Here is a 57671-nt window from a genome sequence, read left to right on the forward strand (position 1 = left end):
ACACATAGTATTTCTCCCGCTCAGCGAAAGGCCGCTTATCACATCATGAATTGCAAAACCGGTGCCTTTGGTGTGAATGTAAGCGTATGCGAGGACTGCGGCTGCATGTCAGTCCACTATAACTCCTGCCGTGACAGATGCTGTCCTATGTGTCAGGAGTTTCCAAAAGAAAAATGGGTAGATGCACGGCGTGAGGATATCTTAGATGCTCCTTATTTCCATGTAGTTTTTACAGTTCCGGAAGAACTTAATCCCATTATCTACAGCAACCAGAAATTCTTATACACTGCTCTTTATCATGCGGCTTCAGATACTCTCAGTGAACTTGCTGCTGATAGTAAATATCTTGGGACTGATATCGGCTATATTTGTATCCTCCATACATGGGGAAGTACCATGAATTTTCATCCTCATATCCATGCAATTGTTCTTAGTGGAGGGCTGGATGTGAAAAATCATTGGAAAGACAACGGGAAAGAGTTTTTTCTTCCGATTAAGGTGATCTCCAAAATATTTCGTGGAAAATATATGGCTGAACTTAAGCAGCTCTGGGAAAATGACAGGCTTGAATTTCATGGATCGGCTGCACCTTACAAAAACTACTATACTTTCAAGGAATTGTTAAATACCTGCTATACAAAGGAATGGATTCCTTATTGCAAGAAACCATTTGACGGTGCCGAATCTGTCATCAGATACCTTGGAAAATACACCCACCGGATTGCTATCAGCAACTACCGTATCAAAGACATGACAGAATCTACAGTTACTTTTTCCGCTAAAGATTACAAAAACCAAGGGCTTTGGAAAGAGATCACCATATCCGGTGAGGAATTTATCCGTCGATTTTTAATGCATGTTCCTCCAAAACGTTTTGTACGTATCAGGCACTATGGTCTTCTTTCATCCAAAAATAAGAAGAAAAAGATTACCCTATGCAGAAACATCCTTGGTTGCAAAAAATATATTTCCAAGCTGAAAGATATGGATGCACCTGCCATTATCCGTCTTCTTTATCATAAAGATATATGCAAGTGCTCTTCCTGTGGTGGTAAGATTATTCCTCTGCCTACAGAACAACATTTTATAAAACCAAAACCACATATGCTCTGTTAACGTATCATAACTATATATTTTTTTAGCTTCCTTAGGGAGGCTTATTTCTGGTGTCATAATACAGGACTGAATTATAAATTCTATGTGTTTCTATGTGTACACGCTATCTTATTACAAATAGAGTGTCAGAATTAAAAGTCCATATAGAGCTGACGCGCTTTGTTCAACCAGAAAAAATCGAAATTGATGCAAATGAAAGGGCAGTTAATGAAAAGTCTCAATACTGCTTTTTCGTTTGCACCACCTTCGATTCTTTCCTTAACGATTTACCTTCACTTTATTTTACCATAGTGCTTTCTAAAGTGCTATTCTAATATATACAAAAGTGTAAAAGAACGATCTCACACATATACCATGTTTTTCAATATAATCTCTTCTGCACTGGCTTTTATATTATTCATTAACCTAACCCACTTCATCTGATCCTGTGCCTTTAATTTTTCAGTTACACCCTGTTTTTCTGTCATCTGTTCCATAAGCGTTTCCACCTGTTCTCTGACTTCCTGATCGATCTGATTCAGATGTTCATTCAATTTTCCGGTCAATAACATGTATTGATATCTTGCTGATCTGTGTTCTTTTAAGAACTGCTTTCGTAACATTCCATATTTTCCATATGTCGGTTCTTCTTCTCTTAAAACCAGATCCGGCAAATAGTAATCTCCATGCAACGTATAGCTCATTCCATTTTTCTCATCATAAATCTGTTTTTTCATAGTCTAAATCTCCAATCCTTTGTATTTTGTTTTATTTTTCTTACGTTGTTGGTTTTCAATCTGGCTCTTTTGAGTTGCCCATTCCAACTGTTTCAGAACGCTTCCCTTTGGCATTTGCTCCATTCGCCGTTTTTCTTCCAGTGCCCTTTGTTCTTTAATGTCCTGCTGCACCACATCCTCTACAGTTTCCATTCCCAGAATACGCACCACTCTGTCATATCTGTCCGAAATCTCTTGTAAACGTTGATTATCATTTGATAATTTTCCATTTTCTTTACGCACATCATCTAACTGCGTTTGGATATCATCACATTTCTCCGTAGATTTTTGATATTTGTTTTTCCAGCTTTCTATCGTTTTGTTAAGTTCTACAACCTTTCCAGCTAATGCAGCAATCTGATTCTTCATCTTGATAAACAATGGCTTGATTTTATTTTCTCTGTAAGGTACTGCACGTTCAAATGTTCCTGCCTCCGGTAAAAACGTCTTAATCATTCCATATTCTTTTATTTCTTTACTGGCATTATCCATAATCGGCTGCAGCACATCTCGACGCTCTTCCAGACTTTTTACTTCTTTTTCTGCGTCCTCTGCCCTTTGTTCTGCTTCTTGTTTCTCCCTGCTTGCCTGTTCCTTATCGTCTTTTAAAATCTGGATATCTGCTCTGAATTCCGCAATTTGTGCTGTCAGTTCTTCGTTTTCTGCAGTTAGATACTCTTTCTCCTGCTCCAGCTCCTGTATTTCCTTTTTTCGCTCTTTCTTCTTGAAGTTATAAACATCCAAATGTTCCTCATGAGTACCTTTCTGTTCCCATTCAATGCCATGCTGTTTTGCAATCTCTGCCAGGACCTTTTTTTCATGGTTCATCCACTGGTTCAACTCTGTATCATGCTTATTTCCACCTTGAAATCCAAGACTTTTTAATGCCTGTTTCAACGAAACTCTGGTGTCCATTCCTTTTCCTTTCCAATCAGTCACATAAGGAATAAAATCAATATGTAAATGTGGAGTAGACTCATCCTGATGTAGATAACACCCAAATACCCGTAACGTTGCATTCCGCTTCTGGAAGTCCTTTACATATTCATCCAGTATTTTTACAGCCAGATCTCCTTCTGCTGTTCCGACAGCCATATCTTCTCGATTTCCAATTTGAAAAATTACTTCGTGGAACAACTTCTCTTGTTTTCCCTGCCGGATTTTTTCATAGTAATTTGTAATCTGTCTATCTTTTCTTTTCCCGATATTATATCGTTCTACAGCTTCATCAAACAGTTCTTTATAAACTTCTTTTAAATTCTCATTCTGATAGCAAATATTTAGTTGCACTCTGTCTGAATCAACATTTTCTGCTATAAATTCCCTTCTGTTATGAGCCAGAGAACCTGTCCCGATCATACCACTAATTGTTCGTTTCAGCGTCATGTTCGTCACCCCACTTTCTAAAACCAGTGCCAGACATGGCACATAAATTTGTATCTTTACCAGCTATAGTATAAAAAGAAATCTTCGCCGGATACGGCGGTTTTGTTACTTTTGTCAAAAGTAACGCAAAAGCACTTTCGACAGCCGTTCCGTCCATCAAAAGTACCCTTGCGCCCTGCCGGGGGCTATTTTATCTCTTTCGTTACTCTCTCGACTAAATTATTCCGATATTCTTGCCTGCACATATTCCAGATCTCCACAGTATGGCGTTCCAACCAGATACCATTCTCTTGCTGGATTCATCTCCATTCTTGTCCTTACCCACTTATCATCGACCAGCACCTCAAGACCTTCTCCACAGTGAAATCCCGTATCAATCCATAAGTCCGAGGCTAATAACCCATATTTGTCATTGCTACTGTTATATCCTAATCTTCCCTGCTTCATCGAATCGTTCTCCCTTCTTCACAACTATCAAATTTACAGCAACCTCACCGTCTAGCCTCAGCTTTCCGTATGCGCCTTACCAACTTTCTTCTTGTTTACTTCTCACAGGGGCGTGACACGCTCCTGTAAAAAGGTAATCAACACGAACTGTTACCATCGAAAGCTCTCTTGCATTCCTTTTCTGTCCAGATACTCCTGCCGGAACTTTTCCCGTTCTTCTTCTGTTGGCGCAGTTTTGAATTTACTGTATGCCTCACGATTTACCATTGCATCCAGCTTTTTTTCCAGACCTTTTCTTATATCATCTGCTTCCTGTTCCTGATCCAGTAAATGATATTTTATAATCTTTCCAAATAACTCCTCTGGAATCATAACGTTTTTCAAGTTCTCACCTTCTTACAATTTATGTAAGGACGCAACACTGCAATGTCTTTACAGATTGCAACCTTGCATTTTAATTCCGCATTTTCTATATACTCTGCAATGTTGCACCCTTAATTTATTCCGGCTTAACTTTATTTAAATCCCAATACCAGGAATTACCGATTCGTCTTGCCTTAATTCCAAGTTCCTTTTTTGCATTTTCCAGTGTTCTTTTAGAAATATTCAAATCTTCTGCCATATCAAAGATTTCACTGCTTTGCACAGAAGTTGATGTTTCTGCCAGTTCCCTCAGCATCTTTTTTGCCTGTTCCAGTTTATTTACCTTTGGAGCAATTCCACCAAGCACCTCATCTGCTGTGATTTCATAGTCACCTATCCACTCAAATCCGGTTTCTGTCAGGCGAAATGCTTTGGAATGTCCAAATGCAGCCAGATTATTTTTAATCTGAACCACTGCTCTTAAGTCCGGTTCTCCCTCTATTCTTCCTACCAGTAATACGCTTCTGGCTACTGCAAAAAAGTCAATCGAACCCATTCCTCTATATGCAGCTTTATTTCCACCAGCTTTATTCATATGTCCGATTAATAAAATTGCACATTTATACTTTTCTGCCAACAAGCTCAATCTTTTTGTCATATCCCTTGCTTCATTTGCCCGGTTCATATCCATTGTTCCTCCAAGGTATGCCTGAATCGGATCTAAAATAAGCACTCTCGCACCAGTCCGTTTGATAGCAGTTTCCAGTCTCTCATCTATCATGGAAAGTGATTTTTCTGTTTCATCTATAACCATGATTCTTTCACAGACCGCTTCTGCCAGCTCCAGTCTGGGTTTTACCGTATCTGCCAGCCCATCTTCCGCTGTCTGATAAATAATCTTTACTGGTTCTGTTACTTTCATATCGTTATCCAGACCTTCTCCTTTAGACAATCTCGCTGCAATATTTAATATCAGCGTAGTTTTTCCATCGCCCGGATCACCCTGAATGATCGTTAATTTCCCATAAGGGATAAATGGATACCAGAGCCAGTCCACTGTCTGGGACTGGACATCTGACATCTTTATCATTTTCAATTCTGTTTTATTCTCATTTCTCTGTTCCATAAATTCCTCCATTTTTCAAACTATTCTCGCCAATTATCTGTTGTTCTCTGGAAGAATCCCTGATATAATCAACTTGTCTAGGGTTGACATTTGTGGATTCGTCCCCATTTGTCACATTGCTCCGGTTGTTCGTACTTCCGGAGCTTTTTATATTTTCATCATCCAGCATATCTGCCACCACTTTCTGCTGATCTGGATATAAGTGCCCATAAGTATTCAATGTAATGCGAATGTCCGTATGTCCAAACCTTTCTTTAATCATCAATGGTTGCACTCCCTTATTGATCAGAAATGCCGCATGACTGTGACGAATGTCGTGTACTCTTATCTTTTTTACTCCGGTCTTTTGAACCACCTGTTTTAACTTATGCTGTACCGCTTCATGAACCATTGGAAAAATCCGTTCATCTTCGGGCAACTCATACAGTCTGCTAATATAGTCCTGAATCTCTTTTTTCAGAAATTCCGGTATGGAAATCGTACGGTTCGATTCTTCTGTTTTGGGAGATGTAATCACGTCCTCTCCATGCATACGGTAGTAAGTTTTATTGATATGAAGTAGATTCTTTTCAAAATCAATGTCAGCAGGTGTAATGCTGAGTGCTTCGCCTTCTCTCGCTCCTGTCCAGAATAATAATTCAAACAGCACATAATATTTGCTTCCCGGTTCTATTCCGGTCATAAACTGCCGATATTCTTCAATTGTCCAAAACTTCATTTTCTTTTTTGAAGTCTTTCCCATACGTTTTACTTTGTCACAAGGATTATCTGCCAGATTGTAGATATTCTTCGCATGATTAAACAATGCCGTCATCTGATTCTGTATTGTTTTCAGATAATCATCTGAATATCCTTTTTCAATAATCGTATTCTGCCACTGGATAATCTCTGCTGGTGTGATACTGTTCATCGGTCTGTCCTTAAAATACGGTAACAGTTGAGCATTCATCGTATCTCTTTTGTTCTTGATACTCCTGTCCTTCAATGACTGAGACTTGTCTCGGAAGTAGACTTCTACAAACTCTCCCATTGTCATATCCATGTCTGCTTTCGCTGTTCTTTTATACTCCGCTTCAAAATTTAATGCTTCTTTCTTAGTGCGGAATCCTCTTTTTACTTTTCGCTTTTTGGCTCCTGTCCAGTCCTCATAATAAAATGAAACATACCAGGTTCCTCTTTCTTCATCTTTGTATGCTGCCATACTTTCTCACCCCCTTACATTGCAATCTGGGAATATCCATAAAATTTCTTTTCCCAGAATGCCCTCGGTATCTTGCCCGCAACGGTTACATATCCCTGATCTGCAAGCTCTTTGTTCAGTTTGCGAAGCAGCTTGTAAGCATATCCAAGTGAAATCCCCATGCTCTCTGCAACTTCTTCCGCTGTAATCATATAGTTCTGTCTCTGCATATCATTTCCTCCTTGTCTATAATTATCATTTTCACTGATACTATATCATTTTAAATAATCATTGTCAATAATTTTTATCATCATGAATGATATTTTTCTATATTGTTGATTTTTATCATTTGTGATATACTAATCATAGCTTTTAAGGAGGTGGATAATATGCAGGAATCATCTATTTCAGAAAAAATAAAAGAGCTGCGAACTGATCTGAAGATGAATCAAAAAAACTTTTCCGCAGCTATTGGTATACGTCAGTCAACTTTATCCAGTTATGAAAATGGTGTGGTTACTCCCTCCAATGATGTGTTATTGACTATTGCTCAGAAATTTCATGTCTCACTGGACTGGTTATTTGGATTATCTGAAAATAAAGTACAGATTTCTACTCTCAGCGATATTCTTTGGGTTTTACTGCAGATGAATGAATCCAATGAACTCCGGTATGAACTGGATATAAATAATAAACTTCCCGGTGATATAGAAACAGAAACACAGAAATGGTATGCCGGACTTCGCTTTTATGGAAATGATCCTGAACATTCTTTAAACGCAGATATGTGTAATTTTCTTGCTGATCTGCAGGAGAACAGAGAAAGCCTGGAATCTTATTTCACAGGCAAAGATATGTTTGATATGTGGAAAAAGCAGACGTTGGAATACTACACTTCCAAACCTGTCACCCATAAAGAAATTGAAGAACTGGATTTTGAGACACGAATCCGTAAACGAGATGAACTTTTAACACAGAAATTTTCCAATAACGAACAGAAATAGTATCATAACAGTATCACAGGCAGATATGCGAAGATTTTCATTTTCTTCCCATACCTGCCTGTTTTTAATTTATTCGCTATTCTTTACAGCCTTATTTTAAACTTTTTACTCAACAGAAAAACCCCGGAAACCTTACGGTTCCGGGGTATCTTACGTTTGGACACATGTACCTTGCGGTACTCAATATATATTAGTCAGTGATTACTCGATGATTGTAGCAACACGTCCTGATCCTACAGTACGTCCACCTTCACGGATAGCGAAACGAAGTCCCTGTTCCATAGCTACTGGATGGATCAGTTCGATTGTCATTTCTACGTTATCACCAGGCATGCACATTTCTGTTCCTTCTGGAAGTTCGCAAACACCTGTTACGTCTGTTGTACGGAAGTAGAACTGTGGTCTGTAGTTGTTGAAGAATGGAGTATGACGTCCACCTTCATCTTTTGTAAGAACGTATACCTGTGCAGTAAACTTGTGGTGGCAAGTTACTGAACCTGGTTTACAAAGAACCTGTCCTCTTTCGATTTCGTCTCTCTGAACACCACGAAGAAGAGCACCGATGTTGTCACCAGCCTGAGCTTCATCAAGAAGTTTACGGAACATTTCAACACCTGTTACAACTACTTTACGTGTTTCTTCTTTGATACCAACGATTTCTACTTCATCAGATACGTGAAGTACACCACGTTCTACTCTACCAGTAGCAACTGTACCACGTCCTGTGATAGAGAATACGTCTTCTACAGGCATAAGGAATGGTTTGTCTGTATCACGTTCTGGATCCGGAATGTATGAATCAACTGCATCCATAAGTTCCATAATCTTGTCTCCCCATTCGCCGTTCGGATCTTCAAGAGCTTTAAGAGCAGATCCCTGAATGATCGGAGTATCATCTCCTGGGAATTCGTATTCATCAAGAAGTTCACGAATTTCCATTTCAACGAGTTCAAGAAGTTCTTCGTCGTCTACCATATCACATTTGTTCATGAATACAACGATGTACGGTACACCTACCTGACGAGAAAGCAGGATGTGCTCTCTTGTCTGAGCCATAACACCATCAGTAGCAGCTACAACAAGGATAGCACCATCCATCTGAGCAGCACCTGTGATCATGTTCTTAACGTAGTCAGCATGTCCTGGGCAGTCTACGTGAGCGTAGTGACGTTTTTCTGTTTCGTACTCAACGTGAGCTGTAGAGATTGTGATACCACGTTCTCTTTCTTCTGGAGCTTTGTCGATGTTTTCGAAATCTACAGCTGCATTACCAGCAACTCTTGCTGCAAGAGTTTTTGTGATAGCTGCTGTAAGAGTTGTTTTACCATGGTCAACGTGTCCGATGGTACCGATATTACAATGCGGTTTTGTTCTTTCAAATTTAGCCTTTGCCATTTTGAATATCCTCCTTAAATATACCACCCAATAGGGCATTTTAGTTTACGATGTTTTAACTCGGCTAATACTGATTATATTTCATAAAGTACAGTTTTTCAAGCCTTTTTCGTATTTTTTATGCGTTTTTGTTAGATAAAATCTTTTCCTGTACAGACTTCGGAACTGGCTCATATTTTTCGAAGAACATTGAGTAGTTTCCACGTCCCTGAGTTCTGGAACGAAGGTCTGTAGAGTATCCGAACATTTCTGAAAGCGGAACATATCCTCTAACGATCTTTCCACCGCCGAGGTCATCCATACCTTCGATACGTCCACGACGAGAGTTGATATCACCGATAACATCTCCCATGTACTCTTCCGGCATAGTAACTTCAACTTTCATGATAGGCTCAAGGAGTACCGGGTCAGATTTCTTCATAGCATCTTTGAAAGCAAGAGAACCTGCAATGTGGAATGCCATTTCTGAAGAATCGACTTCATGGTAAGAACCATCATATACGGTTGCATGAATACCTACTACAGGGAATCCACCAAGGATACCAGCTTTCATGGCTTCTTCAATACCTTCGCCTACAGCCGGAATGTATTCCTTCGGAATTGCACCACCGACAACAGTAGAATCGAATTTATATGTTTCTTCACCATTGACATCCATTGGTTCAAATTTAACTTTACAGTGTCCGTACTGTCCACGTCCACCTGACTGTTTAGCATACTTGCTGTCAACATCAACTGCTTTTGTGAAGGACTCTTTGTATGCAACCTGCGGAGCACCTACGTTAGCTTCTACCTTGAATTCACGAAGAAGTCTGTCTACGATGATTTCAAGATGAAGTTCTCCCATTCCGGCGATGATTGTCTGACCTGTTTCCTGATCAGTATGAGCACGGAATGTCGGGTCTTCTTCTGCAAGTTTTGCAAGAGATTCACCAAGTTTACCCTGAGAAGCTTTTGTCTTAGGCTCGATAGCGAGCTCGATAACTGGTTCTGGGAATTCCATAGATTCAAGGATTACCGGATGCTGTTCATCACAGATTGTATCACCTGTAGTTGTGAACTTGAATCCGATCGCTGCTGCGATATCTCCTGAATATACTTTATCCAATTCCATTCTCTTGTTAGCATGCATCTGAAGGATACGTCCAACACGTTCTTTTTTATTCTTTGTAGCGTTCAATACATAAGAACCTGAATTCATAGTTCCTGAATATACACGGAAGTATGCAAGCTTACCTACGAACGGGTCTGTCATGATCTTGAATGCAAGTGCAGAGAAAGGTTCTTCATCTGAAGAATGTCTTACTACTTCATTACCATCTTCGTCAACACCCTGGATTGGCGGGATGTCTGTCGGAGCCGGCATATATTCAACGATTGCATCCAGAAGTTTCTGAACACCCTTGTTTCTGTAAGCAGATCCACAGCAAACCGGTACTGCTGTACATTCACAAGTAGCTTTTCTAAGAACTGCTTTGAGCTGATCTACTGTCGGGATTTCGTCCTCAAGATACATCATCATAAGTTCGTCATCCAATTCGCAAATCTTTTCGACCAGTTCTGTGTGGTAAAGCTCAGCATCTTCTTTCATGTCATCCGGGATTTCGCATACTGTGATGTCATCACCCTTGTCATCATTGTAGATGTAAGCTTCCATTTCCATAAGGTCGATGATTCCCTTGAAATCATCTTCTTTACCGATTGGTAACTGAAGAACGATAGCGTTCTTACCCAATCTTGTCTTAATCTGTTCTACAGCGTTGTAGAAGTTTGCACCTAAGATGTCCATCTTGTTGATGAAGGCCATTCTTGGTACGTTGTATGTGTCTGCCTGACGCCATACGTTTTCTGACTGAGGCTCAACACCACCCTTAGCACAGAATACACCTACAGCACCATCCAGTACACGAAGTGAACGTTCAACCTCTACAGTGAAGTCAACGTGTCCTGGAGTATCAATGATATTGATACGATGCTCAAGAGCACCTTTTTTCGGTTTTGTATGATCTTCAAGTGTCCAATGACATGTTGTAGCTGCTGAAGTGATCGTGATACCTCTTTCCTGCTCCTGTTCCATCCAGTCCATGGTAGCAGTTCCTTCATGAGTATCACCAATCTTATAGTTAACACCGGTATAGTATAAGATACGCTCTGTAAGAGTGGTCTTACCAGCATCAATATGCGCCATAATACCGATATTTCTGGTTCTCTCTAATGGATATTCTCTTCCAGCCAAGATTTTTTCCTCCTATAATTAGAAACGATAGTGAGCAAATGCTTTGTTTGCTTCTGCCATCTTGTGCATGTCTTCTTTCTTCTTTACAGATGCGCCAGTGTTGTTAGCCGCATCAAGAATTTCATTTGCAAGTCTTTCTTCCATTGTCTTCTCGCCTCTGTTACGAGAGTACAGTGTAAGCCAGCGAAGTGCAAGAGCCTGTCTTCTGTCTGCTCTTACCTCGATCGGTACCTGATAAGTAGCTCCACCGATACGTCTTGCCTTTACTTCAAGTACAGGCATGATGTTGTTCATTGCTTCTTCAAATACTTCGATAGCTGGTTTTTCAGCTTTCTCTGCGACTTTGTCAAATGCTCCGTATACAATTTTCTGAGCTACACCTTTCTTACCGTCAAGCATGATGTTGTTGATAAGCTTTGTAACTACCTTGTTGTTGTATAACGGATCCGCTAATACGTCTCTTTTCTGAGTATGTCCTTTACGTGCCACGGTTCTTCCCTCCTTATACATATTGGCAAAGCTTTGCTTTGCGTGAATAATTCATCGGTACTCACATGTGTCTTTCTATGTGTATCGTTGGCGGGACAATCTCCGATGCCTGCCACGTGGCAGGCGATATCTGAATTAAACCCGCAACCAACTATTCTCATAGTTCTGTTTGTGATACGATTTAGTTTCGTTTTACACTAAAATCAAGTGCTTATTTCTTTGCGTCTTTTGGTCTCTTTGCTCCGTATTTAGAACGAGCCTGACGTCTCTTTGCAACACCTGCTGTATCAAGTGTTCCACGAACGATATGGTATCTTGTACCCGGAAGGTCCTTTACTCTTCCTCCACGGATAAGAACAACGCTATGTTCCTGAAGGTTGTGACCTTCTCCTGGGATGTAGCTTGTTACTTCGATTCCGTTTGAAAGACGTACTCTGGCGATCTTTCTGAGAGCTGAGTTCGGTTTCTTCGGTGTAGCTGTCTTAACTGCTGTACACACACCTCTCTTCTGCGGTGCAGATGTGTCTGTAGCTCTTTTCTTCAAAGAATTGTATCCTTTCTGGAGAGCCGGTGCAGTAGATTTCTTTACAGCTGTCTGACGACCTTTTCTTACTAACTGGTTAAATGTTGGCATCTCTTTCACCTCCTATGAAGTAATAATTGGTTACGATTTTAAACAAGTTCTGTTTAAAATGCGCAGAAAAACAGTGCATCGTTTTTCGCACGCTTGTTTATTGTAGTATATCGCAAAAAAAAAGTCAAGGCATTCTGAAAAATATTTTCCAAATCATACCTTGACTTTTTCTTCATTTTTATTCTGTACTTACGGATCCTTCGATTGTTTCTCCGTCTTTTACTTTTTTGATCAGTTCACTGATCTCAGCCACTGAATTTTCATCCGGATACGTTACATAAAGCTCTTCATCTCCTGAAGAATAGCAGATATCTGTTCCCCCGGTTCCATCCGCTGCCACGGAATAAATATTCCATTTTGCATTGGTTCTAAGCTGAGTCTTGATCAGCGACTGGATCTGGCTGGAAGTAAAGTTCGTATCCACACCATCGCTGACACTTTCAATAATATCGCTTGCCCCACGGAGCATTGCCGGTGACATCATCTTTTTAATGATTGCAGTGATAACTGCCTGCTGATGGACTCCTCTTCCGTTGTCCCCGTCTGGCAGTGCCTGACGTTCACGGCAAAAAGCAAGTGCACTAATACCATCAAAATGATTCATTCCTTCATTTACATGAATCTCTGCACCCGACTCCCATCCTGTATCAAATTCGAGATCTGATTCAACATCCAGTCCGCCAAGTGCATCAACCACACTGGTCATAGATGTAAAATTAACTCTTCCGAAAAATTCGATATCTGTATCATAAAGTTCTTCCAGCGTCTGCATAGACACATCCACACCATAGATTCCTGCATGTGTCAGTTTGTCGTCCTGTCCTCCGGATACTCCCGGGATTGGTACATAATAATCTCTAGGGGTTGTAATCAGTAATACCTGATGGCTCGTCGGATTAACAACCGCTACGATATTGACATCGCTTCGTCCCTGTTCTGTGATATCACCATTTGTATCAATACCACTCAAATAAACCGCAAATGGCTTTGTAACGCTTTCATCAGATGTATCGCTTTCAATTTCAACAACAATATTGTGCTTATAAATAACCTTTGTATCCTTTGTAAAGGTTGAATACTGTTCCTTGATAATATTACTGTAAGCTGAGTTGTAGATAATCGCATCTACTTCTCCGTCATATAATGCCTGTGCTTCTTCTCCCAGATTACTGTATTCCTGAAGAGTAATGTTCTGTCCCAGTTCCTTTTCAATCTGTTTAACTGCCGACTTCGTCTGGTCTCCACCAGTCGCATACTGAACACCAAATGTATATCCGGCTGCTGCTGATAAAGTATCTGCATTATCATCCGCCTTTACCGCAACTACCATGGAACTTGTTTTCTTATTACTTCCGGTAATCTTCTGGAATGCATTATTTACTTTTCCTATATAGAAAGAACCCACTCCCAGAATGATGCAGATCAGTATACAGAATATCTTTCCGCCAATTCCTTTTCCTTTTGCCGCTATCTGTGTCAGCAAGGTAATTCCAAGCAGGATCAGCAGTACTCCGATCAGTACCAGGAAATAAGTAGAAGTAAGTACATTGAACAGCATCACATTCACTGCAAGTACTACAGACAGGATAAACTGGATAATTGCAAGTATAATTCCAATCGTTCTGCTTACCCGATTTTTCTTTCTTCCTCTGCGCCGTTTATTTTTACGATTCTTATTATTCTCCGGGTCAGACATCTTTCTTATATTCTGATAGTCTTCTTCCGGTCTTCTTTTCTTCTTATCATTCGAAGATGATTTCTTTTTCGGTCGTTCTCTGTAGTAATCTTCCTCATCATCATAATATCGGGCAGATCTTCGGTCTTCTTCATAAGCATACCGGTTCTTCCCCTTAGCCCGTCTGCTTACTTCTCTGCTGTTATTGATACTTCGCATATTTCTATTAGAAGTTCCATCAGACGATCTTCTCCTTGCTGATTTTCTCTGTTCCATATACACTCACTTTCATTTGTTACATAACTATTACACGATATGACACTTTAATTACAATTACATCTCTATATAATATCGTTTTTACCTTATATTGTCAATATTTTCGTGTCAATCCGTATTTTGTGATTCTGCACAATTTTTCTGGAAATTTTTTAATCTGCCAAGGCATATAGTGTTTTTTCACAGAAAGTTCTATCGGAATTTCTCATAAAACAAAAAGAAAACGAAGAACTCTTCTTAAGTCCTTCGCCTTCTTTATTATATTACTACTTTTTATTTATCTTCTACAAGATGGCATGCCACCTTATGTCCAGGAGCAATCTCTTTCATCTGCGGCATTTCCTTAAAGCAGCGTTCTGTCGCATGCTGACATCTCTCAGCGAAACGACAGCAGTTCTTCGGATTGATCGGGCTTGGGATCTCACCCTTGATCGGAATACGCTGGTTCGCTTTTGCTTTATTCGGATCTGCTTCCGGGATTGCAGAAAGCAGTGCCTGTGTATATGGATGCATCGGATGAGCATAAAGTTCATCTGTCTCAGCAGTCTCGACCATTGTTCCGAGGTACATAACAACTACACGGTCAGAAATATATTTTACGACACTAAGGTCATGCGCGATAAACAGGTAAGTCAGTCCTCTTTCTTCCTGCAGTTCTTTCAGCATATTGATAACCTGTGCCTGGATAGACACATCAAGAGCTGAAATCGGCTCATCACAGATGATGAATTCCGGATCAACAGAAAGAGCACGTGCAATACCGATACGCTGTCTCTGTCCACCTGAGAATTCGTGTGGGAAACGTGACATATGATCTTTATTAAGACCAACTGTAGCAAGCAGCTGCTCTACTTTTGCATCTGCATCCTTTGTTGACATTCCATGCTGTTTCAGACCTTCTCCAACGATATCCTTAACAGTCATACGTGGGTTCAGTGATGAATACGGGTTCTGGAAAATCATCTGTACCTTCTTACAGAATTCTTTCTGCTCTGCATGATTGTATTTGAAAATATCTTTTCCATCATAATATACATTTCCCGAAGTCGGATTGTATAACTTGATCATGGTACGTCCTGTTGTAGATTTACCACAGCCGGACTCACCTACCAGGCTGACTGTCTCACCTTTATAAATATCAAATGTAAGATCATCAACCGCTTTTAAGGTTTCTTTACGGCTGATTTCAAAATATTTACATAAGTTTTTCACCTGTACGAGAGGCTGTTTTTTTTCTGTATTTTCCATTTTACACCTCTCCTTTCTCAGTTACTTTTCTTCTCATGTCTGTATCCGGTGCATATTCATGCTGCAGCCAGCAACAGGTTTCATGTTCTTTTGAAAGCTCATAAGTCTGTGGCGGCATATCTTTACAGATTTCCATGCAGTATTCACATCTTGCTGCGAACGGACATCCTTTCGGAGGTGCAAACAGATCCGGAGGTGTTCCTTCGATTGGCTGCAATTTGTGGCCTTTTGCTGTATCCAGTTTGGCAATTGAATGCATAAGTCCTTTTGTGTAAGGATGTGCTGTATCATAGAAAATCTCATCTACAGATCCACGTTCTACGATCTTTCCTCCATACATAACCAGTACACGGTCGCAAAGCTTTGCGATAACACCAAGGTCATGTGTGATCAAGATAATAGATGTCCCAAGTGTTTTCTGAAGATTTTTCAGTACATCAAGAATCTGCGCTTCAATTGTAACATCCAAAGAAGTAGTCGGCTCATCGGCAATAACGATGCTCGGGCTTCCCACCAGAGCGATCGCGATCATAACACGCTGTTTCATACCACCTGAAAGTTCATGTGGATACTGTTTGTAACGGCGTTCTCCATCAGAGATACCTACCATTTTAAGGATTTCAAGTGCTTTTGCTTTTTTCTCAGCTGCACTCATACCTTTTCTTCCGACGAATACTTCTTCAATCTGTTTTCCGATACGCATTGTCGGGTTCAATGAGGTCATAGGATCCTGAAAAATATAACTGATCTCTTTTCCACGGAACTGACGAAGTTCTTTTTTGTTCATTTTCAGAACATCTTTTCCTTTATAAAGAATCTCTCCGCCTTCAAAGAATCCAGGCGGTTCCGGATTCAGTCTCATCAGACACTGAGAGGTAACACTCTTTCCACATCCGGATTCTCCAACTATACCAAGAATTTCTCCCGGACGGACTTCAAAGCTGACATCACGAACAGCTTTTACAACTCCACCGTATGTACGGAAAGAGAATTGCAGATTTTTTACTTCCAATAAATTTTCCATCTTCTATACTCCTTCCTACTCGGTTCCTCTAAGTTTCGGGTCAAATGCATCACGAAGCCCATCACCAAGAAGATTCAGCGCAAGCATTGTTGTACAAATCAGGAATGCCGGTACAAATACCTGGTACGGATGAATTCTCAGCTGTGCGATTCCGTCTTTTGCAAGTACACCCCAGCTGCAGTTCGGTGGTTTGATACCCAGACCGATATAGCTCAGGAATGCCTCCTGGAAAATAGCTCCCGGAATAGCCATTGTCAGGTTTGTAATGATAAGTCCCATGATATTCGGTAAAATATGTTTTACAATGATTACGATATCCGGCACACCAAGGATCTTGGCTGCAGATACGAAATCAGATTCTCTCAGTTTTAATACTTCACCACGAACGAAACGACATCCACCGATCCATCCGACGCAACACATAGCAAGAATCAAACAGTGTACACCGTTACCAACAACTACCATAAGAAGAATGGTAACGATCAGACTTGGGATTCCGTATAATACGTCAACGACACGCTGGATAACCATATCGATCTTGCCACCGTAGAATCCTGAGATACCACCCATGATAGATCCAACGATTGCATTGATGATGCTGGCTGCAAAACCAATTGTCAGAGATACTCTCGCACCAGACCATGCACGAACCCAGAGATCACGTCCAAGAGAGTCTGTTCCAAACCAATGTGCTTTTGAAAAACTCTGGTTCATCTCTGCCACACTCTGTGTTGCAATGTCATATTTGCTGAACATTGGAACAAAGATCGCCATAAGTACATAAAGTCCAATCAGGCACAATGAGAAGAATGCAATCTTATTCTTGCGGATTCGTCTCCATGCATCCTGCCAGTAACCAATATTCGGACGGGAAATAGACTCCATTGTCTTTGTATTTTTTCCTACAACTTTAAACTGTTCTTTTGTAATTTCTGCCATTTCTCGTCACCTACCTTTTTTTACCACTCAGACGGATTCTCGGATCTACAATACCGTATAAGATATCTACAATCAGGATTGACACGATCAGGAATGCTCCGTAGAAGATCGTCATACCAAGAACCAGTGTATAATCTGCCATGTTAATACTGTCTACATAATGTTTTCCCATTCCAGGGATTGCGAAAAGGGCTTCGATTACGAATGTTCCTGTTAATACAGATGCAACTGTCGGTCCCATAATGGTAATGATCGGTGTGATCGCATTACGGATCTGATGTTTAACTGTAATTCGGAAATCCGATAAACCTTTCGCACGTGCTGTCTTTGTATAATCTGAAGATACAACTTCCAGCATACTGGAACGCATCAGACGGGAAATGGATGCCAGTGTATAGAATCCAACCGCGATTGACGGTAAAATTGTGTGCTTAAAGCTTGTGTACTGCGCAACCGGAAGAATCTGCCATTTGATTCCGAAGAAATACTGAAGTACAGATCCCATGATGAAGTCAGGAATCGATGTACCAATGATCGCAATCAAAATACAGACAAAGTCCAGTTTCTTTCCTCGATTCAGTGCTGCTACAATTCCAAGGATCAGTCCGAAGAACAGTGCAAAGCACAGTGAACGGATTCCCAAGTCTGCTGAGTATGGGAATGAGTCAGCAATAATACGGTTAACTGTCTGACTTTCATACTTCATAGAATACCCCAGATCACCATGAAGCACATTCTTCATATAAGTTATATACTGCTCTGCAAGCGGTTTATCCAAACCATAGTAAGCTTCCAGATTCGCTTTGATCTCCGGTGTCATCTTGTCACTTGAGAACGGATCTCCCGGCATCAGACGAACCAGGACGAATACAACACTTGTAAGTACCAAAAGTGTTACGATGGCTAATGCAACTCGTTTAGCTATATATTTTGCCATTCTTTTGTCTCCCTTCATTTTTCTTTATTTGATAGCTTTGATTATTTCACATACTTCCTATTGGCTGATACATACCAAATCTACCCCTCGAAATAATCAAAACCCTCAAATAAGCAGCCGGTGCGGACCAGTAAGTCCGCGCCGACCGCAAGGTATGTTACCATCCAACTGTATTATTCGCTGATGTCTGCATATACCAGATCGAAGTCATATCCGACAAAGTATACATTGAAGTTAGAAATCTTCGGATTGATCAGATACTGGTCTCTACGTAACTGAAGCGGTACAAGAGCGGAATCTTCTCCAAGGAAGATCTGTTCTGCCTTGAACAGCATATCCTGTCTTGTCTTAGCATCTGTCTCTGTCTGAGAATCTTTAAGAAGCTTGTCGTATTCAGCGTTCGCATATCCAGAGTGGTTATACTGACCATCGCTGATCCACAGTTCCAGATAAGAGTATGCGTCAGAGTAGTCCGGAACCCATCCTGTTACTACCATATCGTAATCTTTTTCAGTTTCCATCTGAAGTCTCTGTTTGTAAGTTACCTGGTTGATTTCTACTGTAATACCAAGGTTCTTCTGATACTGTTCCTGAAGAACTTCAGCCTGCTTCTTAGCACCATCTGTATCAGTTGTAAGAAGAGTAATCTTGATGTCTGCCGGATTAGAAACGCCCATTTCTTTCATTGCTGCATCCAGATATTCTTTTGCTTTATCATTATCATTTTCTGCCGGGAATGGTGTATATGGATAAGCTTCTCCGTATGTCTGGTCATCTGCCGCCTGCACGTTTGGAAGTACAAGTCTCTGTGCAACGTCATATACGTCATTGTTAACCAGCTTGTTGTATTCTGTTCTGTTGATTGCATAGTTCAAAGCAAATCTCAGGTTCTTGTTAGCAAGCGGTCTGTCTTCTGACATGTTGAGCATGATGTAATCATCTGCACCTGTATAGTAGAATTCAGTATTTTCTGTATACTGATCTGTCATTTCAGTAGGTACAACTGTGATATCAACTTCGCCCTGTTCCCACATAGCAACCGCTGTCTTAGCATCTGCAACTGTCTTTACGCAGATTTCATCAAGCTTGATGCTGTCTGCATCCCAGTAATTTTCATTCTTAGAAAGGATCATTTCATCGCCATGTTTCCACTCTGTCATCTTGAACGGTCCGTTATAAACAGATTTTTCCGGATCAGCTGCATATTCTTTTCCGTATTTTTCTACATAATCTTTTCTTGTAGGACCGAATGTTGCCATAGCAGCCATACTAAGGAAGTATGTAGCCGGATGTGCAAGTTCGATAACAACTGTCTTGTCATCTGGTGCAGATACGCCAAGTTCATCGACAGGCACAGAACCGCTATTTACTTCTGCACCGTTTTTGAGGATATATCCGATGAATGCGTAATCGCTTGCCATTTCTGGATCCATAAGTCTCTGGATACCATAAACATAATCGCCTGCTTTTACATCTTCTCCGTCAGACCATTTCAGTCCATCACGAAGGTGGAATGTATAAGTAAGTCCGTCATCTGAGATATCCCAGCTTTCAGCTGCATCCGGCTTAATCTCGCCTTCCACGTTACGTGTCAGCATTGCATAAGTACAAATCTCCGCTGTTGAACATGAAATAGAGTTACTGTTCTGTGGGTCCATAGAAGGAAGATCTTCACGAAGTGTGTAAGTAATTCTCTTCTTTCCTGATGATTCACTTTCTTCTTTCTTGGAATCTTTTGATCCCGGAGTACTACAGCCGGCAAACATTGTTACTGTCATTGCCGTGGCAAGTAAAGCTGCTAATAATTTCTTTTTCATAAATGTTGTCCTCCTTTTTCATTTATAATTCTATTAGCTCATGTGTAGCACTGATCAGGTTCTCATATCCGTCTTTTGTGATGATGCCCTGGTCCTCAAGTCTGACACCACCCCAACCCGGAATATAAAGTCCTGGTTCTACTGTCATTACGCTGTTCTCCTGTAAGATATTCTCACAGTTCAGCCCGATATTCGGAAGTTCATGGACGAACAGCCCAACTCCATGACCAATTCCTGTATAATTATACGGAAGGTATTCTGTATCTTTAATTGCTTTAAGTGAAGCTTCATAGCAGGAAGTTCCTGTTACACCGGCTCTTACAGATGCTTCTGTATCTTCTGTCATGCGACGGCAGAGATCATAAACTTCTCTCTGTTTGGCGTCTGCCTTTCCGACAACTACTGTTCTTGTCATATCCGAAAGATAACCTTTGTACTGACATCCATAATCCATCAATACGAAATCACCGTATTCGATTGGCTTACTGTCCGGAATTCCGTGAAGCAGAGAGCTCTTTGCTCCTGAAATAACGATTCCACCGTAAGGTTTGGTATCTGCACCTTCCATAACCATGTAATGTGCAAGTCTGGATGCAATTTCTTTTTCTGTCACACCCGGACGGATGTCTTTTATAATTTTTTCAAATGCTCTGGATGCGATATCGCAGGCAACGGTAAGGTTCTTGATCTCTTCCGGCGTCTTAATCGCGCGGAAGCCTTCGATTACATTCAGCGTCGGAATCATCTCAGCGCTGAGTTCAGCCTGCATAGAGTTCCATTTTTCAAATGTCAGATGATCCTGTTCAAATCCAATTGTTTTAACTCCATCTTTGTCTGCGCAATATGCAACAGCTTTCCCCATACTGTAGCCAAAATTGATTCGCCAGTTTACAAGCTCATAATCCGGGCATTCATAAGATGCCTGCTCTGTGTATCTTGCATCAGTGATAAAATACTGATTCGCCTTTGTGATAAAAAGGAACGAGTCTTCCCCCGTAAATCCGCTGATACAACGTACATTCGCCGGCTTTGCAATATAAAACGCATCCAGCCTTTCTTTTTCCATGTACTCTCGCAATTGTGTTAATCTGTCCATTTTCGTTCTCCTCTCATGTACTTTTGTTCTTTCGAGACGGTATATTTACCAGATATGTCCGTCCTTCTGCGACAATGTAATACTTTACTAGACCGCAGTCTAGTGGTGTAAACAAAAGAACGCTATGATTTACATCATGACGTCCTTGTCTTCTTTCAAAGGTCATAGTTTCACGCTATGAAGTCTATGTTTAATTATTAGATTGTCCGTATTGTATGTATAAAAATCTAATCTTTATACACTTTAGTAAATAACACTGTCTTCAGAGTTGCGTGAATTTCGAAGAAACCCCGTTTTAACAGTTCAATTTTGTAAATTCACTCAGATGAATATTTATTCATATGTGTAACTTTTTTTCTTATTATAGAACCATACTCTATGATTGTCAAGAGGAATGCTATTTATTTCACAATTTAATTTTCACCTTTTATTTTCATTTCTTCCAAACAGTCTTGGTACATCCCGGTGATATACCCATATACTCACACAAGGTTCTTTTCCAGGATTGGAAATACTATGACGCTCTCTGCTCTTTATATATACACTGTCTCCCGGATGTAAACTGCTAATTTCTCCTTCCACCTCTACATTCAGAGTTCCTTTTATCACCATACACATTTCCGAAAAGACATGACTATATTCTTCTTTTTTCGCAGATTCTCCCGGTTCAATCGTAATATATTCAAAAATCGATTCTCCCTGACCGAAGTCTGCAACCTCAACTATTATATTTTCTTCCGGATAAAGATGCTTACTCATTTCTTCTCTGCGTATAACCGTCTTTCCCGGCTTTTCGCCTTCCAGTGCATACTGGATATCAATATCCAGTGCTTCACAAATTCGCGCAAGACTGTCCACATTCGGAGATGTCTTATTCTGTTCCAGCATACTCAGATAGCCCGCTGAAAGTCCTGTATATTCTCCCAAAACCCGGATTGTCATCATTTTCTTTTTTCTGCATTCTCTGATCCGTTCACCAATATGATCTAAATCCAGCATATCGCACCCCCTGATTTTCGACTGATTATTTATATGCTACTGTATTTTTTCATATTTTGCAACCCTTTATTTTTGTAAAGTGTTAAAGAATTGGAAATAATTTTTAAATATTTTTGTTTTTCATGTCTTTAAAGCAAGAAAAGCAGACACGCCATTCAACGTATCTGCCTCTCTTAGCATATAAAGCCTATTCTTCAACTGTAACTGTTTCGTCAGCATTTTCTTCGCTTTCAACAGTTTCTGCTGTCTCTGCCGGTGCTTCAGACTCAGTATCATCATCCATATCAAAATCATCAAAACTGATTTCGTCGTCCATATCCATACCAAGGCCTGTATCAAGTTTAACGTCACGGTATTTTCTCATACCTGTTCCTGCCGGAATCAGTTTACCGATAATGACGTTCTCTTTCAGACCGATCAGGTGGTCAACCTTGCCTTTGATAGCAGCCTCAGTCAGAACCTTGGTTGTCTCCTGGAAGGATGCAGCTGACAGGAAGGAATCTGTTGCCAGGGATGCCTTGGTAATACCAAGCATGATCTGTTCTCCTGTTGCAGGTTCTTTACCTTCTGTTACCATCTGTTCATTTACATCGTTGAACTCAAGGACATCTACCATTGTTCCCGGAAGGAATTCAGTATCCCCTCTTTCTTCGATGCGGATCTTCTTCAGCATCTGACGAACGATAACTTCGATATGCTTATCGTTGATTTCTACACCCTGCAGACGGTATACTCTCTGTACTTCCTGAAGCATGTAGTCCTGTGCAGCACGAAGACCTTTGATCTTAAGAAGGTCATGTGGGTTCACGCTACCTTCTGTAAGCTCGTCACCGGCTTCCAGAACAGCTCCATCCTGTACTTTAATACGTGATCCATAAGGAATCAGATAAGTCTTTGTCTCACCTGTCTGCTGATTGGTAACGATGATTTCACGCTTCTTCTTTGTATCGTTCAGGTTTGCAACACCTGCGATTTCTGTGATGATAGCAAGACCTTTCGGCTTTCTTGCTTCAAAAAGTTCTTCGACACGAGGAAGACCCTGTGTGATATCTCCACCGGCTACACCACCACTATGGAAAGTACGCATGGTCAGCTGTGTACCAGGTTCACCGATTGACTGAGCTGCAATAATACCGACAGCTTCACCAACCTGTACAGGTTCACCTGTTGCCATATTGGCACCATAACATTTCGCACAGATACCAATGTGTGATTTACAGGTCAGGATTGTACGGACTTTCACTTTCTTAAGTGGTGAATTTCCATTTTCATCCACACCGTATTTCATGATCTTTTCTGCACGTTTTGGTGTGATCATGTGGTTTGCTTTTACAAGCACATTGCCATCTTTGTCACAAATTGTATAGCATGAATATCTTCCTGTAATACGTTCCTGAAGACTTTCGATTTCTTCATTTCCATCCATGAATGCATGCAGATACATTCCCGGAATTTCAGCATCTTTGCTTACACAGTCAACCTCACGGATGATCAGATCCTGTGATACGTCAACAAGACGTCTTGTCAGGTATCCTGAATCGGCTGTGCGAAGGGCAGTATCTGACATACCTTTTCGAGCTCCATGCGCAGACATGAAGTATTCCAGTACGTCCAGACCTTCACGGAAGTTTGACTTGATAGGCAGCTCGATCGTATGACCGGTTGTATCAGCCATAAGTCCACGCATACCTGCAAGCTGTTTGATCTGTTTGTCAGATCCACGGGCTCCGGAATCCGCCATCATGAAGATGTTGTTGTATTTATCAAGTCCTGTAAGAAGGGCTTCTGTAAGCTCATCATCTGTTTCTTTCCAGGTCTCTACAACTTCTTTGTAACGCTCTTCTTCTGTAATAAGACCACGCTTGAAGTTACGTGTGATCTTATCAACCGTTGCCTGTGCTCTTGCGATCAATTCCGGTTTCTGTGGCGGTACAGTCATATCTGAAATAGATACAGTCATAGCTGCTCTTGTAGAGAGCTTGTATCCCATTGATTTTACATGGTCAAGTACTTCAGCTGTAGCTGACGCACCATGTGTGTTAATAACTTTTTCAAGAATCTGTTTCAGCTGTTTCTTTCCTACATGGAAATCCACTTCAAGAACCAGTTCATTTCCTTCTTTTTCACGATCAACAAAACCGAGATCCTGCGGAATGATTTCGTTGAAAATGAAACGTCCAAGTGTAGACTCTACTGTACCGGTTTTCTTTGTTCCATCCGGCATCGTCTTTGTCACACGTACTTTGATTCTTGAGTGAAGAGTTACAACTCCGTTTTCATAAGCAAGAATTGCTTCATTCACACTCTTGAATACTTTTCCTTCTCCCTTGGCTCCCGGTCTTTCCTGTGTCAGATAGTAGATACCAAGAACCATATCCTGTGAAGGAACAGCTACCGGACCACCATCAGACGGTTTCAGAAGGTTGTTTGGTGAAAGCAGAAGGAAACGGCACTCAGCCTGAGCTTCTACAGAAAGCGGAAGATGAACCGCCATCTGGTCACCATCGAAATCGGCATTGAATGCGGTACATACCAGTGGATGAAGCTTAATTGCTTTACCTTCTACCAGAATCGGTTCAAATGCCTGGATACCAAGACGGTGAAGTGTAGGAGCACGGTTCAGCATAACCGGATGCTCTTTGATTACATCTTCAAGTACATCCCATACTTCCGGCTGAAGACGCTCTACCATTTTCTTAGCATTCTTAATATTGTGAGCAGCTCCGCTCTCAACAAGTTCTTTCATAACAAACGGCTTGAACAGCTCGATTGCCATTTCTTTCGGAAGACCGCACTGATAGATTTTCAGTTCCGGTCCTACAACGATAACGGAACGTCCTGAGTAGTCAACACGTTTTCCGAGCAGGTTCTGACGGAAACGTCCTGATTTACCTTTCAGCATATCAGAAAGGGATTTCAGTGCTCTGTTTCCAGGACCTGTTACCGGACGTCCACGACGTCCATTGTCGATCAGAGCATCTACAGCTTCCTGCAGCATTCTCTTTTCGTTTCTAACGATAATGTCCGGAGCTCCCAGTTCAAGGAGTCTTCTCAGACGGTTATTTCTGTTGATAATTCTTCTGTACAGATCATTCAGGTCAGATGTTGCAAAACGTCCACCATCCAGCTGTACCATCGGACGCAGATCCGGCGGAATTACCGGGATTGCAGTCATGATCATCCATTCCGGTTTATTTCCTGATTCGCGGAAAGCTTCTACTACTTCAAGTCTCTTAACGATTCTTGCTCTCTTCTGTCCGGTAGCACCCTCAAGTCCTGCCTGCAGTTCAGCATAATCTTTTTCAAGATCGATCGCTTCAAGAAGTTCTTTGATCGCTTCTGCTCCCATTCCTACGCGGAAGCCATTGCCCCAGTTTTCTCTTGCTTCCTGGTATTCAGCTTCAGAAAGAACCTGCTTGTAAGAGAGATCTGTCTCTCCCTTGTCAAGTACGATATAAGAAGCGAAATACAGTACTTTTTCCAGAGTTCTCGGTGAAAGATCCAGGATCAGTCCCATACGGCTCGGAATACCTTTGAAATACCAGATATGAGAAACCGGTGCCGCAAGTGCGATGTGACCCATACGTTCACGTCGCACAGTTGCCTTTGTTACTTCTACACCGCAGCGATCGCATACAACACCTTTATAACGGATCTTTTTGTATTTACCACAGTGGCATTCCCAGTCTTTGCTAGGTCCAAAGATTTTCTCACAGAACAGACCGTCTCTTTCCGGCTTCAGTGTTCTGTAGTTGATTGTCTCCGGTTTTGTAACTTCACCTCTTGACCATTCCAGAATCTTTTCCGGAGATGCCAGACCTATTTTAATCGCATCAAATGAAATCGGTTGATACGTTGGTTCTTTTTTTGTTTCTGTCATTCTCGGCATCCTCCTATTCTAAATCCATGTCGTCATCAAAATCATCGTTCATATCGCCATCAAAATCGTCGAAGCTGTCATCTTCCTCCGGCTCATCATTTACATCAACCAGTTCTCCTTCTGAGAATTCCTGCTTGCTGTATCCGTGTTTACCGTAATCTTCATCGTTATTGTAGCGTCTGTCTCCCTCAATAATGTGATTCAGGTTTGTATCACCGTAATCTACACTTTCCATGATCTGAACTTCTTCATTGTTCTCATCCAGGACACGTACATCCAGACCGAGTGACTGAAGTTCTTTAAGAAGTACCTTGAAGGATTCCGGAATTCCCGGTTCAGGAATATTTTCACCTTTGATGATTGCTTCGTATGTCTTCACACGGCCAACCACATCATCGGATTTAACTGTCAGGATTTCCTGCAGAGTATAAGATGCACCGTAAGCTTCCAGTGCCCAAACCTCCATCTCTCCGAAACGCTGTCCACCGAACTGTGCTTTACCACCAAGTGGCTGCTGTGTTACCAGTGAGTAAGGACCGGTTGAACGTGCATGGATCTTATCATCAACCAGGTGATGCAGTTTCAGATAATGCATGTGTCCGATTGTTACCGGGCTGTCGAAATATTCTCCGGTACGACCGTCTCTCAGTCTTACTTTACCGTCTCTTGAAAGCGGAACGCCTTTCCACAGTGCTCTGTGGTCTCTGTTCTCATACAGATAATCCATAACTTCCGGAAGAAGTTCTTCTTTATGTCTTGCTTCAAATTCTTCCCAGGACAGGTTAACATAATCGTTCGCCAGATCCAGGGTATCCATAATATCAACCTCGTTTGCACCATCGAATACTGGTGTTGCAATGTTGAATCCAAGTGCTTTGGCAGCCAGAGAAAGGTGGATCTCCAGTACCTGTCCGATATTCATACGTGACGGTACACCCAGTGGGTTCAGCACGATGTCAAGCGGACGTCCGTTCGGAAGGAACGGCATATCTTCTACAGGAAGTACACGGGAAACAACACCCTTGTTACCATGACGTCCGGCCATCTTATCACCTACAGAGATCTTTCTCTTCTGTGCGATGTAGATACGGACTGCCTGATTAACTCCCGGTGAAAGTTCATCCCCATTTTCTCTTGTAAATACTTTTGCATCTACAACGATACCGTATTCACCATGAGGTACTTTCAGAGAAGTATCTCTTACTTCACGAGCTTTTTCTCCAAAAATTGCACGAAGAAGTCTTTCCTCTGCTGTCAGTTCTGTCTCTCCCTTCGGAGTAACTTTGCCGACAAGAATATCTCCTGCACGAACCTCAGCACCGATACGGATAATACCTCTCTCATCCAGATCTTTCAGTGCATCATCTCCTACGCCAGGAATATCGCGTGTGATTTCTTCTGGTCCGAGCTTTGTATCACGGGCTTCTGCTTCATATTCTTCGATATGAACAGATGTATAAACATCATTCTGTACAAGACGTTCACTAAGAAGTACAGCATCCTCGTAGTTGTAACCTTCCCAGGTCATAAATCCGATCAACGGGTTCTTACCAAGAGCCATCTCACCATTGGAGGTAGAAGGTCCGTCTGCGATTACCTGTCCCTTTTCAACTCTTTCACCTTTAACAACGATCGGTCTCTGGTTATAGCAGTTGCTCTGGTTGCTTCGCAGGAATTTGGTCAGCTTATAAGTCTTTTTTGTCTTGTCATCCTGTTTAATTGTGATTTCAGTAGATGTTGATCTTTCAACAATACCACCTTCTTCTGCAACGACACATACACCTGAGTCGACAGCAGATTTTACTTCCATACCTGTTCCGACTACCGGAGCTTCTGTAGTAAGAAGCGGTACGGCCTGACGCTGCATGTTGGACCCCATCAGCGCACGGTTCGCATCATCGTTCTGCAGGAACGGAATCAGTGCTGTAGCAACAGAGAACACCATCTTCGGAGATACGTCCATGTAATCAAACATTCTTTTCTCGTATTCCTGAGTCTCATCACGGTAACGACCAGATACATTCTTATGAATGAAATGTCCTTCCTCATCCAGAGGCTCATTCGCCTGTGCTACATGATAATTATCTTCTTCATCCGCAGTCATATACACTACCTCTTCGGTTACAACCGGATTCTGCGGATCTGTTTTGTCAATCTTACGGTACGGTGCTTCTATAAATCCGTACTCATTGATTCTTGCATAACATGCGAGAGAGTTGATCAGACCGATGTTCGGCCCTTCAGGTGTCTCGATCGGACACATTCTTCCGTAATGTGAGTAGTGAACGTCACGAACCTCGAATCCGGCACGGTCACGGGAAAGTCCACCTGGACCAAGTGCGGAAAGACGTCTCTTGTGAGTCAGCTCACCAAGCGGGTTATTCTGATCCATGAACTGTGACAGCTGTGATGATCCGAAGAACTCTTTAACAGCAGCAGTTACAGGCTTGATATTGATCAGTGACTGCGGAGAAATGCCCTCCAGATCCTGTGTTGTCATTCTTTCACGGACAACTCTTTCCAGTCTTGAAAGACCGATTCTGTACTGATTCTGGAGAAGTTCTCCAACCGCACGGATACGTCTGTTACCCAAGTGGTCAATATCATCATCTTTACCGATTCCATATTCAAGATGCATATTGTAATTGATAGACGCCATAATGTCTTCTTTTGTAATATGCTTCGGAATCAGTTCATGAATATTCTTATGAATTGCTTCTTTCAGCTCATCGATATCTCCGGCTGTCTCTTCCAGGAGTTCAGCAAGTACCGGATAGTATACCAGTTCAGTTACGCCAACTTCTTCCGGATCGATTCCACATACAGCTTTGAGATCTACCATCATATTAGAAAGTACTTTGATATTACGGTCACTTTCTTCTCTTGCGATCCACACATATGGAACAGCTGCATTCTGGATGGCATCTGCAAGTTCTCTGTCAACGACAGCTCCTGCTTCTGCAATTACTTCACCTGTCATCGGGCTTACTACGTCTTCAGCCAGCGTATGTCCTGTGATACGGTTCTTGAGCATAAGCTTCTTATTAAATTTATAACGTCCAACCTTTGCAAGGTCATAACGTCTCGGGTCAAAGAACATGCTGGTGATCAGACTTTCTGCACTGTCTACAGCAAGCGGTTCACCCGGACGGATCTTCTTATATAATTCGAGAAGACCTTCCTGATAGTTCTCTGAAGTATCCTTTGTGAAACTTGCGAGAATCTTTGGCTCTTCACCAAAAAGATCGATAATCTCAGCATTCGTTCCAATACCAAGTGCACGGATCAGGACTGTGATCGGCACCTTACGGGTTCTGTCCACACGGACATAGAAAACGTCATTGGAGTCCGTCTCATATTCAAGCCATGCACCCCTGTTCGGGATAACGGTGCAAGAGTATAATTCTTTACCAAGTTTATCATGCGCAATTCCATAATAAATACCAGGTGAACGCACCAGCTGGCTGACAATAACACGTTCCGCACCATTGATTACAAAGGTACCGGTTCTTGTCATAATCGGTAAATCACCCATAAAGATCTCATGTTCATTGATCTCATCTGTCTCTTTGTTGTGAAGTCTTACCTTCACTTTAAGCGGTGCAGCATAAGTAGCATCGCGTTCTTTACATTCCTCGATTGTGTACTTGGTTTCATCTGTGCACAATGTAAAGTCGACAAATTCCAGGCTCAGATGTCCGCTGTAATCGGTAATCGGAGAAATATCATCAAATACTTCTTTTAATCCTTCATCCAGGAACCATTTGTAAGAGTCGGTCTGAACTTCGATCAAATTAGGCATTTGGAGTACTTCTTTTTGCCGGGAATAGCTCATGCGCATACTTTTTCCGTTTGTGATGGGACGAATTCTGTTTTTCTCCATTTGACGTTTCACTCCTTATATGATAAATTTTCGGGTTATTTCCGCCTTATTCAGGGCGCACTTATGGCATACGTTTCCACAATAGCGCATTTTTTACTTTACCACAGGTTTTTCCCGATTGTCAAGTCTAACTTTTCAAAGAATTGTATTTTTATTGTATTTTGTAATGTAAGTGGCAAAATTTACTTTCGGTCCCTTTGATACCAGATTGCTACGTGCTTTGCACTCTCGCAATCCTCATCATCATTGTATGCATACCGCAGAAAAGTATAAAAAATCAAAAGAGCGTATCACTGCAGGAAATCCTGCGCGATACGCTCTTGTCATTCACAGTGTGATAACCAAAATTACTTAAGGTTAACTTCTGCTCCTTCAGCTTCAAGTTTTGTTTTGATTTCTTCAGCTTCAGCTTTAGAAACGCCTTCTTTAACTACCTTCGGTGCTCCGTCAACTAATTCTTTAGCTTCTTTAAGTCCAAGTCCTGTGATTTCACGAACAACTTTGATAACTTTAACTTTAGATGCTCCAGCAGAAACAAGTTCTACGTCGAACTCATCTTTTTCTTCTGCTGCTGCTCCACCTTCTGCAGCTGCTGCTACTACAACACCTGCTGCTGCGGATACACCAAATTCTTCTTCACATGCTTTAACTAAGTCATTTAATTCAAGTACAGATAATTCTTTGATAGCTTCAATAAATTCTGCTGTTGTTAATTTTGCCATTTTATTTTCCTCCATTTGATTTTAATGATTGGCTCTTTCGCCTCTTACTGTTCCCACACTCGGATGGGATTCCGGTACAGCTTACTCTGCTGCCGGTGCTTCTGCTTCAGCTTCTGCCGGAGCATCACCCTGTTCTGCGATCTGATTAAGAACACGAGCAAGGTTTGTAATAGGTGACTGTAAGCTTCCAAGTAATTTGGACAGCAGTACTTCTCTTGACGGAATCTTAGAAAGTTCCTGAATACCAGCTGCGTCATATACTGAGCCTTCAACTACACCTGCTTTTACTTCAAGAGCTTCTGCTTTCTTAGCGAAATTGCAGATGATTCTTGCCGGTGCTGTTGCATCTTCTTTAGAAATTGCAATAGCGTTCGGTCCTTCCAGATATTCGTCAAGCTGTGCGAAATCTGTTCCTTCAAAAGCTCTCTTCATCATTGTGTTCTTGCAAACTTTGTAGATAACACCTGCTTCTCTCAGCTGTTTACGAAGTTCAGTATCCTGAGCTACTGTAAGTCCACAGTAGTTAACGATAACTGCTGACTGAGCATCTGTGAGATCTTCAACGATTGCCTGTACGATAGGTTGTTTTAATTCAACTTTTGCCACGAATGGTGCACCTCCTTGTAGTATTTTCAACTGCCAGAAAGTCTCGGTCCCAGCGGGGACTTTCATATCACGCAATCATGCGCTAAAAAACCTCCGCGCCAAAGCACAGAGGTTTACAAATTCAAATCTAATGAATCTTGTCTTCCTCGGTAGGCGTTTTGACCCTTATGCCTTACGGCACCTACTGTCTTCGGCAGTTACTTCGTAAATATAGCATACGTTTACCAGAAAGTCAAGTGTATTTTTTCATTTTTTCAATTTCATCCAGTTTCTTCTATTATAAGTCCAAACCATCCAGAACTTCCTTCAATTCTTTTGCAGATGAAAGCAATTTTTCTTTTTCTTCATCGCTCAGTGGAATCTCAAGAACTTTTTCTGCACCATTCTGCGAAACTATGGTCGGAACACTGATACAGAGTCCTTCCAGTCCGTATTCTCCCTCCATCAGACTCGTGACAGGAAGAACCGCATTTTCATTCATAACAATGCTTTCTGCAATTCTCGCAACCGCCATTGCCACACCATAATAGGTTGCACCCTTTTTTTGGATAATATCATAAGCACTGTCCCGCACGGTCTTATAAATTCTTTCCATAGATTCCTGATGCTGATAATGTCCGCGAAGTTCACAGAAATCATTGATTGGAATTCCCGCTACATTTGCCCCGCTCCATACAGCAAGCTCACTGTCTCCATGCTCTCCGATGATATTGGCATGTACGCTCCGGCTCGCAACCTGAAGATGTTCACTTAACAGATAGCGGAATCTTGCAGTATCCAGAACGGTTCCGCTTCCGAATACTCTTTCCTTCGGATATCCGGAAATCTTAAGTGCCGCATAAGTCAGAATATCCACTGGATTTGCTACAACAAGCAGGATTCCTTCAAATCCGCGTTTTGTGATTTCCGGAATAATCGATTTGAAAATTGCTACATTTTTGTGTACCAGATCCAGTCTTGTCTCTCCCGGTTTTTGATTTGCCCCAGCTGTAATGATGATTAGTGAACAATCACTGATATCATCATAAGATCCCGCATATATTTTCATCGGGTGCGCATATGGTCTACCGTGGCTTATGTCCATTGCCTCCCCTTCTGCTTTTTCTTTATTCGCATCGATCAGTACCAGTTCGGAAAAGATCCCTTTCTGAAGTAAGCTGAACGCAGAGGACGCTCCTACAAACCCACATCCGATAATTGCTGCCTTTTGAATATTAACCATGACAAAGTGCCTCCTTTTAATTGCTTGATACTTTTTTCACAGGCATAGGTTATCATTATTTTCCCCGATTTTCAATGTTTTCATGCATTGTTCGCCAAAAAATGCACAATGTATACAGAATACTGTTTGTTAGATTTCATGCTGCACAAAAAGACACCGTACCGGATCACTCCGCATACGGTGTCTCTATTATTTACATTTATTCAATACTGATTAAGCAAGCTTCATTGGGTTGATTTTTACACCAGGTCCCATTGTAGAAGTAAGTGTCACACTCTTAAGATACTGACCCTTTACTGCTGCCGGTTTAGCTTTGTTAATCGCATCGATAAGCGTCTGGAAGTTGTCAGCAAGCTGTTCTTCAGTGAAAGAAGCTTTTCCTACTGGTACATGGATGATATTTGTCTTGTCCAATCTGTACTCAATCTTACCAGCTTTGATTTCGTTGATAGCTTTTGTAACGTCCATTGTTACTGTACCAGCCTTCGGGTTTGGCATTAAACCTTTTGGTCCAAGTACACGTCCGAGACGTCCAACAACACCCATCATATCCGGTGTAGCTACAACTACATCGAATTCGAACCAGTTTTCATTCTGGATCTTCGGAATGAGTTCATCTCCGCCTACGTAATCTGCTCCGGCTGCTTTAGCTTCTTCAGCTTTAGCATCTTTAGCAAATACAAGGATACGAACCTTTTTACCAGTTCCGTGCGGAAGAACTACAGCGCCACGGATCTGCTGATCTGCATGACGTCCGTCACATCCTGTTCTGATATGAGCTTCGATTGTTTCGTCAAATTTAGCTGTCGCGCTCTTCTTAACAAGTGCGATTGCTTCATCTCTATCATAGAGAGTTGCTCTGTCGATTAACTTTGCAGCTTCTACGTATTTCTTTCCTCTTTTCATTCTAAATACCTCCTAGTGGTGATTACGGGAATTCCCTCCCACGTATTTTTTCAGTTTCCTTACATTCTGCTTATGCAGTCTGAATTAGTCCTCTACTACAGTTACACCCATGCTGCGGCATGTTCCTTCGATCATGCTCATAGCTGATTCTACGGATGCAGCGTTCAGGTCTGGCATCTTGAGTTCTGCGATTTCCTTTACCTGAGCTTTTGTAATCTTAGCAACTTTTGTCTTGTTCGGAACACCTGAACCAGATTTAAGGTTGCAGGCTTTCTTAATAAGAACTGCTGCCGGAGGAGTCTTTGTAACGAAGCTGAAACTTCTGTCACTGTAAACTGTAATTACTACAGGAATGATCAGATCTCCCTGATCAGCTGTCTTTGCGTTGAACTGTTTTGTAAATTCAACGATATTTACACCGTGCTGTCCAAGAGCAGGACCAACCGGTGGAGCCGGAGTAGCCTTTCCAGCTGGAATCTGTAATTTGATATAACCTGAAACTTTTTTTGCCATTTTAAAGTACCTCCTTGTGGTATTTGCGGGGATTTCCCTCCCACGTGTTCATTATGCACTGCGCATAAAGTTACATTTTTTTGACTTCTGCGAAACTGATTTCTACCGGCGTTTCGCGGCCGAATAAATCAACATTGATCGTCAGGCTCTGCTTAGCCATATTGATAGTCTGAATCATGCCGACTGTTCCTTCCCAGGCTCCGCCTGTTACTGTCACAGTATCTCCTTCTTCAAAATCTACCACGATGTCTTCTTTCTGGATACCAAGTGGTGCCATCTCTTCATCTGTAAGCGGAACCGGTTTGGATCCAGGACCTACAAATCCTGTAACACCTCTTGTGTTTCGTACCACATACCAGGTATCATCGTTCATGATCATGTGGATCAGAACATATCCCGGAAACATCTTTTTCTGAGACGCTTTCTGTACGCCGTTCTTCAATTCGACAACTTCCTGCATCGGAACACGGACCTCAAGGATCTCATCTTCCAGATGACGGTTCTCGATCGTTTTGTCAATGTTGGCTTTTACCTTGTTTTCATACCCTGAATAGGTATGCACAACATACCATTTTGCTTCTGCCATAAACTCACCTTTCCTGCATTACCATTTATCAGTATCTTATCTAACTAATAAATCTACCCCGAATTTTACCAGGATATCACAGATCGTGATAATCGCTCCTAAGATAACGGAAACAACTACGACCGCAGCTGTCTGTTTGGTAAGTGTGGTTTTGTCTGGCCAGATAATCTTATTAAACTCAGCTTTCAGACCTTTGAAGAAAGGAGTTTTCTTCTCTTTTGTCTTCGCTTTGTCTTTAGATTCGCCCATAACATTCACTTCCCTTCAACGACTATTTCGTCTCTTTGTGTAATGTGTGTGATTTGCAGAATCTACAGTATTTCTTTGTTTCCATGCGTTCCGGATGAGACTTCTTATCCTTTGTCATGTTGTAGTTACGATGCTTGCATTCTGTACATTCCAGTGTAATTCTTGTACGCACAACTTCCACCTCGCTTTTTATGTTCTAATTTTTAGTTGCATGACAGCTTGCGAGGCTGTCGTGAAAGCTTCACGCCTGAAACTTTCTTTGTTAAAAATAGGCATAAAAAAAAGACCTATACTTCCATTCGCTAGGTTAGTGTACCATACTGAAAGTATAAAGTCAAGAAATTAAATAATTTTTTACGAAAGCCTTCGGACTGTCCAGGTGCATCCGGAATCTGCTCTCATCCAGGCATATTCCCGGCACACAGGCTAAAATTTCAGCCGCAGAATGAAATCCGCGGCTGAAACTTTTTATTTATCTGTCACTTTTTCCAATGTGATATTCTACCTTCATACCACGCATGATAGTTCTTGATGCAATATCTACAAAGTTAAATCCAAATGCAATTGCAACGCAGGTTGCAAAAAGTGTGATCGTCTGTTCCAGAAGCATATGCATATTCCCGCTTACGCATGCGTACATTACATAGTACAGATTCGGTCCAGGAATCAAAGGGAATACAGACGCTGTCAGGAAAATTGTTGATGGAGCTTTATTTATCCGCGACATGATAAATGCATAGAATGCAACGAATGTCGCCGCAATTGTAGTTGCAAGGAAGTTACTTGGACGTGCCTCATAAACAAGTACATAAATCAGCCATGTAAAAAATGCTCCGATTCCGCAGTAAACCACCTGCATGCCCCGGATCTTAAACCACAGTGCAAATCCCACGCAAGCTGCGGTACAGGAAATCAACTGTACGATCAGATTCGGGGTAAGGATAAATCCTTCCGCCTCTACACCGCCAAAAAGAATCATCGGTATCGCCGTACCAAATGCGATTCCGGAAGCACCAAGCATGGAATTCATGATATTGATCGATCCGGAGATAAAGTCTTTCTGAAGCAGATCACGGATTCCGTTCGTCGTACTCAGTCCACTGATCAGGAGCATGACAATTCCGATCATGATCCGCTCCTCATGATCCGCAAATCCAAATTTAACAGATAACAGAATGATCATCTCTGCAATAAACGATAAGATCAGGTTATATGCCAGTAGGTTCTTCTCACGTTCGGCCAGCCAGTTCCCTGCTGCAACGATCACAATTGATACGATCACCGCAATGATCGCATCCCTTATATCACATCCAAAGAATACCGCGAATCCGGTACCACCTAAAATACCGGCCGCATAATGGGTGTACCACTTCTGTTCCGGTCTTCCCATCACCTCTTCAAACTGTCTTCTCATTTCTTTTGCATCCGGCTTTTCTTTACAGACTTTACGGCACAGATTATTCAGATAATCCAGCTTGTCAAAGTCACATTCCCCTATTTCTACCAGTCGGATCTGTGTAATAATCTGCCCTTCCGGTGTCTCTGCCGTAATCTGGATATTGCTTGGTATAACAAAAATATCATACTTTACAAATCCATAACTTCTGCAAATACGGTACAGACTGTCCTGCAGACGAAAGTTCTCCGCTCCACATCTAATCATAGCCTCCCCAATGTCCAGGATCCCCTGTACAATTCTCTCGTAATCGTATTTCACACTCATTTTCCTTTTCCCAAAACCTCTCTCTTTTGTTCTTCTTTCAAAGCCAGTTGTTCCGCCCTCCCGAACACTTCAGCCATACGAAGTAATGATATCATGATGTATCAAAAAGTCAACTAAATTCGGAGAATTTCTTCTAATATGTTATTTTTCTCCAGCCTTTTTCAGTCCTTCTTCTTCCCGGAATGCTCCTGGTGTCATCCCATACATTTTCTTAAATATTCTTACAAAATAACTTGTATTATCTATTCCCACATCTGCGGCAACCCGAATAACCGTATCATTCGTCTTACACAATAATTCTTTTGCCCTCTCCAGCCTGTAATCGATCAAATATTTCACCGGAGTCGTCCCTATTCCACGCTTAAAGCATCGAAGGGCTTCACTTTTACTAATATTCGCTTCCGCCGCCAGCCTTTCCAAAGAAATTCGTTCTTTATAATGGTTTTCTATAAACTGCATCATCTCTCTGAGCCGCGACTGTAAAAGGAGATTCTTATTCCGGGACTCTCTCTGTACAATATCCGGAACTTCTTCAAACAATTCATCCCATAATCTGCTGATCTTGTTCTGTATAATCAGTTCTTTTCTAAGCATTTCCTTTCCGGCATCTTTGTATATCTCATCCAGCAGACTTAATATACCACTATTTTTTTCTTTTTCCAAAATCACATATTCTTTACCATATGTAATTACAGGACTAACATATTTTTGATAAATTGCACTTTCCCGCGCAGCAAGCAGCTCTGGAGCGTGCAGGATATTTGGCATAAGCGCACCACCCGGTGTTTCAAATCGGTGGATCACTCTGCTGTTTATAAAAATCCCCTCCCCCGCTTCAAGGATAATCTTTTCATTTCCAATCCTGCAGATTACTTTTCCAGATTCAACCCATGCCCATTCAATCTCATTATGCCAGTGCCATTCGACATAACCCTGACCAATTTCATCGATATCATCCAGATAATATTCAAAAGGAAACTCCGGCGTTCCGTGTTCACGTATTTCCCTCAGTGTTTCATCTGTTATTATCTCTGTTATTTGCATTTTCATTATACCTTTTGTGTTTTGAAGATATTGTACTATGTTTCTGCGATATTCGTCAAGACATCCACCCTCCAATATGATATAGTGTTATTTTGAAAGGAGCTTTTAAGAAATGAAAAAAAACACAAATTGTATGCAGACCATCTACGCTTGTTTTATTGGTTACATCGTTCAGGCTATCGTAAATAATTTTGTTCCTCTTCTTTTTGTCACTTTCCAAAATAATTACCATATTTCACTAGAACGAATTACCTTTTTGATCACACTCAACTTTATCATTCAGCTGTTTGTCGATCTTCTATCCGCATTCTTCATCGACAGGATCGGATACCGCATTTCGATTTTAATTGCGCATATCCTTTCTGCGGCAGGACTGATATTACTCACCGTTCTTCCGGAAGTTTTTTCCTCCCCTTATACCGGACTTGTAATCGCAGTTATCATTTATGCGATCGGCGGTGGACTTCTCGAAGTACTGGTAAGCCCGATCATTGAAGCCTGTCCTACTGATAACAAAGAAAAAGCAATGAGTCTCCTGCATTCCTTTTACTGTTGGGGGCATGTGGGCGTTGTTCTGTTATCAACCGCATTTTTCTGGTTTTTCGGAATATCGCACTGGAAAATCCTCGCACTTATGTGGGCTGTCATCCCAATATTTAACACTTTCCTCTTCAGAAGTGCACCAATCTACTCCCTTCACGAAGAAGGTGAACAGGGACTTTCTCTCAGAGAATTGTGCACATCTAAAATCTTCTGGATGTTAATGCTTATGATGACCTGTGCCGGTGCCAGCGAACAGGCAGTCAGCCAATGGGCATCCACTTTTGCCGAGACAAGCCTGCACATTTCCAAAACACTCGGCGATCTTGCCGGTCCTCTTACCTTTGCAGCCTGTATGGGGGCTTCCCGACTGCTTTACGGAAAATACGGAGACAGGATCCGGCTGGATCTGTTCATGAGAGGAAGCTGCATTCTTTGCATCCTTTCCTATTTATGTATTTCCATCCTTCCATTTCCTGCACTGAACCTCTTTGGATGTGCGCTTTGCGGATTCTCCGTTGGAATTATGTGGCCGGGACTTTTCAGCACCGCATCCGTCTCTATTCCACGTGGCGGCACAACAATGTTTGCCCTCCTTGCACTTGCCGGAGATCTGGGATGTTCCGGTGGCCCGACGCTTGCAGGTCTGGTATCTTCCTACGCCGGCGGCAGTCTGAAAACCGGGATTTTCGCAGCCATTACTTTTCCGGCCGTCCTGCTCCTTGGTCTAATAAAATCAAAAAAATCTGAATAAAAAATAACGGGTTCCTCTTTTCATTGAGTTACCCGTTATTTTTCTTTTTAGTTTATTGTTTTTTCAAATCGGTCCTCTTCCGGAGCCGTATCCTGTCCAAACCATTTCTTACTCAGTTTCGTAAGTGTTCCGTCTTCTTTCAATTCTTTTTACACATTCTTTACAGGCAGAATAAAAAGATGAGCACCTTTTACAGCACTCATCTTCTCCACTACTTCAACAATTTTTCTTCCCATTCTTTTTCTTTAAACCCGGTCAGTACAAATCCGTCCCCAACTACAAACGGTCTTTTCACCAACATACCATCTGTCGCCAGCAGCTTTATCTGCTCATCTTCCGTCATCGTCGGAAGCTTGTCTTTCAGCTGCATCTGCTTATAAAGCATCCCACTTGTATTAAAAAACTTTTTCAGCGGGACCCCACTCATCGCATGCCATTCCTTCAGCTCTTCATAGGTTGGATTTTCCTCCACGATTGCCCGTTCCTCAAATGCAATCTCATGCGCCTCCAGCCATTTCAGCGCCTTCTGACAGGTGCTGCATTTTCTGTATACCAATACTTTCATCTATCTGATCCACTCCTTTTTTATTCTCCAAAGTCCTGCTTGTACATCCCTTACAAACTCTGTATTTCCATGTACCAATTCTTCATGATACCGTGTCAGACGTTGCCAGCTTTTCAGGATCTGCTGCTTCTGTAACGGATAAAAATTACTCAACACCGCATCCATCTCTTTGATCCCATACATCTCCAGCTGCTCCTGGAACTGCTTCTCATCTTTTTCATCTTCCCCAATATATTTGAGACAGAGAATCTTATTCCAGTCATACATATCAAAAAGCAGAACTTCATCCAATGGTACTTCCAGTGTCAGGAAGTTGCCGCCCATCGACTGATCCACATTATAGGCTTCACGGAATGCCCAGTACGGATACTCCGCACCATCCGGCTTCTTCACATATTTCTCCATCTCACGCACAAACCAGGAATAGGCTGTTGTGAAAATCTTTGCACTCTCCTGATATTTTTTCCGCACATACGCCTCTTTGGAATAGCACACGCCATTCCGCTCAATTGCTTCGATTACCGGGTCTGCCTGTGATGCATATAAGGTTATTGTATTACATTTTTCACCCATTCTCTTCGCACCTCCCAGATGTTTCCATAACATCCATCACTTCCGATCTGGATGTCATCATCAAAAAGCCTCTTCCAGCTCTCCCGGATCTCCCGTTTGATCTCCGGATAGAACTGCGACATATACGCCTGCGTGTCGCTGACTCCATAGGCTTCCAGAAGCTCTTTGTGCCGCTTTTCATCCGCCTTGTCTGCCGGAATATAGGAATAGTTGAGGATCATTCCCCATTTTGTGAAATTCACTCTGGTAATCAGGGATTCTTCGATCTCCAGTTCCAAGATCACTCTTCCTTTTTCCGGAAGCATCGTTGCATCCTGCCTGAAGGATACCCATACCGGAAATTCCACATCCGCCGGTTTATTCCCGTAGTCCGGTCCGTTCTTGACCAGCCATTCATAAGTATCCAGAACCAGCTCCGAATGTTCTTTGAGATCCTTTATGATATACTCTCGCTTTACCGTATATCGTCCGGTCTCCTGAAGAACTTTCCAGACATTTTCATGCTGCTTTGACCACACTGTAATCTTTGCCATTCCATCACCTCACTAATGGTAAAATATAAGTACTCCAAAGATAACTAACCGGCATCACCATACTTACATTTACTATAACACCGATTGGCATCTTTTGTCCTCTTTTCCCTTTATTCTCTCATTACTTCGTATCAAATCTGGTCACTGCCATGTGGATCAGATATGGAATAAGGATTACCGGAATCGCCAGATACGCCAGCACACTATACGCCTTCTGGATCAGTGTCAGAAGCCCGAACTGTGCGATTCCAAAATCTACAACACAGCAGATAAATGCTGCCACAATTTCCTTTGTACCGATTTTTCTTTTCTCATCCGTTCCTGTCTCTTTTTTCATCTTATCAAGACCACTACAGATTCTCTTGACCATTGCAGCCACCATATTAACCGCCGTAGATACCGCTCCAAGAATGATCAAAACAGAAATCAGCGGCATCATAAATCCTTTTCCAACACCGCCCTGCACCATAAAAAGTGTCGGGACGCTCGCCTCGCTCATCTCCGGCTTGGTACAAACAGTCATAATCCCAAGCACAACCATGATCATCATAAGTGCATTGATGATCCATCCGATTCCCATACTTTGCACCGCGTCATCCGGCTTTTCAAAGCTCTTGGCATGCTGCACAAAAACAGCCACATTTGCCAGCTGGAATGTTCCGTAAATAAATGCTGAATAGAGTGCTTTCCCAAAGGATCCGCCATTTGCAGTCATCCGTGAAGCTGTATCTGCAATCTGCCCTGCACCTGCGATGATATTCGGAATATACACGATCAGAAGACCTGCGATAATGCAGACAGACAGGACAGAAGCCACCTTACGCACCAGGTCTGTTCCAAATACTGCCACAACGAAGATAAATATGCCGATAATCAACGTACACAGCAGATACGGAAGTCCGGTCAGGGTACTTAAGGTCGCTCCGCCTGTCGCAAATGCAACTGCGGGAGCCACGCACATCACACAAATATACAGTACTTCAAACAAATTAGAAAATACCGGCGCAAACTTCCCGTAAAACACATTGTTATAAGACCGGTAATCATATACCTCATGCTTTCTCGCAAACCGGAGGCAGTACGCGAAAAATACAGCATTATATCCCATTGCCAGAACCGGCATCAGAAGACACCAGATTCCATAACGCACATAATAACTGTAGATCTGCGCACCCGAGGCAAATCCACCTCCGAAATGTGTTGTAAACCAGACAAACGCTACCCCAAGAATCATAGAGGAAGCTGCGGATTTCTTATTCTTCATGGCTCTGATCCTTTCTGACTCTTTCTTTCAGTTTCCGCATTGCATCTTCCAGCATTTCCCGGGTTACCTTATATGGGTAATGTGCTACATCCGACATTTTCGGAATATGTCCCATACTTTCTTTCCATTCATCCTCTGTAATCTCAATTTCTTTCAAGGACACCGGAAGACCTATCTCGCGATTCAGCTGATATATTTTCTCAAATTCTTCTTCCTGTCCATCTACAAGAAGTGCCAGAAGCACACCAAATCCAACTACTTCCCCGTGCAGATGCCGCTGCTCAATCACCGGATACTTCGTCAGAGCATAAAAAATTGCATGTGCAAGTCCACTGTTATAATCCGGTGTGAAATCTTTTGTAAGGAAAATGGATGCAATTCCGGTTGTCACAACAATTGCCAGAACCACCTGCTCTACATCGTATGTACACAGTCCCTTTTTATGGTCTGCAAATGCCTTCGGTCCATATTCCAGAAGCGGATTCCTGCACATCAGACTGACTGCTACACCAAGTGAAGTGAAATGTTCCAGTCTTTCATCCCTTGATGAGATTGTTGCTTCATAGTATTTTGCATAGGTATCACCAATTCCTGCCCACATATACTGACTCGGTGCTTTTGCTATGATTTCTGTATCGATAAATGCATGCATGACCGGACGCACGAAGAAATTCGGTTTCAGAAATGTGCCATCCTCGTTATACATGATTGACACCGATGTACATGCTGAACAGTTGGATGCGATTGTCGGGAAGCTGAACACCGGCTTATCATCTGTGATACACAGACATTTTACCGTATCCAGTGCTTTGCCCCCTCCTACTCCAAATACCATATCTGCTTTCTGATAAACCGACATCCGGCGAAGCTTTTCTACCGTCTGATAGGTACAGTCTTTCCCATAAAGTTCTTTTCCAATAATCTCCAGATTCGTCTGGTCGACCGCCGCTTTGATCTTATCAAAAGCCGCATCAAGTGCCCTTTTTCCGCCGATCACAAGTACCGTTTTCCCATAAGATTCACAGACCGGTCCGATTTTATCGTAAATTGCATCTCCGATGGAATAATTCGGGAGATGCACCTCGTAATTTTCTAATTTCATAGTCTTTCTCTTTTCCTGGTTTTATGTCTTTTTCCTAAAAAACAATCATTCAGCCGGAAATCCTGACAGAATATCCTGGTAGCTTCTCTTGCATATTTTCGTATCCAAAAAGCCGGTCCGAATCCTAAAATTCGCACCGACTCTGGTCTCTTTCATTAATTCTGATTAGATATCTAAAAGATCACTGTATACTTTCAGTGCTCCATCTGTCTCATGGGCAAGTACACGTTTGGCAAGTACTTTCCCAAGCTGAACACCTTCCTGGTCGAAGCTGTTCACATTCCATACAAATCCCTGGAACATAACCTTATTCTCAAAATGTGCAAGAAGTGCACCGAGTGTCTCTGGTGTCAGTTCTTTACCGATGATAATACTTGACGGACGTCCACCTTCAAAATTCTTGTTGCGGTTCTCGTCTGATTTACCGCATGCAAATGCTACGATCTGTGCAGCTACGTTTGCGCAGAGCTTCTGCTGGCTTGTGCTGTCCTGGATCACAACATCGGTTCCGATCTGGCTGTTCTTGAAGTCGATGAACTGGAGCGGTATGATGTTGGTTCCCTGGTGGAGAAGCTGATAGAAGGAATGCTGTCCGTTTGTTCCTGGTTCTCCGAAGATCACCGGACCTGTCGGGTAATCTACCGGCTCGCCAAAGCGGTTAACTGATTTACCATTGGATTCCATATCCAGCTGCTGCAGATGTGCCGGGAAACGGCTCAGTGCCTGTGAATATGGGAGAACAGCTGTTGCCGGATATCCGAGTACATTACGCTCGTATACACCGATCATCGCATCCAGCATTGCCGGATTCTTCAATAAATCTTCATTCTTGGAAACTTCATCTACCTTTGCTGCTCCTGCAAGGAACTGTGCAAATACTTCCGGTCCGAATGCCAGCGAAAGTACGGCACCACCGACTGCTGAAGTAGATGAGTAACGTCCTCCGATATAATCATCCATGAAGAATGCTGCAAGATAATCATCGCTCTTTGCAAGTGGTGATGTCTCGCTTGTAACAGCGATCATATGCTTGGAAGCATCCAGACCTGCATTCTTCAGGGCATCTTTTACAAATGACTCATTGGTAAGAGTCTCAAGAGTTGTTCCTGACTTTGATACCAGAACAAAAATAGAATGTGCTACATCAATTGAATTCAGTACTGCTGCTGCATCATCCGGGTCAACATTGCTGATGAATTTGGCTTCCATCTTGAATGTGCCGTTCTTCTTAGCCCAGTTCTCAAGTGAAAGATACATTGCGCGAGGACCAAGGTCACTTCCACCGATACCGATCTGTACGACTGTTGTGAATTTCTCACCTGCTGCATTTGTAATCTCGCCGGCATGTACTTTATTGGCAAAATCTGCGATCCTCTGCTGCTGCTTAACATAGAATTCTCGCTTGTCTACTCCGTCAGCTTCTACTTTATCTCCAAGCTGTCCACGGGTGAGCTGATGAAGAACCAGTCTCTTTTCTCCTGTGTTGATCACTTCTCCATTGTAGAGTGCTGCGTACTTTTCTGTCAGCTGCGCTTCTTTTGCAAGCTTTGCAAGTGCTGCAAGTACTTTATCATCTACTGCTTTTGCAGCGTAATTGTAAGTAAGATCCTCTGTCATCGGAACGCTGTAATCCTTAACACGTTCTGCTCCGTTCTCACCGGACATCACTTCTGCAAGATTGACACGTTCTACTTCCGAAAGTTCTTTAAATGATGTAAGTGTATCCAAATTGTTCCAATTAATCATAGTGGATTCCTCCTTATTCCTTTTATGATAGCAAGATTGTATCAGCCCTTTTGATACGCACGGATCTTTTTCTCCGTTCCTTGTATCATATAATAATCCAAGAGAATTATACTATGATGTGGTTATGATTTCAAGCCTGACGGTCGGAAACCTTTGCTCGTCTTTACAATAATCTTGTCAAATACCATGAATAAGGACGGAAGGATCAGCACAACAACCACCATACTGATCAGTGCACCTCTCGCCATCAGGATACACAGCGAACTGATCATATCGATATTGGAATAAAGTCCGACACCGATCGTTGCAGCAAAGAAGCTGAGCGCACTGACGATGATCGACTGCGCAGAGAACTTATGCGCTGTTGTGATCGCGTCAAATTTGCCTGCGCCGCGGCTTCTCTCTCTCTGATATCTGGTGGTCATCAGGATCGCATAATCCACAGTCGCGCCAAGCTGGATCGTACCGATTACGATTGATGCCACAAACGGCAGCTTTGTTCCAGTGTAAAACGGAATACCCATATTCACAAAGATCGCAAATTCGATCACACCGACCAGGATCACCGGAATAGTAACTGATTTGAACAGAAGCAGAATAATCACAAATACGATTCCAATAGACACTGCGCTTACGCGCTTAAAGTCCGTGTCTGTAATGTTAATCAGGTCTTTTGTAAGAGGTCCTTCTCCTACCAGCATTGCACCCTTATCATATTTATCCATGATCTTATCAATCTGCTCAATCTGTTTGTTTACTTTATCCGTTGCTACTTTGTAAGTAGAATTTACCATCAGCAGCTGGTACTTGTCATTTTTCAGCATACCGGTGACAGATTCCGGGAGCATATCTGCCGGAACACCGGAGCCGACCAGGTTATCCAGTCCAAGTACCCATTTAACACCATCTACTTTTTCAATCTCCTGTGACATCTTCTTGACATCAGAACCTGCAACCGAGCTGTCCACCAGGATCATATGTGTGGTGTTCATATTGTAATCTTCTTTTAATTTCGTGTTCGCAATGACACTCGGAAGATCCTTTGGCAGCGATTCGTCCAGATTGTAGTAAACACCTGTGTGATTGTTTCCGTAAATCGCCGGAAACAGAAGGATCACAAATGCTACTACATAAATCACGTAACGCTTTGTCACCTTATCCGAAATCCTTCCAATATCCGGAAGCAGCGGTTTGTGTTTTGTCTTCTCGATCAGCTTGTCACAGCACAGGATCATGGACGGAAGAACGGTTACACAGACCAGAACTCCAAAGATAACACCTTTTGCCATAACGATACCAATATCTTTTCCAAGCGTAAAGCTCATAAAGCAGAGTGCGATAAATCCGGCAACTGTCGTAACTGAACTTCCGATTACGGATGAAAAGGTCTGGGAAATCGCGTGTGCCATCGCCCGCTCTTTATCTCCGTTATAGCGCACCTGCTGCTCCTGATAACTGTGCATCAGGAAAATAGAATAGTCCATAGTGACACCGAGCTGAAGTACCGCTGCCAGTGCCTTCGTGATATAAGAAATCTCTCCAAAAAATACATTCGTTCCAAGATTATATACGATTGCGATTCCGATACTCAAAAGGAACAGTACCGGAACAAAAATCGATTCCATCGTAATTGCCAGAACCAGTGCCGAAAGTGCGACTGCGATCAGTACATAAAGTGGTGTTTCCTTTTCGGCAAGCTCTTTGGTGTCCTCTACAATCGCAGACATTCCACTTAAGAAGCACTGCTTTCCGGTGACCTTACGGATCTCGGTAATTGCTTTCATGGTCTCATCGGATGAAGTTCCGTCTTTGAAAAATACCGCCATCATTGTTCCGTCTTCTGTGTTGTACTCATCATACAGCTTTGACGGAAGCATGCTCTGTGGAACCGAAATATCAGCCAGTGAATCATACCAGAGTACATTCTCTACTCCGTCTACCTTCTCTACCTTTTCTTTCAGCTTCACAATCTCTTTATCTTCCATGCCGTCTACCATCAGCATCGAAAATGCCCCGATCCCAAAATCATTCGTCATGATCTCTTGTCCCTGCATTGTCTCAATGTCTTCCGGAAGATAAGTCAGCACATCATAGTTGATCCTGGTGTTCACATACCCCCACACAGCCGGAATCAAAAGGATAATACTGAGTATCAGTATCGGTACTCTGAATTTAACAATCTTTTTGCCAACCTTTACCATACTTTATTCCTCTTTTCTTTTTTATTTTTTCTCCTTCAATGACTATTGGTCATTTATTTTACAAAACCAATATACAACAAAACTGACCATAAGTCAATTTGTTTATTGACTTATGGTCAGTTTTTTTAATAATATTGTTTAGACTGATAACCTTATGCGTAATCCTGCTCCATAATATAACAACGGGCAGACTCTGTTCCCCGAATCTGCCCGTTCATTTACGCTATTCATTTATGCATTTTCTGCCGCTTCATTATGATTTTTGCAAACCACCTGTCCAGCCACATAGCAGACCGCTGCAACTGCCATACCATTGATCGAAGCAATTCCCCATGACACAAGATTTGCTACCACTGCACCTGCGATCACACCGATCACGGCAAACCAGTTCACAGTTTTGATTTCTACTTTATCACTATCGTACTCCTTCTTATTTATGAAGTACGAGAGTACCAGGATAATCCCTACCGGCGGAAGGGTACAGTTCAGTACGTTCAGCCAGTTACAGAAATTGTAATACAGCCATACAGAAAGAAGTGTTCCGATAATACCTGAAATCAGAACCATCGGTTTCTTCTTCTGCCGGAAAATATTTGCCAGTCCAAGACCTGCTGAATACAGCGCATTGTCGTTGGTGGTCCAGATATTGAGTCCCAGAACCAGAATCGCCATATAGAACAAATTCAGACGGATCATAACCTCAAAGATATCATTTCCGCCAACGAAAATATAGGCAATCGCCCCAAAAAAGAACATCAGTGAATTCCCGATAAAGAATGCTACAACCGTTGCAATTGTACCTGATTTGGCATCCTTTGCAAATCTTGCAAAGTTCGGAGTTGCCGTTCCGCCTGATACGAAGGAACCGACTACCATACCTGCTCCACCGATCACGGTCACAGATCCACTGGATACTGCAAACTGGTCAACGATCGTTCCATTTCCCTGCCGAACTGCCATCACCATTGCTACCGTTCCAAGAATCGCAACGAGCGGAACTGCAATATAGCTTACCACCGTAAGGGAATCAATTCCGAAATATGCAGAAGCAGTCATACAGCCTCCTGCAACCAATACCAGAGCCCACATCGCAGCCTTACTTCCACCGAGAAGCTCTCCTGATACCGGGATTGCAAACATCGCAACACCCACACCGAACCATCCGATCTGAGTGAAGCTGATCATTGCAGAAGAAAGATAAGATCCTTTTTCTCCAAACGCTCTTTTTGCCAGAAGATCCATGCTAAGTCCGGTCTTTGCACCTACATATCCCAGAAGTCCTGTATACACACCAAGGATCGCTCCTCCAAGGAGAAGGGACTTGATAAATCCCCAGAAATCAAGTCCTGCTGCCATCTGCTGCCCAACCCACATACTTGCCGAGAAAAATGTAAATCCCAGCATGATCATAAACATGGTCAGGAAACCTTTTCTGCCCTCTTTCGGGACTGCCTGGTCCGCATAGTCAATATCAACAGTTGTATCTTTCGTTTTTTTGCTCATTTTTTACCTCATTCCATTCTCTGTGATCAACAAGTTCATTCTTTTTATAGCATATATTTCTTCAAAGAATCGGTAAATTCGGTAATTCTCTGATCTGCCAGTTCTTTTAATGTAATATTTTTCATACTCTCGATATATCCCTGTTCCTGACGGTACAGCCACTTGGTGTCTGCCGGACGGATCTTCTCATAGTGGTTCTTCTCGATCCAGTCCTCATAACTGATCGGTGTCGGGTATCCAATCTTTTCATCAAGCAGTTCTTTAAAATCGATCTTATCTGCTCTCTCTTTGATTCCTTCCCAGAATTCCAGAACTTCCTCTACATGCTCATGAATCTCATAGCGTCTTGCCCCGCCATCGTAGATGATACATTTTTCAAAAAGCGGACTGCACATGGAAAGTGTCTCTCTTCTGAACTCCGGCGCGATGATTCCGTCCTTCCAGTAGAAGTCCACATCCGGAAGGTTGATTCCTGACACACCTTTATCCTGATAAGTACTGAAAATTCCTTCATAATACACGGTAATGAACCCTTCAAATTCCGGCCAGAACTCACGAATCTCTCTGGTAAGATTCTCAAGAATCTCAATTCCCTTTGTTCCACCAATTGTGAAAATGATAATATTGCGAAGCTTTGCTCCGTTCTTCCTGTAAAAATCTGTCACATAGCGCAGGCAGTGGATCAGAGTCTCCCCACTTGCAATGATATCTCCGATCATCAGTGTGCTGTCCGGAACCATGGTAAGCTTACTATATTTGATTTCAAGCCCTGCAATCTCTTCATCCGCAAATACACGTTCACTGGATAAGAAACTGATATCGTGTACACGGATGTGCTCTCTATAGCAGCTTTCCTCCAACGGATAGTTCAACGCTCCTCTCAAGATAGAAAGAATATTTGCAGTTGTCACTTTCTTCTGTTCCTTAAAATAGTAAAGCATCTGAGATGTAGAAGGAATCAGGCAGTCATATACCTCATATCCGACGATCTCCGGTGTATTCAGAAGCTTTCTTGTCTCTGCTTCCGATACAACATAATATTCATTTACATAGTTCCCACCGGCCAGTTTATAACAGGCTACACCCTGTTCATTAAATTCCGGCACCAGCTTAACCTGATTCCAATTTTTCATCTGTGATTTTCCCCTTTTCTGTAAGTCCACTTTTCATGACAATAAACATTCTACAAAATGTTATGATGAAAGTGGGGGAATGTCAAGTGGAAAATTGGAATGTTGCCAACATTTTCATTTTATATAGAAATCTCCGTGATTTTATAGGTTTTCCATTCATTTGTAACATTTTTCCACCTTTATCCATACCTGTTTGCCACATTTTTCTTTACTTTTCCATACCCATTTGTAACATTTTTCCGAAACCAGTTATTTCCATTGAATTTTCTTGTTAATAAAAAAGAACATCCCCGTCCCCGGGAACATTCTTTTTCATCTCTCTACTACAATATATTTATGCTCAATCTCTTTACATCACCATCTGGAACACCAACACCATCAGCGGCATCGTCACGATCGCCCCAAGTGTCGTCAGCACATTGATCGTGCTCGCATACCTGGAATCATTTCCATACACCTGACTCATCTGCGTAACTGTCGAAGCAGCAGGTGCAATGATCGCCAGAAATACGATCAGAAGGATCTTCTTCCCATCTGCATTCCATCCAACCAGTCCACTGATCTTCAGGATCAGAAGTGCAATAAACGGAATTCCGATCAGACGCATTAACGCAATAAAATACGCCTTCTTATTCGTCAGAACCTTTCTGATATTCATTCCGCCCATCAGCATTCCGATTACAAACATACTTGCCGGTCCCACCATTGCCCCGACAGAACTTAACGTACCGGTTATGATTTCCGGCAGCCGGATCTTTGCAAAGAACAACACGATTGCTGCTATGATCGTAATGATATTGATATTGGTAAATATTTTCTTCAGGTTAAATCCTTTTTCATGGCTCAGTACATTTTTACAGTGTGTCCAGAAAAAGATGGTCTGAATCCCCATAAACACACATGCATAAAACACCCACTCTTCGCCAAGCATAAATGCCACAAGCGGTACGATCATATTTCCTGAATTGGAATAATAAATGGACATGGTTTCCACTTCATTCAGATGCAGGACTTTTCCGATCAGGTTGACGATCGGGAGCAGGATAAATAAAAGAAGCAGTGACGCGATGCATGCCAGCATAAGGCCGCTCACCTTTTCCGGGGTATAATCCACCTGAAATGCATTCAGAATCACACATGGCACGATCAGATATAATACCAGTGTTGACAGTACCTTACTGTCTTCATCCTTCAGAAATCCCATTTTGACTATCGCATAACCCATGAATATCATAATGAACAGCTTTGCGATCTGCTCCATCAGAAGTATACTCAGTTCCATTTTTGCCCTCTTTTCCTTCTCATCAAAAGAAGCGGATTGCCAGACGCAACCCGCTTCCCATTATTTCATTTCTTTTCTATCGGTTCATTTCTCGTCTGTCAGATTTTTCCATCCTTTAAACAATATCAAATCCCCTGTTCTCTGTCAAGAAATCTCATTTTTTCAGACTATTCTCTTGCTACACCTGTCCAAGAAGCCTTCTGCACTTCTGGTTCATCTCGCCCAGTTCCTGCACAACCGGTAACAGATCCTCTTTACTCATTCCATAACTGATCATGCAGAGTGCCTTATAGAAAAATTCGTTCACTTCCGCATCTGTTTTCCCAATGACGACCGCCGGGGAAATGATAGCTGCCATCTCCCGGATTCCGAAAAGGATTGCAGTCTCCACGCCGCGCACATCTGTTTCGTGTTTCCAGATATTGCTCACATCATATTCGGAGGTATTGCCACACGGTGCTGCACAGACTGCGCAATCCGGTGCGACGGTATCTTTTTCTTCTCTTACTTTTTCGATCATCGCTTTTAAAGATGTTGTACCGATGTTACTGTTCGTAATCGTATGCACAAGACCTTCGACGATAATCTCATCTGTGTTTTCTGTCTTTGGATTGTTACCACAGGATCTGGCAAGACCGATCAGCGCACCGGTCAGTTCATCCTGGAGTGCTAAAATCTCCTGTCCCTGCGAAATCGTCGCTGTATTACTCATATTTTCATTCCTCGTACCTTCTTTTTTGTATGGATAAGTATACGGTTTCTGGATTTTTATTTCTGTTGTAATAACAACATCATACCTGTTTATCTGTTACAATCAGGATTTTCTTTCCATAAAATGCAAAACCATAATACCGGCTCTTTGATTTAGGTATTCCATCAAATAATAATTCCATTCAGATGATCGCACTCATGTTGAATAATCTGTGCCGTCCATCCACTGTATTTTTGTCTCTGCCGTTTAAAATTGATATCCTCGTATTCTACTTCAATTTCCTGATAACGCACACATTTTCTTACGCCATCCAGAGACAGGCATCCTTCTTCTGTCTCATACTTTCCGTTTCTCTTTACAATCTTCGGATTGAACATCGCAACATTCATAAATCCCATATTGACTGCAATGATCGCTTTATTTACCCCGATCATATTTGCTGCCATTCCCACACAGCCATCTTCGTGCGCTTTTAATGTATCCAGTAAATCAATTGCAACTGGAAAATCTCCTTTCGTTGCTTTCTCTGCCTTCTGGCGCAGAAAAAAGAGATCTCTCATAATTGGTTTTACCATTTTATCTTTCCCCTTTCCGTAGTACTAGTTACTGTTCACAGTACCTGTGACCAGCAACTAGTACTTTCCAGTATACACGATTTTTCCCATTTTTAGGTTGGAAAAATTGGAAAATGCACATATAATTAGATTAGTTTTCAAATACAAACAGGAGTGTACTATCTATGGATAAGATTAAAATTATAAAAAAGAACGATGAATATTCTTCCGAATATCAGATCGGAGATACTTTTGAAATCGAAGGCACCTGGTATGGTGGTGTCCATATTATCGGAAAGACCGGCGCACCGGTTTCTCTTGATAAAGATGAATATATTTATCTGGATGCCGATTCGGAAAATAAAGCAGATTCTGCGTCTGTAATTTTCCACCCGGAATCGTCTGCCTCAACACAAACCAGTACGGTTATCCCAGAAGCACAGCCTGCTTCTACGCTTTCTGCCAATACCGAAAAAAATGACGCAGAACCCCTCCATGAAATCCATGTTGGCGATATCGTGCGCCATTTCAAAAGAGAATGGGTATCCGAAGAGAGCACCAAATATCTCTACAATGTACTGGCTTTCGCCGAGCATACTGAAACAGGCGAAAAGCTGGTTGTCTACCAGGCAATGTATGCACCATTCAAAATCTGTGCAAGACCATACGATATGTTTATGAGCGAAGTCGATCACCAGAAATATCCGGGAATCAGGCAGCACTGGCGTTTTGAAATAAATGAATAAATCATGATTAAATAAAAATGGAGAATCTCCCAGTCCCCGGCTGATACCGGAGCGGATGATTCTCCATTTCATCTTCTTACAACACTCTCGCAATTCTTATATTCCTTGATGAGCTTCCGATTCTGACTTCAACTACATCGCTTTCTTTTCCTGCTCTGTCTCCTGTGTTGGTCACATCACAGCTGACTTGCAGCTTAGCCCCGTTCCTTTTTATCTCTGCACCTGAATAGGCAAAGGTTGTATAGGAAAGTCCATGTCCGAAACAGAATTCCGGTTCAATCCCAAAAGTATCATTATAGCGGTAGCCTACGAAAACACTTTCTTTATAACGCACCTTTTCATCGCCCGGAAATTCTCCGACTGCATGTGCAGAACAGTCCGTATGCTTTTTGTAGAAGGTTTCCGGCAACTTTCCGGATGGACTTACTCTTCCAAATAAAACTTCGGCAAGCGCATTTCCACCTTCCATTCCGGAATACCAGTTCCATACAACAGCCTTTGCGTCTTTGATCCAGCTCCCCATCTCAACCGGACTTCCTGCCATCATGACAATCACCGTATTCGGATTTGCCTTCAGTACTTCCCGAATCAGTTCATCCTGCTCATATGGGAGTTTCATATCTGCGCGGTCAATTCCTTCACTGTCATGCTCATGGTTCAGACCACCAACCAGAATGACCTCATCATACTGCGCGGCAAGCTCTGCTGCCTCTTTTCTGAGGAGTACTCTTTCTTCTTTTACTTTCACATCTACAGACTGCTCTTCTTTTCTGCTTCCGCCGCCATCTTCCAGGCTGGTCTCCTGCCAGTTCGCCTCAGACTCTTCTTTCTTTTCATCCCGTTTGTATCCCTGTACAAATGTAACTTCTGCATTACCACCGAGAAGTGTCTTAATTCCCATCAGTGGCGTGATCTCATAAAGTGCTTTGATCTCCGTGCCTACGATGCATTTGGCGAAAAAGTCGGATCCAAAGAATACAAAGAAGACCAGATTTACATCGAACCACAGGGATTCTGTGTACTTGCTGATGTCGGTGTAAATGACGGCCAGGCGAAAAAAGCTCTGAATTCTGTTAAAGAAAAGCTGGATACAAAGTACGGTATTGTTCTGCTCCAGCCTGCATATACAACTTATCACCTCAACCTTGGTGAATTTTCTTCTTATTCACCGGGATATAAAGAAAATGCAGGTATCTTCTGTCACAACAATCCATGGGTATCGATTGCAGAAACGAGAATCGGACGTGGTAACAGAGCATTTGAGATCTACCGCAAGACCTGCCCTACTTACCTTGAAGACATCAGTGATATCCACCGCACAGAGCCATATGTGTACTCGCAGATGATCGCCGGATGCATATGACGTAGAATCAGAAGATCTTGCACCTGTAAGAACCGATAAAGAAGCAAAAGGCGGAATCTGCATCCGACCGGATGAGAATGTGAATGAATATTATGTAGAAATTGTTATGGGATAATTTCTTTCATCAGAAAAGCCATCAAAAGTTTGAAATTTTGAACTCGAAGGAACCTGGTATGGCGGTGTCCATATTACCGGATCGACAAAAAATCGCTATAACACCTGAATTTCCAGGCATTATAGCGATTTCTGTCTTGTCCCTGTTATATTATTTTCTATTTACTGTTCACAGCTTTATTCGTATTTTTCAAAAATCCGGCACAGCAGAAATGACTGTGCATACGATAATACTGCAAATCCGAAGAACACCCATAAAATACTTGCAACTACAAATGATCTGGATGTAAATAATGTCACTATCAGTGATCCGACGCTTAAACCTGTAATCACGATTGTAAACGGAATGTTCACTGCTGCAAGAAGTAATGCATTGCGCAATGTCGCAAAAATACCATTTTCAAATCTTGCAATATACGGGAACAGATACTGGAACATCAGTATCCACACTCCAAGAATAATTGCCAGAATCACACGCATCACACTATACATGCTTCCCTGAAAAACTCTTATGATACGAAAATCCACAAACAACAGCATGGCAACGACAGCCATGATCAGCCAGCAAATGGTTGCCTGTTTGAAGTTCCTTTTATACGCTTTCCAGAATTCCTTCCACACGGAAGGTTCTTCCCCTCTTGCCATCTTCATCGCTACCGCGTACAGTGCGCTTAATGAAGTTCCAATGGTGATCACTGGAATGCATCCGACTACAAAGATCATATTCAATATTATAATATCTCCAAGTCGTCCAAGTACCCTCATTACCGGACTGTCAATTGCCAGAAATTTCATTATCTATCCGCCTCTACTTACTTAATCTGATTACATTCCATGATGCTTTTCCAAGAAGAGTTGTCATAATTCCGCCGTCCATCTTTGAACGGTTTACTGTCTTTGGTACTACTTTTTGTTCATAAGAACTGTTCACCAGTTTCAGATTGGATTCTTCCATTACAATATGCTCTGTCAGATGGAAGCCTTCCATACCTCTTAAATCTGTTGTCAGTTCAATATCTTCATCCAGTGTACGGTTAACAGCGAAAATTGTAAGTTCTTCTTTTTCTTCATTATACACTGCAACGCTTTCTACGTCAGTAACATTTTCATGTTTTGCTGTATCGTGCTTAGCTGTCTGAACAAGCGGCATTAATGCAACACCACGTCCATATCTGGATGCATGAAGGAACGGATAAAAAATTGTCTGTTTCCAGGCTGCTCCGCCTCCCTGATCTGTCATGATCGGCGCAATTACATTGACCAGCTGTGCCATACATGCAATTTTTACTCTGTCTGCATGTTTCAGCAATGTGATCAGCATCAGACCGACTAACAGTGCATCTTCAAATGTATAAATATCTTCCAGCATCGGAGGTGCTACCTGCCATGGATGGTTCTGTGTGATATCATCATCTGCCGCATTTGAATGGAACCATACATTCCACTCATCAAAACTGATATTGATATTTTTCTTTCCACGTTTTTTCGCTCTTACATAATCGCAGGTTGCAATGACTGTACGGATAAATTCATCCATATCATCAGAGCATGCAAGGAAATCTGCGGTATCATCATCACGATTTCCATAATATTGATGCATAGATACATAGTCTACATAATCATATGTATTCTCCAGAGTGGTAGATTCCCACTTCGGGAATGTCGGCATATCAAGAGCTGAGCTTCCACAGGATACCAGTTCAATGGATGGATCGATCAGTTTCATTGCCTTTGCGGTCTCTTCTGCAAGACGTCCGTATTCTTCCATGGTCTTGTGTCCGAGCTGCCACGGTCCGTCCATCTCATTTCCCAGGCACCATACCTTAATGTTATGTGGATCTTTCACTCCATGTTTGATACGAAGATCACTGTATTTCGTTCCACCAGGATGGTTGCAGTATTCCAGAAGATTGCATGCATCTGCAATTCCTCTTGTACCAAGATTTACTGCCATCATCATGTTGGAATTTACTTTATCCGTCCATTTTGCAAATTCATTTAATCCGATCTTATTTTCTTCCAGACTTCTCCATGCAAGTTCCAGGCGTGCCGGACGCTCCTCCACCGGTCCTACGCTGTCTTCCCAGAAAAAGTTTGATACAAAGTTTCCACCCGGATAACGGATGATCGGCACATTCAGTTCCTTTACCAGATCAATGACATCTTTACGGAATCCATCATCATCCGACAACGGATTGCCCGGCTGATATAAGCCATCGTATACGGCACGTCCGAGGTGTTCAATGAAAGAACCATAAATTCTCTCATCTACCTTGGAAATCCGGAAATCTTTATCAATGATCATCTTCGCTGTCTTACTCATTTTCAGCCTCCTATTCTATCTTACCTTCTTATTTTACAACAATTATTCTTTTACTGCACCTGCTGTCATACCTTCAATAAAATACTGCTGGAAGCATACAAACAGTATAAAAATCGGAATGATCGAGAAGAATGAACCTACAACCAGAAGACTATAATTATCTCCATATGGGTTGATCAAGGTGTTAAGTCCAAGTGTCAGTGTATATTTTTCTGAAGAACGGATTACCAGTAATGGCCACAGGTAATTGTTCCATGCGTTCATACCATTTAAGATCGCCATGGCCGCAAATGCAGGTTTCATAATCGGCATGATCAGTCTAAAAAAGATACCATACTCCGTCGCTCCGTCAATTCGTCCGGCTTCCATAAGTGATTTTGGAAGTCCAAGAAGATACTGTCTGAAGAAAAAGATTGTGGATGCATGTGCAACAAATGGTAATATGATCGCAATATAGCTGTCCATCAGTCCCCAGTTAGTCATCTGCTTATACAGAGGAAGCATGATGACTTCCAGCGGAACAGATAAGATCAGAAGAACGACAACAAACATTGCATTCTTCCCTTTGAATTCATAAGCCGCAAATCCATATCCTACAAATGCACTTACCAGAAGTGTGGCTACTACGGTAATTACAGTAAGAAAGATACTGTTAAAGAACCATCTCCAGTAGTTATGCTGTCCTGTAAACAGAAGCACGTAGTTATCCAGGCTCATACGTTTCCAGTCAATTCCGAGGTTCAGACCATACTGCAGAAGATCTCCGCCCGGCTTGAAGCTGGCAAGAAAGATCGTATAAATCGGAAGAATAATCAGAATAGCCAGGATTGAGAAGAAAATGAGCATCAATACTGTGCAAAGCCGGTCTTTCTTTTTTCTCTTTTCACCCATACTATCTCTCCTCCTTCTTAAATGTTCCTGTTGCCGCCAACTGTATCATATTGACGATCATAACAATAACCAGAAGTACAAGCCCTACCGCGCAGGCATAACCCATTGCACGTTTTTCAATTCCCTGCCTGTACAGATATCCAACGATCGTAAGCCCGATATTCTGTGGCGAGTTATTACCTTTCCATAACATGTAACTTTCATTAAACATGGCAAGACCTGCGTAGATACTGATCGTCAGCACGTATACGGTGGTTGGCTTCAGAAGTGGAAGGGAAATTCTTGTAAATTGCTGC

Annotated in this window: 52 protein-coding genes, 1 pseudogene and 1 other annotated feature (1 of these 54 running past the window's edge); of the genes and pseudogenes, 5 read left to right on the forward strand and 48 right to left on the reverse strand. The window is 42.0% G+C overall.

Annotation, left to right across the window (positions count from 1 at the left end):
• On the forward strand, positions 1–1116 hold a 1116-nt coding region (locus tag PGU50_RS11965), incomplete at its 5' end, for an IS91 family transposase (protein ID WP_270247079.1).
• 341 nt (positions 1117–1457) lie between these two features.
• Here the strand turns inward: PGU50_RS11965 and PGU50_RS11970 are convergent.
• From PGU50_RS11970 to PGU50_RS12000, 7 genes are all read right to left on the reverse strand, one after another.
• On the reverse strand, positions 1458–1832 hold the full coding sequence (locus tag PGU50_RS11970; RefSeq protein WP_118589737.1) for a TnpV protein: 375 nt from the start codon (positions 1830–1832) through the stop codon (positions 1458–1460).
• Between the two features lie 3 nt (positions 1833–1835).
• Positions 1836–3257, reverse strand: a complete 1422-nt coding sequence (locus PGU50_RS11975; protein WP_270247080.1) for a plasmid recombination protein — start codon at positions 3255–3257, stop codon at positions 1836–1838.
• Between the two features lie 219 nt (positions 3258–3476).
• On the reverse strand, positions 3477–3704 hold the full coding sequence (locus PGU50_RS11980) for a DUF5348 domain-containing protein (RefSeq protein WP_117754055.1): 228 nt from the start codon (positions 3702–3704) through the stop codon (positions 3477–3479).
• Positions 3705–3854: 150 nt separating this feature from the next.
• Entirely contained in the window at positions 3855–4076 is a 222-nt protein-coding gene (locus PGU50_RS11985) for a complexin-2 (RefSeq protein WP_117468423.1), read from the reverse strand.
• 127 nt (positions 4077–4203) lie between these two features.
• Complete coding sequence (locus PGU50_RS11990) at positions 4204–5205, reverse strand: AAA family ATPase (protein WP_173770107.1); 1002 nt, start codon at positions 5203–5205, stop codon at positions 4204–4206.
• Positions 5177–6394 carry a site-specific integrase gene (locus PGU50_RS11995; RefSeq protein ID WP_117468400.1) on the reverse strand — a complete coding sequence of 406 codons (1218 nt, stop codon included), beginning with the start codon at positions 6392–6394 and terminating at the stop codon, positions 5177–5179. The genes PGU50_RS11990 and PGU50_RS11995 overlap by 29 nt, the downstream gene beginning before the upstream one ends.
• A gap of 14 nt (positions 6395–6408) precedes the next feature.
• Positions 6409–6603 (reverse strand): hypothetical protein, encoded by a 195-nt coding sequence (locus PGU50_RS12000; RefSeq protein ID WP_055053915.1) that lies wholly within the window; start codon positions 6601–6603, stop codon positions 6409–6411.
• Positions 6604–6762: 159 nt separating this feature from the next.
• Here PGU50_RS12000 and PGU50_RS12005 point away from each other — a divergent pair, with 159 nt between their 5' ends.
• Positions 6763–7377 (forward strand): helix-turn-helix domain-containing protein, encoded by a 615-nt coding sequence (locus tag PGU50_RS12005; RefSeq protein WP_070100139.1) that lies wholly within the window; start codon positions 6763–6765, stop codon positions 7375–7377.
• 201 nt (positions 7378–7578) lie between these two features.
• Here the strand turns inward: PGU50_RS12005 and tuf are convergent, their stop codons facing one another.
• The 24 genes from tuf to PGU50_RS12125 all read right to left on the reverse strand — a co-directional run bounded on the left by tuf (position 7579) and on the right by PGU50_RS12125 (position 37476).
• The gene (gene tuf, locus PGU50_RS12010; protein WP_117557426.1) at positions 7579–8772 is read right to left on the reverse strand and encodes an elongation factor Tu; all 1194 of its coding nucleotides are present in this window, start codon (positions 8770–8772) and stop codon (positions 7579–7581) included.
• 118 nt (positions 8773–8890) lie between these two features.
• Positions 8891–11008 (reverse strand): elongation factor G, encoded by a 2118-nt coding sequence (gene fusA, locus PGU50_RS12015; RefSeq protein ID WP_044999122.1) that lies wholly within the window; start codon positions 11006–11008, stop codon positions 8891–8893.
• An 18-nt stretch (positions 11009–11026) separates the two neighbouring features.
• Positions 11027–11497, reverse strand: a complete 471-nt coding sequence (gene rpsG / locus PGU50_RS12020; protein WP_207642082.1) for a 30S ribosomal protein S7 — start codon at positions 11495–11497, stop codon at positions 11027–11029.
• A 211-nt stretch (positions 11498–11708) separates the two neighbouring features.
• A complete protein-coding gene (gene rpsL / locus PGU50_RS12025; protein WP_008373516.1) occupies positions 11709–12131 on the reverse strand; it encodes a 30S ribosomal protein S12 in 423 nt (140 codons plus the stop codon).
• 178 nt (positions 12132–12309) lie between these two features.
• A complete protein-coding gene (locus PGU50_RS12030; protein ID WP_243271972.1) occupies positions 12310–14082 on the reverse strand; it encodes an LCP family protein in 1773 nt (590 codons plus the stop codon).
• Positions 14083–14355: 273 nt separating this feature from the next.
• Entirely contained in the window at positions 14356–15330 is a 975-nt protein-coding gene (locus PGU50_RS12035; protein WP_008373513.1) for an ABC transporter ATP-binding protein, read from the reverse strand.
• Between the two features lies 1 nt (position 15331).
• Positions 15332–16354, reverse strand: coding sequence for an ABC transporter ATP-binding protein (locus PGU50_RS12040; RefSeq protein WP_055155422.1), 1023 nt, complete (start codon positions 16352–16354; stop codon positions 15332–15334).
• Between the two features lie 15 nt (positions 16355–16369).
• On the reverse strand, positions 16370–17293 hold the full coding sequence (locus PGU50_RS12045; protein ID WP_008373509.1) for an ABC transporter permease: 924 nt from the start codon (positions 17291–17293) through the stop codon (positions 16370–16372).
• A 10-nt stretch (positions 17294–17303) separates the two neighbouring features.
• Positions 17304–18230 (reverse strand): ABC transporter permease, encoded by a 927-nt coding sequence (locus tag PGU50_RS12050; RefSeq protein ID WP_022219960.1) that lies wholly within the window; start codon positions 18228–18230, stop codon positions 17304–17306.
• A 173-nt stretch (positions 18231–18403) separates the two neighbouring features.
• The gene (locus tag PGU50_RS12055) at positions 18404–20047 is read right to left on the reverse strand and encodes a peptide ABC transporter substrate-binding protein (protein ID WP_270203003.1); all 1644 of its coding nucleotides are present in this window, start codon (positions 20045–20047) and stop codon (positions 18404–18406) included.
• Between the two features lie 22 nt (positions 20048–20069).
• Positions 20070–21143: a M24 family metallopeptidase gene (locus PGU50_RS12060; protein WP_270247084.1), complete on the reverse strand. Its 1074-nt coding sequence runs from the start codon at positions 21141–21143 to the stop codon at positions 20070–20072.
• A 420-nt stretch (positions 21144–21563) separates the two neighbouring features.
• On the reverse strand, positions 21564–22142 hold the full coding sequence (locus PGU50_RS12065) for a helix-turn-helix domain-containing protein (RefSeq protein ID WP_270247085.1): 579 nt from the start codon (positions 22140–22142) through the stop codon (positions 21564–21566).
• A gap of 187 nt (positions 22143–22329) precedes the next feature.
• Positions 22330–26022 carry a DNA-directed RNA polymerase subunit beta' gene (rpoC, locus tag PGU50_RS12070; protein ID WP_270247086.1) on the reverse strand — a complete coding sequence of 1231 codons (3693 nt, stop codon included), beginning with the start codon at positions 26020–26022 and terminating at the stop codon, positions 22330–22332.
• Between the two features lie 13 nt (positions 26023–26035).
• Positions 26036–29905: a DNA-directed RNA polymerase subunit beta gene (gene rpoB, locus PGU50_RS12075; protein ID WP_117824610.1), complete on the reverse strand. Its 3870-nt coding sequence runs from the start codon at positions 29903–29905 to the stop codon at positions 26036–26038.
• Positions 29906–30252: 347 nt separating this feature from the next.
• Positions 30253–30627 (reverse strand): 50S ribosomal protein L7/L12, encoded by a 375-nt coding sequence (gene rplL / locus PGU50_RS12080; RefSeq protein ID WP_022220337.1) that lies wholly within the window; start codon positions 30625–30627, stop codon positions 30253–30255.
• Positions 30628–30708: 81 nt separating this feature from the next.
• The gene (gene rplJ, locus PGU50_RS12085) at positions 30709–31233 is read right to left on the reverse strand and encodes a 50S ribosomal protein L10 (RefSeq protein WP_022220338.1); all 525 of its coding nucleotides are present in this window, start codon (positions 31231–31233) and stop codon (positions 30709–30711) included.
• A gap of 75 nt (positions 31234–31308) precedes the next feature.
• Positions 31309–31445 (reverse strand) — a sequence feature (ribosomal protein L10 leader region).
• A 65-nt stretch (positions 31446–31510) separates the two neighbouring features.
• Positions 31511–32455 carry an L-lactate dehydrogenase gene (locus PGU50_RS12090; protein WP_270247087.1) on the reverse strand — a complete coding sequence of 315 codons (945 nt, stop codon included), beginning with the start codon at positions 32453–32455 and terminating at the stop codon, positions 31511–31513.
• 213 nt (positions 32456–32668) lie between these two features.
• Positions 32669–33361 carry a 50S ribosomal protein L1 gene (gene rplA, locus PGU50_RS12095; RefSeq protein ID WP_008373486.1) on the reverse strand — a complete coding sequence of 231 codons (693 nt, stop codon included), beginning with the start codon at positions 33359–33361 and terminating at the stop codon, positions 32669–32671.
• An 84-nt stretch (positions 33362–33445) separates the two neighbouring features.
• On the reverse strand, positions 33446–33874 hold the full coding sequence (gene rplK, locus PGU50_RS12100; protein ID WP_055247516.1) for a 50S ribosomal protein L11: 429 nt from the start codon (positions 33872–33874) through the stop codon (positions 33446–33448).
• Between the two features lie 70 nt (positions 33875–33944).
• A complete protein-coding gene (gene nusG, locus PGU50_RS12105) occupies positions 33945–34460 on the reverse strand; it encodes a transcription termination/antitermination protein NusG (protein ID WP_008373482.1) in 516 nt (171 codons plus the stop codon).
• Between the two features lie 36 nt (positions 34461–34496).
• Positions 34497–34709, reverse strand: a complete 213-nt coding sequence (gene secE, locus PGU50_RS12110; protein WP_008373480.1) for a preprotein translocase subunit SecE — start codon at positions 34707–34709, stop codon at positions 34497–34499.
• A 22-nt stretch (positions 34710–34731) separates the two neighbouring features.
• Complete coding sequence (rpmG, locus tag PGU50_RS12115; protein WP_081445272.1) at positions 34732–34881, reverse strand: 50S ribosomal protein L33; 150 nt, start codon at positions 34879–34881, stop codon at positions 34732–34734.
• Between the two features lie 300 nt (positions 34882–35181).
• Positions 35182–36432, reverse strand: coding sequence for a threonine/serine ThrE exporter family protein (locus PGU50_RS12120; protein ID WP_270247088.1), 1251 nt, complete (start codon positions 36430–36432; stop codon positions 35182–35184).
• A 141-nt stretch (positions 36433–36573) separates the two neighbouring features.
• On the reverse strand, positions 36574–37476 hold the full coding sequence (locus tag PGU50_RS12125) for an AraC family transcriptional regulator (RefSeq protein ID WP_022220340.1): 903 nt from the start codon (positions 37474–37476) through the stop codon (positions 36574–36576).
• Between the two features lie 112 nt (positions 37477–37588).
• On the opposite strand from PGU50_RS12125, the gene PGU50_RS12130 reads away from it, so the two are divergent.
• Positions 37589–38770: an MFS transporter gene (locus PGU50_RS12130; protein ID WP_270247090.1), complete on the forward strand. Its 1182-nt coding sequence runs from the start codon at positions 37589–37591 to the stop codon at positions 38768–38770.
• Between the two features lie 211 nt (positions 38771–38981).
• On the opposite strand, the gene PGU50_RS12135 is transcribed toward PGU50_RS12130, so the two are convergent.
• From PGU50_RS12135 to PGU50_RS12190, 12 genes are all read right to left on the reverse strand, one after another.
• Positions 38982–39335, reverse strand: coding sequence for an arsenate reductase family protein (locus tag PGU50_RS12135; RefSeq protein ID WP_055247510.1), 354 nt, complete (start codon positions 39333–39335; stop codon positions 38982–38984).
• Complete coding sequence (locus PGU50_RS12140; RefSeq protein ID WP_117834603.1) at positions 39336–39908, reverse strand: DUF3841 domain-containing protein; 573 nt, start codon at positions 39906–39908, stop codon at positions 39336–39338. It lies immediately after the preceding gene.
• Positions 39884–40441, reverse strand: a complete 558-nt coding sequence (locus tag PGU50_RS12145; RefSeq protein WP_008373458.1) for a DUF3841 domain-containing protein — start codon at positions 40439–40441, stop codon at positions 39884–39886. Before PGU50_RS12145 ends, PGU50_RS12140 begins: the two co-directional genes overlap by 25 nt.
• Before the next feature lie 121 nt (positions 40442–40562).
• On the reverse strand, positions 40563–41705 hold the full coding sequence (locus PGU50_RS12150) for a YkvI family membrane protein (protein ID WP_270247091.1): 1143 nt from the start codon (positions 41703–41705) through the stop codon (positions 40563–40565).
• On the reverse strand, positions 41695–42807 hold the full coding sequence (locus tag PGU50_RS12155) for an iron-containing alcohol dehydrogenase family protein (RefSeq protein WP_270247093.1): 1113 nt from the start codon (positions 42805–42807) through the stop codon (positions 41695–41697). The genes PGU50_RS12150 and PGU50_RS12155 overlap by 11 nt, the downstream gene beginning before the upstream one ends.
• A 165-nt stretch (positions 42808–42972) precedes the next feature.
• Complete coding sequence (locus PGU50_RS12160; protein WP_270247094.1) at positions 42973–44553, reverse strand: glucose-6-phosphate isomerase; 1581 nt, start codon at positions 44551–44553, stop codon at positions 42973–42975.
• A 122-nt stretch (positions 44554–44675) separates the two neighbouring features.
• Positions 44676–46754: an efflux RND transporter permease subunit gene (locus PGU50_RS12165; RefSeq protein WP_270247095.1), complete on the reverse strand. Its 2079-nt coding sequence runs from the start codon at positions 46752–46754 to the stop codon at positions 44676–44678.
• Positions 46755–46985: 231 nt separating this feature from the next.
• Positions 46986–48257, reverse strand: a complete 1272-nt coding sequence (gene codB, locus PGU50_RS12170; protein ID WP_270247096.1) for a cytosine permease — start codon at positions 48255–48257, stop codon at positions 46986–46988.
• Between the two features lie 44 nt (positions 48258–48301).
• Positions 48302–49390 (reverse strand): hypothetical protein, encoded by a 1089-nt coding sequence (locus tag PGU50_RS12175; RefSeq protein WP_044999117.1) that lies wholly within the window; start codon positions 49388–49390, stop codon positions 48302–48304.
• A 349-nt stretch (positions 49391–49739) separates the two neighbouring features.
• Entirely contained in the window at positions 49740–50672 is a 933-nt protein-coding gene (locus tag PGU50_RS12180) for an AEC family transporter (RefSeq protein WP_117557390.1), read from the reverse strand.
• 178 nt (positions 50673–50850) lie between these two features.
• Entirely contained in the window at positions 50851–51384 is a 534-nt protein-coding gene (locus tag PGU50_RS12185; RefSeq protein WP_118198671.1) for a hypothetical protein, read from the reverse strand.
• A 164-nt stretch (positions 51385–51548) separates the two neighbouring features.
• Positions 51549–51959, reverse strand: coding sequence for a peptide deformylase (locus tag PGU50_RS12190; RefSeq protein ID WP_055247494.1), 411 nt, complete (start codon positions 51957–51959; stop codon positions 51549–51551).
• A 164-nt stretch (positions 51960–52123) separates the two neighbouring features.
• On the opposite strand from PGU50_RS12190, the gene PGU50_RS12195 reads away from it, so the two are divergent.
• On the forward strand, positions 52124–52684 hold the full coding sequence (locus PGU50_RS12195) for a DUF1653 domain-containing protein (RefSeq protein ID WP_270247097.1): 561 nt from the start codon (positions 52124–52126) through the stop codon (positions 52682–52684).
• A gap of 76 nt (positions 52685–52760) precedes the next feature.
• Here the strand turns inward: PGU50_RS12195 and PGU50_RS12200 are convergent, their stop codons facing one another.
• The gene (locus PGU50_RS12200) at positions 52761–53585 is read right to left on the reverse strand and encodes a glycoside hydrolase family 3 protein (RefSeq protein WP_243014370.1); all 825 of its coding nucleotides are present in this window, start codon (positions 53583–53585) and stop codon (positions 52761–52763) included.
• A gap of 30 nt (positions 53586–53615) precedes the next feature.
• Between PGU50_RS12200 and PGU50_RS18175 the strand changes: the two are divergent.
• Positions 53616–54038, forward strand: a pseudogene (locus tag PGU50_RS18175) (GH36-type glycosyl hydrolase domain-containing protein); the annotation flags it as partial.
• Between the two features lie 300 nt (positions 54039–54338).
• Here PGU50_RS18175 and PGU50_RS12210 read toward each other — a convergent pair.
• The 4 genes in view from PGU50_RS12210 to PGU50_RS12225 are tightly spaced (at most 42 nt apart) and all read right to left on the reverse strand, a layout consistent with a single transcriptional unit that may run on beyond the window.
• Positions 54339–54956, reverse strand: coding sequence for a YesL family protein (locus PGU50_RS12210; RefSeq protein ID WP_118218275.1), 618 nt, complete (start codon positions 54954–54956; stop codon positions 54339–54341).
• A 13-nt stretch (positions 54957–54969) separates the two neighbouring features.
• A complete protein-coding gene (gene arfA, locus PGU50_RS12215; RefSeq protein ID WP_117557384.1) occupies positions 54970–56484 on the reverse strand; it encodes an arabinosylfuranosidase ArfA in 1515 nt (504 codons plus the stop codon).
• Positions 56485–56526: 42 nt separating this feature from the next.
• Entirely contained in the window at positions 56527–57375 is an 849-nt protein-coding gene (locus PGU50_RS12220) for a carbohydrate ABC transporter permease (RefSeq protein WP_117557374.1), read from the reverse strand.
• A gap of 1 nt (position 57376) precedes the next feature.
• Positions 57377–57671: the 3' end of a carbohydrate ABC transporter permease gene (locus PGU50_RS12225; RefSeq protein ID WP_117557372.1), read on the reverse strand. 590 nt of this gene lie beyond the right edge of the window; only the last 295 of its 885 coding nucleotides appear in the window; its start codon lies beyond the right edge, outside the window — the gene reads right to left on this strand; it ends in the stop codon at positions 57377–57379.

Origin of the sequence: Coprococcus sp. AM11-30B (assembly GCF_027674365.1) — a bacterium.
Taxonomy (GTDB): Bacteria; Bacillota; Clostridia; order Lachnospirales; family Lachnospiraceae; genus Allocoprococcus; species Allocoprococcus comes.

Coding starts and splice junctions, on each gene's coding strand:
- PGU50_RS11970 (WP_118589737.1), bottom strand. CDS start 1,832: ATGAAAAAACAGATTTATGATGAGAAAAATGGAATGAGCTATACGTTG.
- PGU50_RS11975 (WP_270247080.1), bottom strand. CDS start 3,257: ATGACGCTGAAACGAACAATTAGTGGTATGATCGGGACAGGTTCTCTG.
- PGU50_RS11980 (WP_117754055.1), bottom strand. CDS start 3,704: ATGAAGCAGGGAAGATTAGGATATAACAGTAGCAATGACAAATATGGG.
- PGU50_RS11985 (WP_117468423.1), bottom strand. CDS start 4,076: ATGATTCCAGAGGAGTTATTTGGAAAGATTATAAAATATCATTTACTG.
- PGU50_RS11990 (WP_173770107.1), bottom strand. CDS start 5,205: ATGGAGGAATTTATGGAACAGAGAAATGAGAATAAAACAGAATTGAAA.
- PGU50_RS11995 (WP_117468400.1), bottom strand. CDS start 6,394: ATGGCAGCATACAAAGATGAAGAAAGAGGAACCTGGTATGTTTCATTT.
- PGU50_RS12000 (WP_055053915.1), bottom strand. CDS start 6,603: ATGCAGAGACAGAACTATATGATTACAGCGGAAGAAGTTGCAGAGAGC.
- PGU50_RS12005 (WP_070100139.1), top strand. CDS start 6,763: ATGCAGGAATCATCTATTTCAGAAAAAATAAAAGAGCTGCGAACTGAT.
- tuf (WP_117557426.1), bottom strand. CDS start 8,772: ATGGCAAAGGCTAAATTTGAAAGAACAAAACCGCATTGTAATATCGGT.
- rpsL (WP_008373516.1), bottom strand. CDS start 12,131: ATGCCAACATTTAACCAGTTAGTAAGAAAAGGTCGTCAGACAGCTGTA.
- PGU50_RS12030 (WP_243271972.1), bottom strand. CDS start 14,082: ATGGAACAGAGAAAATCAGCAAGGAGAAGATCGTCTGATGGAACTTCT.
- PGU50_RS12035 (WP_008373513.1), bottom strand. CDS start 15,330: ATGGAAAATACAGAAAAAAAACAGCCTCTCGTACAGGTGAAAAACTTA.
- PGU50_RS12040 (WP_055155422.1), bottom strand. CDS start 16,354: ATGGAAAATTTATTGGAAGTAAAAAATCTGCAATTCTCTTTCCGTACA.
- PGU50_RS12045 (WP_008373509.1), bottom strand. CDS start 17,293: ATGGCAGAAATTACAAAAGAACAGTTTAAAGTTGTAGGAAAAAATACA.
- PGU50_RS12050 (WP_022219960.1), bottom strand. CDS start 18,230: ATGGCAAAATATATAGCTAAACGAGTTGCATTAGCCATCGTAACACTT.
- PGU50_RS12055 (WP_270203003.1), bottom strand. CDS start 20,047: ATGAAAAAGAAATTATTAGCAGCTTTACTTGCCACGGCAATGACAGTA.
- PGU50_RS12060 (WP_270247084.1), bottom strand. CDS start 21,143: ATGGACAGATTAACACAATTGCGAGAGTACATGGAAAAAGAAAGGCTG.
- PGU50_RS12065 (WP_270247085.1), bottom strand. CDS start 22,142: ATGCTGGATTTAGATCATATTGGTGAACGGATCAGAGAATGCAGAAAA.
- rpoC (WP_270247086.1), bottom strand. CDS start 26,022: ATGACAGAAACAAAAAAAGAACCAACGTATCAACCGATTTCATTTGAT.
- rpoB (WP_117824610.1), bottom strand. CDS start 29,905: ATGGAGAAAAACAGAATTCGTCCCATCACAAACGGAAAAAGTATGCGC.
- rplL (WP_022220337.1), bottom strand. CDS start 30,627: ATGGCAAAATTAACAACAGCAGAATTTATTGAAGCTATCAAAGAATTA.
- PGU50_RS12090 (WP_270247087.1), bottom strand. CDS start 32,455: ATGGTTAATATTCAAAAGGCAGCAATTATCGGATGTGGGTTTGTAGGA.
- rplA (WP_008373486.1), bottom strand. CDS start 33,361: ATGAAAAGAGGAAAGAAATACGTAGAAGCTGCAAAGTTAATCGACAGA.
- rplK (WP_055247516.1), bottom strand. CDS start 33,874: ATGGCAAAAAAAGTTTCAGGTTATATCAAATTACAGATTCCAGCTGGA.
- nusG (WP_008373482.1), bottom strand. CDS start 34,460: ATGGCAGAAGCAAAATGGTATGTTGTGCATACCTATTCAGGGTATGAA.
- secE (WP_008373480.1), bottom strand. CDS start 34,709: ATGGGCGAATCTAAAGACAAAGCGAAGACAAAAGAGAAGAAAACTCCT.
- PGU50_RS12120 (WP_270247088.1), bottom strand. CDS start 36,432: ATGAGTGTGAAATACGATTACGAGAGAATTGTACAGGGGATCCTGGAC.
- PGU50_RS12125 (WP_022220340.1), bottom strand. CDS start 37,476: ATGCAAATAACAGAGATAATAACAGATGAAACACTGAGGGAAATACGT.
- PGU50_RS12130 (WP_270247090.1), top strand. CDS start 37,589: ATGAAAAAAAACACAAATTGTATGCAGACCATCTACGCTTGTTTTATT.
- PGU50_RS12135 (WP_055247510.1), bottom strand. CDS start 39,335: ATGAAAGTATTGGTATACAGAAAATGCAGCACCTGTCAGAAGGCGCTG.
- PGU50_RS12140 (WP_117834603.1), bottom strand. CDS start 39,908: ATGGGTGAAAAATGTAATACAATAACCTTATATGCATCACAGGCAGAC.
- PGU50_RS12145 (WP_008373458.1), bottom strand. CDS start 40,441: ATGGCAAAGATTACAGTGTGGTCAAAGCAGCATGAAAATGTCTGGAAA.
- PGU50_RS12150 (WP_270247091.1), bottom strand. CDS start 41,705: ATGAAGAATAAGAAATCCGCAGCTTCCTCTATGATTCTTGGGGTAGCG.
- PGU50_RS12155 (WP_270247093.1), bottom strand. CDS start 42,807: ATGAAATTAGAAAATTACGAGGTGCATCTCCCGAATTATTCCATCGGA.
- PGU50_RS12160 (WP_270247094.1), bottom strand. CDS start 44,553: ATGATTAATTGGAACAATTTGGATACACTTACATCATTTAAAGAACTT.
- PGU50_RS12165 (WP_270247095.1), bottom strand. CDS start 46,754: ATGGTAAAGGTTGGCAAAAAGATTGTTAAATTCAGAGTACCGATACTG.
- codB (WP_270247096.1), bottom strand. CDS start 48,257: ATGAGCAAAAAAACGAAAGATACAACTGTTGATATTGACTATGCGGAC.
- PGU50_RS12175 (WP_044999117.1), bottom strand. CDS start 49,390: ATGAAAAATTGGAATCAGGTTAAGCTGGTGCCGGAATTTAATGAACAG.
- PGU50_RS12180 (WP_117557390.1), bottom strand. CDS start 50,672: ATGGAACTGAGTATACTTCTGATGGAGCAGATCGCAAAGCTGTTCATT.
- PGU50_RS12185 (WP_118198671.1), bottom strand. CDS start 51,384: ATGAGTAATACAGCGACGATTTCGCAGGGACAGGAGATTTTAGCACTC.
- PGU50_RS12190 (WP_055247494.1), bottom strand. CDS start 51,959: ATGGTAAAACCAATTATGAGAGATCTCTTTTTTCTGCGCCAGAAGGCA.
- PGU50_RS12195 (WP_270247097.1), top strand. CDS start 52,124: ATGGATAAGATTAAAATTATAAAAAAGAACGATGAATATTCTTCCGAA.
- PGU50_RS12200 (WP_243014370.1), bottom strand. CDS start 53,585: ATGGGAATTAAGACACTTCTCGGTGGTAATGCAGAAGTTACATTTGTA.
- PGU50_RS12210 (WP_118218275.1), bottom strand. CDS start 54,956: ATGAAATTTCTGGCAATTGACAGTCCGGTAATGAGGGTACTTGGACGA.
- arfA (WP_117557384.1), bottom strand. CDS start 56,484: ATGAGTAAGACAGCGAAGATGATCATTGATAAAGATTTCCGGATTTCC.
- PGU50_RS12220 (WP_117557374.1), bottom strand. CDS start 57,375: ATGGGTGAAAAGAGAAAAAAGAAAGACCGGCTTTGCACAGTATTGATG.